Origin of the sequence: Pseudomonas frederiksbergensis (assembly GCF_001874645.1) — a bacterium.
GTDB classification, from domain to species: domain Bacteria; phylum Pseudomonadota; class Gammaproteobacteria; order Pseudomonadales; family Pseudomonadaceae; genus Aquipseudomonas; species Aquipseudomonas frederiksbergensis_B.
In genome coordinates this window covers 4847763-4904660 of sequence record NZ_CP017886.1, presented here as the reverse complement: position 1 = coordinate 4904660, position 56898 = coordinate 4847763, and the positions used below count along the sequence as shown (strand labels likewise).

General features: G+C 59.1%; 51 protein-coding genes, 3 tRNA genes and 2 pseudogenes (1 of these 56 cut by a window edge). 28 read left to right on the top strand and 28 right to left on the bottom strand.

The window, feature by feature from the left end:
- The 6 genes from clpX to BLL42_RS23500 all read right to left on the bottom strand — a co-directional run.
- Window positions 1–1016, bottom strand: partial view of an ATP-dependent Clp protease ATP-binding subunit ClpX gene (gene clpX / locus BLL42_RS23525; protein WP_054596541.1) — the 5' portion only. The gene continues 268 nt to the left of window position 1, outside the view; 1016 of the gene's 1284 nt are visible here — the first part of the coding sequence; it begins with the start codon at window positions 1014–1016; its stop codon lies off the left edge, out of view.
- 112 nt (window positions 1017–1128) lie between these two features.
- Entirely contained in the window at window positions 1129–1764 is a 636-nt protein-coding gene (clpP, locus tag BLL42_RS23520) for an ATP-dependent Clp endopeptidase proteolytic subunit ClpP (RefSeq protein WP_071554642.1), read from the bottom strand.
- 92 nt (window positions 1765–1856) lie between these two features.
- A complete protein-coding gene (tig, locus tag BLL42_RS23515; RefSeq protein WP_071554641.1) occupies window positions 1857–3167 on the bottom strand; it encodes a trigger factor in 1311 nt (436 codons plus the stop codon).
- Window positions 3168–3621: 454 nt separating this feature from the next.
- Window positions 3622–3706, bottom strand: a tRNA-Leu gene (locus BLL42_RS23510).
- Between the two features lie 56 nt (window positions 3707–3762).
- Window positions 3763–3838, bottom strand: a tRNA-His gene (locus BLL42_RS23505).
- Window positions 3839–3878: 40 nt separating this feature from the next.
- Window positions 3879–3955 (bottom strand) — tRNA-Arg (locus BLL42_RS23500).
- A 280-nt stretch (window positions 3956–4235) separates the two neighbouring features.
- Here BLL42_RS23500 and folD point away from each other — a divergent pair.
- Together folD and pbpG are read left to right on the top strand one after the other, a co-directional pair.
- A complete protein-coding gene (gene folD / locus BLL42_RS23495; RefSeq protein WP_071554639.1) occupies window positions 4236–5090 on the top strand; it encodes a bifunctional methylenetetrahydrofolate dehydrogenase/methenyltetrahydrofolate cyclohydrolase FolD in 855 nt (284 codons plus the stop codon).
- Window positions 5091–5350: 260 nt separating this feature from the next.
- Complete coding sequence (gene pbpG, locus BLL42_RS23490; RefSeq protein WP_071554637.1) at window positions 5351–6292, top strand: D-alanyl-D-alanine endopeptidase; 942 nt, start codon at window positions 5351–5353, stop codon at window positions 6290–6292.
- Window positions 6293–6374: 82 nt separating this feature from the next.
- On the opposite strand, the gene BLL42_RS23485 is transcribed toward pbpG, so the two are convergent.
- Window positions 6375–7049 (bottom strand): peptidase C39 family protein, encoded by a 675-nt coding sequence (locus tag BLL42_RS23485; RefSeq protein ID WP_167368547.1) that lies wholly within the window; start codon window positions 7047–7049, stop codon window positions 6375–6377.
- A 212-nt stretch (window positions 7050–7261) separates the two neighbouring features.
- Here BLL42_RS23485 and BLL42_RS30235 point away from each other — a divergent pair, with 212 nt between their 5' ends.
- A complete protein-coding gene (locus tag BLL42_RS30235; RefSeq protein ID WP_167368546.1) occupies window positions 7262–7432 on the top strand; it encodes a hypothetical protein in 171 nt (56 codons plus the stop codon).
- Between the two features lie 85 nt (window positions 7433–7517).
- On the opposite strand, the gene BLL42_RS23480 is transcribed toward BLL42_RS30235, so the two are convergent.
- Window positions 7518–8273: a TerC family protein gene (locus BLL42_RS23480; RefSeq protein ID WP_071554633.1), complete on the bottom strand. Its 756-nt coding sequence runs from the start codon at window positions 8271–8273 to the stop codon at window positions 7518–7520.
- A gap of 29 nt (window positions 8274–8302) precedes the next feature.
- Window positions 8303–8557, bottom strand: coding sequence for a hypothetical protein (locus tag BLL42_RS23475; RefSeq protein ID WP_071554631.1), 255 nt, complete (start codon window positions 8555–8557; stop codon window positions 8303–8305).
- Between the two features lie 135 nt (window positions 8558–8692).
- Between BLL42_RS23475 and nhaR the strand changes: the two genes are divergently transcribed.
- Window positions 8693–9592 (top strand): transcriptional activator NhaR, encoded by a 900-nt coding sequence (nhaR, locus tag BLL42_RS23470; RefSeq protein WP_071554629.1) that lies wholly within the window; start codon window positions 8693–8695, stop codon window positions 9590–9592.
- Between the two features lie 4 nt (window positions 9593–9596).
- Here nhaR and BLL42_RS23465 read toward each other — a convergent pair whose 3' ends face one another.
- Entirely contained in the window at window positions 9597–10751 is a 1155-nt protein-coding gene (locus BLL42_RS23465; RefSeq protein ID WP_071554627.1) for an MFS transporter, read from the bottom strand.
- 325 nt (window positions 10752–11076) lie between these two features.
- Here BLL42_RS23465 and sstT point away from each other — a divergent pair, with 325 nt between their 5' ends.
- Window positions 11077–12309, top strand: coding sequence for a serine/threonine transporter SstT (gene sstT, locus BLL42_RS23460; RefSeq protein WP_071554625.1), 1233 nt, complete (start codon window positions 11077–11079; stop codon window positions 12307–12309).
- 196 nt (window positions 12310–12505) lie between these two features.
- On the opposite strand, the gene BLL42_RS23455 is transcribed toward sstT, so the two are convergent.
- From BLL42_RS23455 to BLL42_RS23445, 3 genes are all read right to left on the bottom strand, one after another.
- Window positions 12506–13015: a DUF1993 domain-containing protein gene (locus tag BLL42_RS23455; protein WP_071554623.1), complete on the bottom strand. Its 510-nt coding sequence runs from the start codon at window positions 13013–13015 to the stop codon at window positions 12506–12508.
- A gap of 143 nt (window positions 13016–13158) precedes the next feature.
- Entirely contained in the window at window positions 13159–14490 is a 1332-nt protein-coding gene (locus BLL42_RS23450) for a sensor histidine kinase (protein WP_071554622.1), read from the bottom strand.
- Complete coding sequence (locus tag BLL42_RS23445; RefSeq protein ID WP_071554620.1) at window positions 14487–15146, bottom strand: response regulator; 660 nt, start codon at window positions 15144–15146, stop codon at window positions 14487–14489. The genes BLL42_RS23450 and BLL42_RS23445 overlap by 4 nt, the downstream gene beginning before the upstream one ends.
- A gap of 133 nt (window positions 15147–15279) precedes the next feature.
- Between BLL42_RS23445 and BLL42_RS23440 the strand changes: the two genes are divergently transcribed.
- From BLL42_RS23440 to BLL42_RS23425, 4 genes are all read left to right on the top strand, one after another.
- Window positions 15280–15750 carry a DUF2271 domain-containing protein gene (locus BLL42_RS23440; protein WP_071554618.1) on the top strand — a complete coding sequence of 157 codons (471 nt, stop codon included), beginning with the start codon at window positions 15280–15282 and terminating at the stop codon, window positions 15748–15750.
- 25 nt (window positions 15751–15775) lie between these two features.
- Complete coding sequence (locus tag BLL42_RS23435; RefSeq protein ID WP_071554616.1) at window positions 15776–17998, top strand: PepSY domain-containing protein; 2223 nt, start codon at window positions 15776–15778, stop codon at window positions 17996–17998.
- Window positions 17988–18953 carry an FAD:protein FMN transferase gene (locus tag BLL42_RS23430; RefSeq protein WP_071554614.1) on the top strand — a complete coding sequence of 322 codons (966 nt, stop codon included), beginning with the start codon at window positions 17988–17990 and terminating at the stop codon, window positions 18951–18953. Before BLL42_RS23435 ends, BLL42_RS23430 begins: the two co-directional genes overlap by 11 nt.
- Before the next feature lie 78 nt (window positions 18954–19031).
- Complete coding sequence (locus BLL42_RS23425; protein WP_071554612.1) at window positions 19032–19736, top strand: VIT1/CCC1 transporter family protein; 705 nt, start codon at window positions 19032–19034, stop codon at window positions 19734–19736.
- 112 nt (window positions 19737–19848) lie between these two features.
- On the opposite strand, the gene BLL42_RS23420 is transcribed toward BLL42_RS23425, so the two are convergent.
- Together BLL42_RS23420 and BLL42_RS23415 are read right to left on the bottom strand one after the other, a co-directional pair.
- A complete protein-coding gene (locus tag BLL42_RS23420; protein WP_071554610.1) occupies window positions 19849–20508 on the bottom strand; it encodes a c-type cytochrome in 660 nt (219 codons plus the stop codon).
- Window positions 20509–20533: 25 nt separating this feature from the next.
- Window positions 20534–21952: a cytochrome C gene (locus tag BLL42_RS23415; protein ID WP_081427325.1), complete on the bottom strand. Its 1419-nt coding sequence runs from the start codon at window positions 21950–21952 to the stop codon at window positions 20534–20536.
- Between the two features lie 288 nt (window positions 21953–22240).
- Between BLL42_RS23415 and BLL42_RS23410 the strand changes: the two genes are divergently transcribed.
- The 6 genes from BLL42_RS23410 to fnr all read left to right on the top strand — a co-directional run bounded on the left by BLL42_RS23410 (window position 22241) and on the right by fnr (window position 29883).
- Window positions 22241–23059 carry a polysaccharide deacetylase family protein gene (locus tag BLL42_RS23410; protein ID WP_071554608.1) on the top strand — a complete coding sequence of 273 codons (819 nt, stop codon included), beginning with the start codon at window positions 22241–22243 and terminating at the stop codon, window positions 23057–23059.
- Entirely contained in the window at window positions 23056–24330 is a 1275-nt protein-coding gene (locus BLL42_RS23405) for a putative glycoside hydrolase (RefSeq protein ID WP_071554606.1), read from the top strand. Before BLL42_RS23410 ends, BLL42_RS23405 begins: the two co-directional genes overlap by 4 nt.
- Window positions 24282–26669, top strand: coding sequence for a serine hydrolase (locus BLL42_RS23400; protein WP_236721927.1), 2388 nt, complete (start codon window positions 24282–24284; stop codon window positions 26667–26669). The genes BLL42_RS23405 and BLL42_RS23400 overlap by 49 nt, the downstream gene beginning before the upstream one ends.
- 88 nt (window positions 26670–26757) lie before the next feature.
- The gene (gene ftsH / locus BLL42_RS23395) at window positions 26758–28581 is read left to right on the top strand and encodes an ATP-dependent zinc metalloprotease FtsH (protein WP_071554604.1); all 1824 of its coding nucleotides are present in this window, start codon (window positions 26758–26760) and stop codon (window positions 28579–28581) included.
- Window positions 28578–29003, top strand: a complete 426-nt coding sequence (locus BLL42_RS23390; protein WP_071554602.1) for a potassium channel family protein — start codon at window positions 28578–28580, stop codon at window positions 29001–29003. The genes ftsH and BLL42_RS23390 overlap by 4 nt, the downstream gene beginning before the upstream one ends.
- Window positions 29004–29130: 127 nt before the next feature.
- Window positions 29131–29883 (top strand): fumarate/nitrate reduction transcriptional regulator Fnr, encoded by a 753-nt coding sequence (gene fnr, locus BLL42_RS23385; protein WP_071554600.1) that lies wholly within the window; start codon window positions 29131–29133, stop codon window positions 29881–29883.
- On the opposite strand, the gene BLL42_RS23380 is transcribed toward fnr, so the two are convergent.
- A complete protein-coding gene (locus BLL42_RS23380) occupies window positions 29840–30793 on the bottom strand; it encodes a universal stress protein (RefSeq protein ID WP_071554598.1) in 954 nt (317 codons plus the stop codon). The genes fnr and BLL42_RS23380 overlap by 44 nt on opposite strands.
- A 223-nt stretch (window positions 30794–31016) precedes the next feature.
- Between BLL42_RS23380 and BLL42_RS23375 the strand changes: the two genes are divergently transcribed.
- Complete coding sequence (locus tag BLL42_RS23375) at window positions 31017–31580, top strand: GNAT family N-acetyltransferase (protein WP_071554596.1); 564 nt, start codon at window positions 31017–31019, stop codon at window positions 31578–31580.
- A 54-nt stretch (window positions 31581–31634) separates the two neighbouring features.
- Here the strand turns inward: BLL42_RS23375 and BLL42_RS23370 are convergent.
- The 3 genes and pseudogenes from BLL42_RS23370 to BLL42_RS23355 form a co-directional block, all read right to left on the bottom strand.
- Window positions 31635–32566: pseudogene (locus BLL42_RS23370) on the bottom strand (universal stress protein).
- Between the two features lie 139 nt (window positions 32567–32705).
- Window positions 32706–33944, bottom strand: a complete 1239-nt coding sequence (locus tag BLL42_RS23365; RefSeq protein WP_071554595.1) for an MgtC/SapB family protein — start codon at window positions 33942–33944, stop codon at window positions 32706–32708.
- A gap of 348 nt (window positions 33945–34292) precedes the next feature.
- Complete coding sequence (locus BLL42_RS23355; RefSeq protein WP_071554591.1) at window positions 34293–35366, bottom strand: NAD(P)-dependent alcohol dehydrogenase; 1074 nt, start codon at window positions 35364–35366, stop codon at window positions 34293–34295.
- A gap of 279 nt (window positions 35367–35645) precedes the next feature.
- Between BLL42_RS23355 and BLL42_RS23350 the strand changes: the two genes are divergently transcribed.
- Both BLL42_RS23350 and BLL42_RS23340 read left to right on the top strand, forming a co-directional pair.
- Window positions 35646–36572 (top strand): universal stress protein, encoded by a 927-nt coding sequence (locus BLL42_RS23350; RefSeq protein ID WP_071554589.1) that lies wholly within the window; start codon window positions 35646–35648, stop codon window positions 36570–36572.
- Between the two features lie 251 nt (window positions 36573–36823).
- Window positions 36824–37471 carry a YceH family protein gene (locus BLL42_RS23340; protein WP_071555837.1) on the top strand — a complete coding sequence of 216 codons (648 nt, stop codon included), beginning with the start codon at window positions 36824–36826 and terminating at the stop codon, window positions 37469–37471.
- A 28-nt stretch (window positions 37472–37499) separates the two neighbouring features.
- Here BLL42_RS23340 and BLL42_RS23335 read toward each other — a convergent pair whose 3' ends face one another.
- Window positions 37500–38318, bottom strand: coding sequence for a shikimate 5-dehydrogenase (locus tag BLL42_RS23335; RefSeq protein ID WP_071554585.1), 819 nt, complete (start codon window positions 38316–38318; stop codon window positions 37500–37502).
- A gap of 245 nt (window positions 38319–38563) precedes the next feature.
- Between BLL42_RS23335 and BLL42_RS23330 the strand changes: the two genes are divergently transcribed.
- From BLL42_RS23330 to BLL42_RS23320, 3 genes are all read left to right on the top strand, one after another.
- Entirely contained in the window at window positions 38564–38890 is a 327-nt protein-coding gene (locus BLL42_RS23330) for a hypothetical protein (RefSeq protein WP_071554583.1), read from the top strand.
- A gap of 261 nt (window positions 38891–39151) precedes the next feature.
- Window positions 39152–39346 (top strand): hypothetical protein, encoded by a 195-nt coding sequence (locus tag BLL42_RS23325; protein ID WP_071554581.1) that lies wholly within the window; start codon window positions 39152–39154, stop codon window positions 39344–39346.
- A gap of 106 nt (window positions 39347–39452) precedes the next feature.
- The gene (locus tag BLL42_RS23320) at window positions 39453–39635 is read left to right on the top strand and encodes a hypothetical protein (protein WP_071554579.1); all 183 of its coding nucleotides are present in this window, start codon (window positions 39453–39455) and stop codon (window positions 39633–39635) included.
- Here BLL42_RS23320 and BLL42_RS23315 read toward each other — a convergent pair.
- Window positions 39632–40693: an AI-2E family transporter gene (locus tag BLL42_RS23315; RefSeq protein WP_071554577.1), complete on the bottom strand. Its 1062-nt coding sequence runs from the start codon at window positions 40691–40693 to the stop codon at window positions 39632–39634. The genes BLL42_RS23320 and BLL42_RS23315 overlap by 4 nt on opposite strands.
- Before the next feature lie 162 nt (window positions 40694–40855).
- Here BLL42_RS23315 and trhP point away from each other — a divergent pair, with 162 nt between their 5' ends.
- Window positions 40856–42181, top strand: coding sequence for a prephenate-dependent tRNA uridine(34) hydroxylase TrhP (trhP, locus tag BLL42_RS23310; protein WP_071554575.1), 1326 nt, complete (start codon window positions 40856–40858; stop codon window positions 42179–42181).
- Between the two features lie 34 nt (window positions 42182–42215).
- On the opposite strand, the gene ctpM is transcribed toward trhP, so the two are convergent.
- Both ctpM and BLL42_RS23300 read right to left on the bottom strand, forming a co-directional pair.
- On the bottom strand, window positions 42216–43898 hold the full coding sequence (ctpM, locus tag BLL42_RS31265; RefSeq protein WP_071554573.1) for a methyl-accepting chemotaxis protein CtpM: 1683 nt from the start codon (window positions 43896–43898) through the stop codon (window positions 42216–42218).
- A gap of 181 nt (window positions 43899–44079) precedes the next feature.
- On the bottom strand, window positions 44080–45396 hold the full coding sequence (locus tag BLL42_RS23300) for a Na+/H+ antiporter family protein (protein ID WP_167368576.1): 1317 nt from the start codon (window positions 45394–45396) through the stop codon (window positions 44080–44082).
- Window positions 45397–45604: 208 nt separating this feature from the next.
- Here BLL42_RS23300 and BLL42_RS31145 point away from each other — a divergent pair.
- Window positions 45605–47035, top strand: a pseudogene (locus BLL42_RS31145) (cache domain-containing protein); the annotation flags it as partial.
- 102 nt (window positions 47036–47137) lie between these two features.
- On the top strand, window positions 47138–47893 hold the full coding sequence (locus tag BLL42_RS31140) for a methyl-accepting chemotaxis protein (protein ID WP_408004037.1): 756 nt from the start codon (window positions 47138–47140) through the stop codon (window positions 47891–47893).
- Between the two features lie 114 nt (window positions 47894–48007).
- On the opposite strand, the gene BLL42_RS23290 is transcribed toward BLL42_RS31140, so the two are convergent.
- From BLL42_RS23290 to BLL42_RS23280, 3 genes are read right to left on the bottom strand one after another with little or no spacing between them, the layout of a single operon-like run.
- Window positions 48008–49321 (bottom strand): sensor histidine kinase, encoded by a 1314-nt coding sequence (locus tag BLL42_RS23290; RefSeq protein WP_071554567.1) that lies wholly within the window; start codon window positions 49319–49321, stop codon window positions 48008–48010.
- Window positions 49318–49986 (bottom strand): response regulator transcription factor, encoded by a 669-nt coding sequence (locus BLL42_RS23285; RefSeq protein ID WP_071554565.1) that lies wholly within the window; start codon window positions 49984–49986, stop codon window positions 49318–49320. Before BLL42_RS23285 ends, BLL42_RS23290 begins: the two co-directional genes overlap by 4 nt.
- The gene (locus BLL42_RS23280) at window positions 49986–50300 is read right to left on the bottom strand and encodes a PepSY domain-containing protein (protein WP_071554563.1); all 315 of its coding nucleotides are present in this window, start codon (window positions 50298–50300) and stop codon (window positions 49986–49988) included. The genes BLL42_RS23285 and BLL42_RS23280 overlap by 1 nt, the downstream gene beginning before the upstream one ends.
- A gap of 272 nt (window positions 50301–50572) precedes the next feature.
- On the opposite strand from BLL42_RS23280, the gene BLL42_RS23275 reads away from it, so the two are divergent.
- The 3 genes from BLL42_RS23275 to codA all read left to right on the top strand — a co-directional run bounded on the left by BLL42_RS23275 (window position 50573) and on the right by codA (window position 53437).
- The gene (locus BLL42_RS23275) at window positions 50573–51652 is read left to right on the top strand and encodes a hypothetical protein (protein WP_071554561.1); all 1080 of its coding nucleotides are present in this window, start codon (window positions 50573–50575) and stop codon (window positions 51650–51652) included.
- A gap of 94 nt (window positions 51653–51746) precedes the next feature.
- The gene (gene queD, locus BLL42_RS23270; RefSeq protein WP_071554559.1) at window positions 51747–52103 is read left to right on the top strand and encodes a 6-carboxytetrahydropterin synthase QueD; all 357 of its coding nucleotides are present in this window, start codon (window positions 51747–51749) and stop codon (window positions 52101–52103) included.
- Between the two features lie 95 nt (window positions 52104–52198).
- Complete coding sequence (codA, locus tag BLL42_RS23265) at window positions 52199–53437, top strand: cytosine deaminase (protein WP_071554557.1); 1239 nt, start codon at window positions 52199–52201, stop codon at window positions 53435–53437.
- A gap of 23 nt (window positions 53438–53460) precedes the next feature.
- Here codA and BLL42_RS23260 read toward each other — a convergent pair whose 3' ends face one another.
- Window positions 53461–54453: a diaminopimelate epimerase gene (locus tag BLL42_RS23260; protein WP_071554555.1), complete on the bottom strand. Its 993-nt coding sequence runs from the start codon at window positions 54451–54453 to the stop codon at window positions 53461–53463.
- Window positions 54454–54604: 151 nt separating this feature from the next.
- Between BLL42_RS23260 and BLL42_RS23255 the strand changes: the two genes are divergently transcribed.
- The gene (locus tag BLL42_RS23255) at window positions 54605–55756 is read left to right on the top strand and encodes an MFS transporter (protein ID WP_071554551.1); all 1152 of its coding nucleotides are present in this window, start codon (window positions 54605–54607) and stop codon (window positions 55754–55756) included.
- Window positions 55757–55889: 133 nt separating this feature from the next.
- On the opposite strand, the gene BLL42_RS23250 is transcribed toward BLL42_RS23255, so the two are convergent.
- Window positions 55890–56621, bottom strand: a complete 732-nt coding sequence (locus BLL42_RS23250) for a PA4824 family protein (protein WP_408004036.1) — start codon at window positions 56619–56621, stop codon at window positions 55890–55892.
- Between the last annotated feature and the right edge of the window lie 277 nt (window positions 56622–56898).

Below are 56898 nucleotides of genomic sequence, written 5' to 3'. Positions count from 1 at the left end.
GCATACTGTTTGGTCAGAGCATTTTTCGGCTCGGTGAGAATCTGCATCAGCGCAGCCTCATCGAGCTCGTCCAGCGTTGCAAGGACCGGCAGACGACCGACGAATTCCGGGATCAGACCGAACTTGACCAGATCGTCAGGTTCGACTTCACGCAGGGACTCCCCTACCTTCTTGCCTTCTTCCTTGCTGCGAACTTCTGCGTTGAAACCAATGCCGCCACGGGTGGAACGGTTTTGAATAACCTTTTCCAGACCGGAGAACGCACCGCCGCAGATGAACAGGATGTTACGGGTGTCGACCTGAAGGAATTCCTGCTGCGGGTGCTTGCGACCACCTTGAGGCGGAACGGAAGCGACCGTACCTTCGATCAACTTGAGCAGGGCCTGCTGCACGCCTTCACCGGAAACGTCCCGGGTGATGGACGGGTTGTCAGACTTGCGCGAAATCTTGTCGATTTCATCGATGTAGACAATGCCCATTTGAGCTTTTTCTACGTCGTAGTCACACTTCTGCAACAGTTTCTGAATGATGTTTTCAACGTCTTCACCCACGTAACCTGCCTCGGTGAGGGTGGTTGCGTCAGCGATAGTGAAAGGCACATTCAGCAAACGGGCCAGCGTTTCAGCAAGCAGGGTTTTACCCGAGCCTGTAGGGCCGATCAGCAAGATGTTGCTTTTGCCGAGTTCGACATCGTCATTCTTTTTGTCACGCTGATTGAGGCGTTTGTAGTGGTTGTACACCGCTACGGCCAAAACCTTTTTCGCACGCTCCTGACCAATCACGTACTGATCAAGGATGCCGCTGATTTCTTTAGGCGAAGGCAATTTATGCGCGCTGCTTTCGGCCTGTGCTTCCTGCACCTCCTCGCGGATGATGTCGTTGCACAGGTCGACGCACTCGTCGCAGATAAAGACCGAGGGGCCGGCAATCAATTTGCGCACTTCATGCTGGCTTTTGCCACAGAAGGAGCAATAGAGCAGCTTGCCGTTGTCCTCGCCGTTGCGGGTGTCAGTCATTCGTTCGATCCAAATCCGATAGGCTTGCAACACAAGATGAAGGCTATTGCGGGCTTTTTCAAGCCCGCCGGTGATCAGACCTGCCGACCAAGCCTATTTTGAGCTGCTTATTTTAAGCGGGGCGCTGGGTGATCACTTCATCGATCAACCCATACGCACGCGCGGCTTCTGCACTCATGAAGTTATCGCGGTTGGTATCGCGCTCGATTTCTTCAAGAGTGTGCCCGCTATGCTTGGCCATCAACGTGTTGAGACGCTCACGGATGAAGAGGATTTCCTTGGCATGGATTTCGATATCCGACGCCTGCCCCTGGAAGCCGCCCAGTGGCTGGTGAATCATCACACGCGAGTTCGGCAAGCAGTAACGTTTGCCTGGGGCACCGGCGGTCAACAGGAATGCGCCCATGCTGCAGGCCTGACCGATACAGGTGGTCGACACGTTTGGCTTGATGAACTGCATGGTGTCATAGATCGACATGCCCGCCGTCACCGAACCGCCCGGGGAGTTGATATAGAGATGGATGTCCTTGTCCGGGTTTTCCGCTTCAAGGAATAGCAGTTGCGCACAAATCAGATTGGCCATGTAGTCCTCTACCGGGCCAACCAGAAAGATCACTCGCTCCTTGAGAAGGCGCGAGTAGATGTCATAGGCGCGCTCGCCACGAGCGGATTGCTCGACAACCATCGGGACCAGGCCGCCTGCGGCCTGGATATCAGAGTTCTGCTGAATATACGAATTACGGAACATGCTCTGCAGTCACTCCCAAATAGTTATGTCTTGAATACGCATAAGCCAGCTCGAAAGCTGGCTTATGGTGTGTGCTTCTAACGCAAAAACAATCAGTCGGCTTGTGGAGCTTCTACCGGCTTGACCGCTTCTTCGTAAGAGACCGATTTGTCGGTCACGCTAGCTTTCTGCAGAACAGTATCCACAACTTGCTCTTCCAGCACAACCGAACGGACTTCGTTCAGTTGCTGGTCGTTCTTGTAGTACCAGGACACAACCTGCTCAGGCTCCTGATACGCCGAAGCCATTTCCTGAATCAGCTCGCGAACGCGGGTTTCGTCAGGCTTGAGGTCGTATTGCTTGACCACTTCAGCCACCACCAGACCCAGCACTACGCGACGCTTGGCTTGTTCTTCGAACAGCTCGGCCGGCAGTTGATCAGGCTTGATGTTGCCACCGAACTGCTGAACAGCCTGAACGCGCAGACGATCAACCTCGTTGGACAGCAGAGCCTTAGGCACTTCGATCGGGTTGGCGGCCAGCAGACCGTCCATTACCTGATTCTTGACCTTGGATTTGATCGCCTGACGCAGCTCGCGCTCCATGTTCTTACGAACTTCGGTGCGGAAACCGTCGATACCAGACTCTTTAATACCGAACTGAGCGAAGAATTCTTCGGTCAGCTCAGGCAGTTTCGGCTCGGAAACAGTGTTAACAGTGACGGTGAACTCGGCTGCCTTGTTAGCCAGGTCGAGGTTCTGATAGTTCTCAGGGAAGGTCAGGTTCAGAACGCGCTCTTCGCCCGCTTTAGCGCCAACCAGGCCTTCTTCGAAGCCAGGGATCATGCGGCCGGAACCCAGAACCAGCTGAGTGCCCTTGGCGGAACCACCGGCGAACACTTCACCGTCAACCTTGCCAATGAAATCGATGTTCAGTTGGTCTTCGTTCTGAGCTGCACGATCGGCAATTTCAAAACGAACGTTCTGCTTGCGCAGGATTTCCAGCATTTTGTCCAGATCGGCGTCCGCCACGTCAGCGCTCAGGCGCTCGACAGCGATGGATTCGAAACCGGCAACGGTGAACTCCGGAAACACTTCGAAAATCGCAACGTATTCCAGATCTTTGCCAGCTTCGATCGACTTAGGCTCAATCGAAGGAGCGCCAGCTGGGTTCAGCTTTTGCTCAACAACAGCTTCGTAGAAGGAAGACTGGATCACATCGCCTACAGCTTCCTGACGTGCATCAGCGCCAAAGCGACGCTTGATTTCACTCATTGGCACTTTGCCAGGACGGAAGCCTGCAATCTTGGCCTTTTGGGCAGTCTGCTGCAGACGCTTGTTGACTTGAGTCTCAATGCGCTCAGCTGGCACGGTGATGCTCATGCGGCGCTCAAGAGCAGAAGTATTTTCAACAGAAACTTGCATGGATATTCCTCGTTGCACAGACGTTAGCCGGCCGTTTCCGACCCCAGAATCAAGGGCATGCATTCTAGTGGGTCAAACTCAAGAAGTCACCCTACTGAAAACGGGTAAAAAAGCAGCAGGCAATTTATCGGCGGGGACAAGCGGTTGAGCCTCGCCATGGGAGCAAATACAGCGAATCACGCCAGGGCTCTGCGCCAACCCCTCTATGCCTTCTATATATAAGCAAGAAAGAATCAGCAGTCACATCCCTGACTGCCGGTCTCACAAGGAGACCGACGGGCAAATCGGGCAGCATCGAGAAACACATTATCGAGAGAAACACGTTGCCGATGAACCGAGCACCCTGCCAGCACAAAGTCCGCAGCCGAATCGTAAACCACGGCCGACTGAAACAAAAACGGCGCAGACCCTTTCAGGTTCTGCGCCGTCTTCTGCTATTAAATAGCTACTTAACTGGTGCGGACGGAGAGACTCGAACTCTCACACCTTGCGGCGCTGGAACCTAAATCCAGTGTGTCTACCAATTCCACCACATCCGCGTATCAAGCTTTTAAAGCAAAGGCGCCAGATTATTAATCTGGCGCCTTTCTAAATATGGGGTGGACGAAGGGGATCGAACCCTCGACAACGGGAGTCACAATCCCGTGCTCTACCAACTGAGCTACGCCCACCATATTGCCATGTTGCGTTACTTGTGCCAAAGCTGCCTAATGGCGCACCCGGCAGGACTCGAACCTGCGACCATCCGCTTAGAAGGCGGATGCTCTATCCAGCTGAGCTACGGGCGCCTTGTTAATCTGTATTCTTGGACGATTACAAACTAAGTGCTTTCAGTCTTGCTGAATCAAACAACAATTCTGCTCGACCTTCTTAACCAGTGCTAGGCTGTGCCCGACAAGTGCGACGAATGTTATAGGTGAGCCTGAAGGTCGTCAACACTTTTTTGAAAAAAATTCATTTAATTAAAGGGCTTAGGGGAATTTGCAGACCAAGCGCCTTTGCCCTCACGTTCTGGCATGCGAGAATGCGTTCTCTTTTCTTCCCCCTCTCGATGGTTAATCACGCGCAATGACTGCACAACTAATCGACGGCAAATCGATCGCCGCCAGCCTGCGCCAGCAGATCGCCAAACGTGTCACCGAGCGTCGCCAGCAAGGTCTGCGCACGCCAGGCCTCGCGGTGATTCTGGTCGGCAGCGATCCCGCCTCTCAGGTTTATGTCTCGCACAAGCGTAAAGACTGTGAAGAGGTCGGCTTCCTTTCCCAAGCCTATGACCTGCCCTCCGACACCACCCAGCAAGCCCTGACCGAGCTGATCGACCGTCTTAATGACGACCCGAACATCGACGGCGTGCTGCTGCAGCTTCCTCTGCCTGAGCACCTTGACGCCTCCAAACTGCTGGAGCGCATTCGTCCGGACAAAGACGTGGATGGTTTCCATCCTTATAACGTCGGCCGCCTGGCACAACGCATCCCCTTGCTGCGCCCCTGCACCCCTAAAGGCATCATGACCTTACTGGAAAGCACAGGTGCCGATCTGTATGGGATGGATGCAGTCGTTGTCGGCGCTTCCAATATCGTCGGTCGTCCAATGGCGATGGAATTGCTGCTGGCCGGTTGCACCGTGACCGTCACCCACCGCTTCACCAAGGATCTGGCCGGCCACGTCGGTCGCGCTGATCTGGTTGTAGTCGCCGCCGGCAAACCTGGCCTGGTTAAAGGTGAGTGGATCAAGGAGGGTGCCATCGTCATCGACGTCGGCATCAACCGCCAGGAAGATGGCAAGCTGGTAGGCGATGTGGTTTATGAAACCGCCCTGCCCCGTGCTGGATGGATTACTCCAGTACCCGGCGGTGTCGGCCCGATGACTCGCGCCTGCCTGCTGGAAAACACACTGTACGCTGCGGAAACCCTGCACGGCTGAGTGTAGATTTCCCCTGAGGTCAAACAAGGAACCCCGCCAATTGGCGGGGTTCCTTGTTTAAGGCATCACATCGAACATCGCCCAAACCGCCATACAACGTCAGCTCGTCGTAAACCCCCGTTTTTTAGACGAAAAGAAGGGGTTTGATCTGCCCCTCGAAGAACATTCGACAGTTCCTCAACTACGCTCATAAAATGTAACGCTTTTCTGGAAACAGCCCGTTGCAAAACGGTATACCCACATTTATCGAGTCTACTCGCGTGAAAATCCGTCTTTCCATCCTGAGTCTTCTTTTTGCTTTTTCAGGCAGTGTCATCACGTCGAACGTCGATGCTCGTGAAACCACCGCAGCGCCCCGAGACAACTCACATCTGCGCATCGCTTCCGGCAGCGCGATGCTGATCGATCTGCAAACCGACAAAGTCATCTATGCCAGCAACCCGGACGTGATCGTGCCGATCGCCTCGGTGACCAAATTGATGACCGGGCTGATCGTGCTGGACGCCAAGCAGAATATGGACGAATACATTTCCGTATCGATCAGCGACACCCCGGAAATGAAAGGTGTATTTTCCCGGGTCAAACTCAATAGCGAACTGTCGCGCAGGGAAATGCTGCAGATTGCACTCATGTCCTCGGAAAATCGTGCCGCCGCGAGCCTGGCCCACCACTATCCTGGCGGCTACGCGGCCTTTATCGCGGCAATGAACGCCAAGGCCAAAGCGCTGGGCATGACCAGCACCCATTACGTCGAACCGACCGGCCTGTCAGTCCACAACGTTTCCACGGCCCGCGACCTGAGCAAATTGCTCCAGGCTGCACGCAAGTACCCGATGCTGAGCCAACTGAGCACTACCAAGGAAAAAACCGTGACGTTCCGCAGGCCCAACTATTCCTTGGGTTTTCACAACACCGACCACCTGATCAACAAGGCCAATTGGGACATCAAGCTGACCAAGACCGGCTTTACCAACCAGGCTGGCCACTGCCTGGTATTGGTGACGAGCATGGGTAATCGCCCGGTTTCGCTGGTGATTCTCGATGCTTTCGGCAAATACACCCACTTCGCGGACGCCGCACGGATTCGTCAATGGGTTGAAACCGGCAAGAGCACTTCCGCGCCGAGTGTTGCCCTGCAATACAAAGCCGAGAAAAATCTGCAACATCGTCAAGGTAGCGGCATGGCGCAGACCGGCAAATAAGCGCACGAAAAAAGGCCCGCGACATGAGTCGGGGACCTTTATCGATAACGGCGCCTCAAGGCGCCGTTTTTATTCGGCTCGATTAATGAGTAGCCAATGCCTTGGTCGCCTTGGTTGCCGCCTGCTCCTGTCCAGCCCGGGCCAGATCATCAGCGGCTTTGAGCCAGCGCTGCGGGTCAACCTTGGCCGGAATCTGGGTCGGCCCCTGAATCAGCACTGCCCAACCGCCCGCGTTTTGGAAGGCAGACTCAAACGATTTGAAGCTCATCAACAAGCGGCGGTCCATTCCGGAACGCAGCAGCACCGTCTGCTTGTGACGGTTGTAGCCGGCGAGAATCGCGTACCTCGGCTCTTTCCAGAATGCCGAGCCCTCACTGAAGCGCAGCAACACCGGGTAACCCGCCGCGACCTGGGTCAACAACGCCGGCAGATTGCTGTCCAGCGGATACACGACCATCCCGTATTCACGCGCCAGGTTCTGCATATTCTGCTGCAACTGCGCCTCGGCGCCCGGTAAATGCAGCGGCTTGTCGAGCAGCCCCGGGGTAATCACGATGCCTTGCTGGGAAAGCATGCTCGCCAGGGATTGCGGCCCGCTTTGGTAGGCTTCGCCACGGTAAAACGGCATACCACTGAGTTCGACGCGCTCAGGCAAACGCTGAATGTCAGGTTGCACGCTCCCGGCACAACCGGCCAGGCTCAAGACACAGGCCGCGGCCAGCAAGGCGAAGCGGGATCGGGAAAGTACCGGCAACATCATCACTCACTTGTTCAGGTGCCAGGTAATCGGTCTCCCGGCTTCGCCCATGATCATAGCAGCGGTATAGCCTTTAACGGCAGTCGCGTGCAGCTGATAGAGCGAACGGGTTGGTGACTCACGACTATTGGTCAATTGCCTGCAACACATCAGCGACTAGACTGACCCTTGCACAGAGTGTGTGCCCGAAGCAGGGCAAAGAGGAGGCACTGATGAGCCTGACGATGATAATCCTGATGCTGATCTGTGGCTGGCTGGCCGTTGCGGCAGCCATGCTGTGGGGCGTATTGCGCATTACCCGCAGACACTATCATTCCCATGTTCATTCCGCGGCCCCCGCCAAAACCGGGAAACCTGCCCGACGCCACGCCACAGCGTACTGATCGGTTCGATTTTAATCCCCACAAAGTAAAACGGTCGTCTGCACGCTTTCGAGCGCAGACGACCGTCCAGTTGTTGCCTTACCTCTTATGCTTCAGCTTCAGCAGCGATCCGCTTCTCCCGAGCCCGCCGTGACAACATGTTCAGCCCTTCTATCGTTGCCGAGAACGCCATGGCCGCATAGATGTAGCCCTTCGGTACGTGGGCGCCAAAACCTTCGGCAATCAGCGTCATGCCGATCATGATCAGGAAGCCCAGAGCCAGCATCACCACCGTCGGGTTGTCGTTGATGAACTTGGCCAGAGGCTCAGCCGCCAACAACATCACCATCACCGACACCAGCACCGCGATGATCATGATCGGTAAATGCTCGGTCATGCCGACAGCGGTAACAATGCTGTCGATGGAGAACACCAGGTCGAGCATCAGAATCTGACCGATTGCTGCGGCAAAACCCAATGTCACGCCGGACGTCTGCGACTTCGGTTCCTCTGGCGACGGATCCATGCTGTGATGGATTTCAGTGGTCGCCTTCCACAACAGGAACAGACCACCCGCGATCAGGATCATGTCTTTCCACGAGAACGCGTGGTTGAACAGTTCGATCACCGGCTCGGTCAACTGCACGATGAACGCAATGGTGCTCAGCAAGCCCAGACGCAGGAACAAAGCCATGCTGATACCAATACGACGCGCTTTGGCTCGGTGCTGCACAGGCAGTTTGTTGGTCAGGATCGAGATGAAGATCAGGTTGTCGATGCCAAGCACGATTTCCATCACGATCAATGTAGCCAGGGCGACCCAGGCTGTAGGGCTTGCTGCAAGTTGTAAAAGATAGTCCATGGGTCAGTCCTGACTCGATGTTAGACGGATTAGATTTCCTGCGACGTGCCTGGTGTTTTCTCGCTGTCATCGTCAGCGGTTTTTTCCTTGTTGCCGACGATGTTCCCGGTGGCGTCGCTCAGCGCTTGTTCCGCCGCCTTATGCGTATCGTCGATCGCCTGCCTGGCGGTTTCGGCCGCTTTACCCATCAATTGCTGAGCGCTTTTCTCGGCCTGGTCACAGCCCGTCAGCACCAGTGCAGAGAAGGCCAGCAACGAAACGGCAGCCAGGGAGTTGAGTTTCATCATGTATTCCTCGATAGAACGGACTTGGCCAAGGGAGTGGCCCGTCGATAGCGAGGCATTCTAAGGAGGCAAACACTTCAGGAAAATTCGTATTTTTAGCAGCTATACTTCGGTTTTTACGAATCGGCATCACACATGCTCAATTACCGGCAATTGCATTACTTCTGGGTCGTGGCCAAAACCGGCAGCATCGTGCGCGCCTGCGAGCAATTGAACCTGACCCCGCAGACCATCAGCGGGCAGATCAGTCTGCTCGAACAAACCTATGGGATAGAGTTGTTTCAGCGGGTTGGCCGGCAACTTGAGCTAACCGAGGCCGGACGGCAGACGCTGCCCTACGCCGAGCAAATGTTTCAGTTGGGTGGCGAACTGGAGGCAATGCTCCGGGCGCAGCCCAACGAGCAGCAGATTCTGTTTCGAGTGGGTGTCGCCGACGTGGTGCCCAAATCCATCGTCTATCGCCTGATCGCACCGACCATGGAATTGACTGAGCCGCTACGCATCACCTGTCGCGAGGATAAGCTGGAGCGCTTGCTGGCCGATCTGGCCATTCAGCGGCTGGACCTGGTGATCTCCGACAGCCCGATGCCGTCGCACCTGGACATCAAGGGTTACAGCCAGAAACTCGGTGAATGCGGCATCAGCTTTTTCGCCACGACCGAGTTGGCACAACGCTATGGCACAGACTTCCCGCGTTGCCTGCACGGCGCGCCCCTACTGATTCCAGGTCAGGAAACCGTGGTGCGCAGCCGCTTGCAGCGCTGGTTTGCCGAACAGCAGATTCAGCCGCGTATCGTCGGTGAGTTTGATGACAGTGCCTTGATGCAGGCGTTCGGCAAATCCGGCAGCGGGATCTTCATCGGCCCAAGCGTGATTGCCGATGAGGTGAGACGCCAGTACGGCGTCGAGTTGATCGGGCAGACCGATGCAGTGACCGAGTCGTTTTACGCGATCTCGGTGGAGCGCAAGGTCAAGCACCCCGGCATTGTCGCCATTGCCGAAGGTGCCCGACGCGAGCTGTTTACTGCGCTTTAATGCCTCAGGCGCAGACGGCCGGGGCTTTGACCTTCATCAGCAACAGCGCCAGTACAATCGACACCAGGATAAAACCGGCCGCCGCAAACCCCAGACTGCCAAGGCCCAAGGTGTCGATCACGTGCCCACCGACCATCGCCCCCAAGCCAATCCCCAGATTGGCCCCGGCGATATTCAACGACGCGGCAAAGGCTGGCGCCTGCGGGGCGGCTTTCATCAAGCGCACGTGACTGACCAGGAATAACGCGGCCTGAGTCACGCCCCAGATACCCATTGCCGCTGCCAACCCCAGCGTCGAATGGATACTCGGCACCAATGCCACCATGCCGCCGATCATGAAGCCACAGAACACCATCGACGCGATCAACGGATGGCGATCGACCATCCGTCCACCCAGCGAGTTGCCGATCAGCCCGACCGCACCAAAGCCCATCAGGCACCAGCCGACCACCGTGCCGTTGAAACCGGCCAGTCGCTCAAGGATGTCGGCCAGGTAGGTGTAAGCGGTAAACATTCCGCTGAAGACCAGAATCGACAACAGCACATGCCCTTGCATCAGTGGGCTGCGCAGAATCTTGAACTGCGAACGGAAGCTTACCTGCTGGTTGTGCAGGTTGGTTTTCGGCAAGTAGATAAACAGCAGCAGCGCCTTGGCAAAGGCAATCACCGCGAGAATGCCGAAAGCCGTGCGCCAGCCGAACGCATCGGAAATCAACGTACCGACCGGGATCCCGAACACGGTTGCGCAGACAATCCCGAAACCGATCTTGGCAATCGCCCGCCCGGCGTAGTCCGGCCCGACGATGTCCACCGCCGTTTCACTGGCCAGCGCCCAGAACACTGGCAGACCCAGCGCCGGTATCAGCCGCGCCACGGCCATCACACCGATGTTCGGTGCCATGGCCGCCAGGGTATTCGCCAGCCCGAACATGATCAGCACGCTGATAAACAGACGCCGACGTTCAAAGCGCGCGAAATACGCAGTCAGGAATGGTCCGAAGGCGGCAACGGTAAACGCGAACAAGGTCACCAGCAGTCCCGCCTGGGAAACGCTGACGTCGAGATCGCGAGCAATCGACGGCAACAGACCGACAATGATGAATTCTGTGGTCAGCACGGTGAAACCGGCGGCTGACAACAACAGGATGGGCAACAGCATGGGTAACTCCAGAAAACGACAACGCCAGCGACAGCCCAAGGGCTCACTGAGGGGAGATGAAAAAGAGGATGGCGAAGCTTAACAGAGTGTGTCCGACAGCGCTGGCACGAACCTGACATATCCGCTTAAACACTCGGGTCGCAGATCGTCACAGGTCTGAAGGATCGCGCCTACGCTGTGATAAAGTCCGCGCCCGCAAAAAAACCCAACCTTGCTCACCCGCTGATGTTGATGACGCAATGTGCTCTTGCCCGGTCAGTCTGCCCGTTTTTTGCTGACCGGGTTTCTCGATTCACAGCACCTTAAAAAAATCAGAGATACCGCTATGACTGCTGTTCCGCCTGCTCTTTTGCAAAGACTCAAACACACCAGCCTGGTCACGCAAATCGTTATTGGCCTGATCGCCGGTATTGCCCTGGCGCTGTTCGCACCCGACGTGGCGAAGTCCACCGCGTTCATCGGCAAAGTGTTTGTCTCTGCACTAAAAGCCGTCGCACCGATTCTGGTGTTCGTGCTGGTGATGGCCTCGATTGCCAACCACAAGCACGGCCAGGAAACCCACATCAAACCGATTCTGTTCCTGTATCTGCTGGGCACCTTTGCCGCTGCGGTGGTTGCAGTGGTGGCCAGCACGCTGTTCCCTTCAAGCCTGGTGCTGTCCACCCACGACGTGGCGATCAGCGCTCCCGGCGGGATCACGGAGGTCCTGCAAAGTCTGCTGCTGAGCGTGGTCGAAAACCCGGTCAGCGCACTGATGAATGCCAATTTCATCGGCATTCTGGCCTGGGCGATCGGCATGGGCGTCGCCATCCGCCATGCCGGCGAAACGACCCGCACCGTGCTCGGTGACCTGTCCAATGGCGTCACCGTGATCGTGCGCCTGGTGATTCGTTTTGCTCCGCTGGGGATCTTCGGCCTGGTCGCCTCCACGCTGGCCACCTCGGGTTTCAGCGCGCTGATCGGCTACCTGCACCTGCTAGCGGTACTGCTGGGTTGCATGCTGTTCGTGGCGTTGGTGATGAACCCGGCCATCGTGTTCTGGAAACTGCGCCGCAACCCTTACCCGCTGGTGCTGACCTGTCTGCGGGAAAGCGGAATCACCGCGTTCTTCACCCGCAGTTCGGCGGCGAATATTCCGGTCAACCTGGAACTGAGCAAGCGTTTGGGCCTGCATGAAGACACCTACTCGGTATCGATACCGCTGGGCGCGACCATCAACATGGCCGGTGCGGCGATCACCATCACTGTGCTGACCCTCGCGGCCGTGCACACGCTGGGGATTGCCGTGGACATCCCGACGGCCGTGCTGCTCAGCGTGGTTGCGGCGATCTGTGCCTGCGGCGCTTCGGGTGTGGCCGGTGGCTCACTGCTGTTGATTCCGCTGGCGTGCAGCCTGTTTGGCATTCCGAGCGAGATCGCCATGCAAGTAGTGGCCGTCGGGTTCATCATCGGCGTGCTGCAGGACTCGGCCGAAACCGCGCTGAACTCCTCCACCGACGTGCTGTTCACCGCTGCGGCCTGTTTGGGTGAAGACGAGAAGGCTCAGCGTTTGGCGTAACTAAGGCGAAGATCAAAAGATCAAAAGATCAAAAGATCAAAAGATCAAAAGATCGCAGCCTGCGGCAGCTCCTACAGGGGCACGATTCCTGTGTAGGAGCTGCCGCAGGCTGCGATCTTGGCAATAGACAGAGCAATACAAAAACAAAAGCCCGCCAAGGTTCACACCGTGGCGGGCTTTTTTGTCGCTGGCGGGTTTAGAACGCGCCCATGTAATCGCGCTTGCCGACTTCAACACCGTTGTGACGCAGGATCGCGTAGGCGGTGGTGACGTGGAAGAAGAACTGCGGCAGGCCGTAGGTCAGCAGGTAAGCCTGGCCACTGAAGCGTTTTTCTTTCGGGGTGCCTGGACGGGTAACGATCTCGATACCTTCCTTGCCATTGATGTGTTCAGGCTTGATGCCGTCAATGAAGGACAGCACCTTGGTGATCAGTGCTTGCAGCTCGGCGAAGGTCACTTCGGTATCGTCGTACTTCGGCAGCTCGACTTCGGCCAGACGGGCAGAAACGCCTTTGGCGAAATCAACGGCGATCTGCACCTGGCGCACCAGCGGGAACATGTCCGGGTACAGACGCGCTTGCAGGAAGGCATTCGGGTCGATGTTTTTTGCCGTAGCGTGAGCTTCGGCCTTGTTCAGAACATCGCTCAACGCGTTGAGCATTTGCTTGAAGACCGGAACAGAAGCAGCGTACAGAGAAATAGTCATGGCAGTCTCGTCAGGTGGCGGTGCTGTGAAAGGAGTGAAACGCGGCGCGATTATAGCCCTGCCTGAAGCGCCATGCGGCGTGTCTTTGATCCCGCAACCGTCAACCAACCGGCAGGCGCATCCGTTCCCCCGAGGACCTGCCATTATCGCCCAAGCACAAACTGCACGATGACTTCAAAGCCGTCTTGTTTGCCCGTCGCCGGAGACACGAGTGCTATCGTCGCGTTGACGCCTTGGGCAATCGTCAGCGCGATGGCCAAGCCAAGCCCCGAACCCTGTGCACCGCTTTCACCTCGCACGAAGCGCTCGGTCAGGCGTCTCAATATCGGTTCAGGCACCACCGGACCGGCATTGACCACCCTCAGAAGTGCCTGACTGGAAAGGCTTACCTCAATAGGCCGATCCGGCGCGCCGTGCTTCATCGCATTCTCGATCAGGTTGCGCACAAGAATGGCAAAAGCATCAGGATCAATCGCCGACAGCACGCTTCGCGCTGCAGGCAGGACCACATGAACCCGCTGACCGGCCGCGTGATTGCACTCATCCACTACATGCGCCAGTACCGGGACGAGGTCTTGCGGCGCTTCGGACAAAAGCCCGCCGCCTTCAGCCTTGGCCAGTTGCATCAGTTTTTCCGAGAGTCGCGTCAGCGCTTGAAGAGAGGTCTCGATCTTGGCTGCACGCACTTGAAGCGGACCCTCAGGCGCCTCGCGGCGTAACCGCTGGATGTGTGCCAGCGTCGCTGCCAACGGGGTGCGCAACTCATGGGCACTGTTGGCCGTAAAACTGCGTTCGGCCTCCAGTGCCTTGCGCAATCGCTCCATCAGATGGTTGACCGCCTCGGCCAACGGGTCGATTTCCGCAGGCAGTCGGTCCACCTTGATCGGGGACAAGTCACCCACCCCGCGCGTCTCGATTGCTCGGCGGTAAGCCCGAACGCTACGCAGGCTGACATGCACGAACAACCAGGTGCCCAACAAACTGATCGGAATCAGTGCCAGTATCGGCAGGAGCAACGCGAACAAGGCCTCCTGCGCGGCTTCGCGTCGATGGGCCAAGGGCTCGGCCATCTCGATAAAAACACCTTCGCGCAAAGCACTGGCCCCATACAAGCGATACCTGGAAGTGGTCGTGAAGCCCTCCACCGGCAGCGGATTGAAAATGCTCGGGTCGGCATCATGAGATTGCATCAGTATCTCGCCCTTGGCACCCCGGACCAGGTACGTCAGGTATTCCTTGCGGACTTTGAGCGGCGCAATATGTCGAGCCTGGCGAGGCTCATCACGGTTGCCGATTTCGAGCACGGCCAAGGGCAGAATTCGCTGTGCCGTCTCCTCCAGTGCACTGTCGAAGACCTCGTTCAATTCGTGTTGCACCACGACCCAGGCGCCTACGGTCGCCCCCAGCCAGAGCAGGGTCATGCCCAGCGTCAGCCCCAGCCCCAGGCGCTTTTGCAGACTTGAGGCCGGCTTCATACCGGCATCAACCGGTAGCCCATCCCACGGACAGTCTCAATCATCTCGCGGCCCAGTTTCTTGCGCAGACGGCTGATATAGACCTCGATGGTGTTGCTTTCAATTTCGGCGCCAAATGCATACAGGCGATCTTCCAGCTGGGGTTTGGATAACAACGCACCAGGGCGCTGGATAAAAGCTTCGAACAATGCCCACTCGCGAGCAGTCAAGTCCACTGTCATGCCGGCGCGCAGAACCGTGCGAGCCGTCATGTCGATCTGCAACTCTCCAACTTTGATGTGCGGATTGGGATTACCACTGTATCGCCGCGCCACAGCCGCGACTCGGGCGGACAATTCGAAGAGATCAAAGGGCTTGACCAGATAGTCGTCGGCCCCCGCATTCAAGCCATCGATACGATCGGATATCTGGTCGCGAGCCGTGAGAATGATCACTGGCGTGATATCCCCTGCCCCGCGTTGCTTGCGCAAAAAATCCAGCCCTCGTCCGTCCGGCAGCATCAGGTCGAGCAAGATCAGGTCATAACGCGTCATTCGCACACTGGTCTGAGCGTGATCGAGGCGCTGCACCCAGTCCACCGCGTGGCCGTCATCCGCGAGTTGCTCACGTACCGCCTCGCCGAGCCCCACAGCGTCCTCAACCAATAAAACCCGCATTGCAACCCTCCTGTGATGGTTCGTCGTACAACACATTGGCTGGCGAACCTGACAAAGGCCTGAATCATCCTTCAGGTTGCTGTCAGCTTACAGGCGCAGGATTGCGCCACAACGCTTGAACGGGAAATCCACCATGAAAAAGCTGACCGCTGCGGTTTGTCTCACCACTGCCATTGCGCTGCCGGGTTTGGTCCAGGCGCGAGAGATCACCCTGACCACCCAGCTGAAAAATTACGACGGCAATGATGCGTATCTGGCGTTTTATGTGACCGACGCCAATGGCAAATACCAAAAAACCCTGTGGGTGGCCGGCAGAAAGGCCAAGTACTACAGGCATTTGCCCGATTGGGCCCGCGGCAGCGGCTTGAATCCCAGCGAATTTGACGGGGTCAGCGGTGCCAGCGTCGGTAGCGGGCGCACCCTGAAAGTGAGCGTTGAACTGGCAGACACGCTGATTGATGCCGGCTATCAGATCCGCGTCGACAGTGCTGTCGAGAACCAACGTGAGGCCCGCTCCGATGTTGCCGTGCCATTGACCACCCAAGGCGCGGGTAAACCTTCGACCGGCAGCGGCTACATCAAGTCCTTTAGCTACGACATGTGACACCGGCACCCCTTGGAGGCTGACCATGCTACGCCAGTTTCACTCACTGCCCGGTCTTGTCGCGGCCCTGCTGGTCATGCTGCTGGCGATCAGCGGTGCGATCCTGTCGATCAATCCGGCTCTGGAAAGACTGAACGCGACAATACCTGCATCCGGTCAGGTGAACGTTGCCGAGTTGGCCGGTCGAGTGGCGAACCACTACCCTGGGGTAGAAAAAATCCAGCGCACTCCCTCGGGTTCATTCATCGTGTATTTCACTCGGGACGGCCAGCCCGGCGCCGAACGCGTCGACCCGCTGACCGGAGCAGGTGTTGCAAGCTATACGCCCTCCGCGTTCTCCCGCTGGGTAAAAGACCTGCACAGGTCATTACTGTCAGGCACGCCCGGGCATGCGGCATCAGGCATCGGCGCCCTGTTCATATTGATATTGTCGATTTCCGGGGCTGCGCTGCTGGCAAAGCGCCTGGGCGGCTGGCGACGCGTGATGCGGCCACTGCGCGGGAGCTTTAATCAGCGCTGGCACGCTGAAGTGGGGCGTTTCGCAATTCTGGGCTTACTGTTGTCCGCGTTGACCGGGATGTACATGTCGGCCACCACCTTCAGCCTGATTTCGGACGGGATGCAACGCGAGCCGGTATTTCCGAGCACGATCAGCAGTGGCCCGGCAGCACCGATCGCGACCTTGCCAGCGCTTCTGGCGACTGACCTGAACGACCTGCGCGAACTGGTCTACCCCAGCGTCGGTGATCCTGAAGATTTCTTTTCATTGCGTACCGCGCAGGGCGACGGTTATGTCGACCCCGCCAGCGGAGCGCTGTTGTCTTACTTGCCCCACGACCGCATGCGTACTGCTTACGAGGTCATCTACCAATTGCATACCGGCGAAAGCCTCTGGTGGCTGGGCCTGCTCCTCGGCGTTTGCGCACTCAGCGTGCCGTTGATGAGCGTCACCGGGGCGCTGCTGTGGTGGCGTCGACAGTCGCTGCCGAAAATCGCTCACAACAGTGGCGCGCAAAATGCTGACACGGTGATTCTGGTCGGGAGCGAAAGCAACAGCACATGGGGATTTGCAAAGACCTTGCATGAGGCTTTGCACCAGACCGGCCACCGGGTCCATAGCGCAACCATGAACCAGCTCGCGGTGGAGTATCGTAGCGCGCAACGGCTGTTCATCCTGACGGCCACAACCGGTGAAGGTCACGCGCCCGCCTCTGCCTCACAGTTCTTGAAGCGACTGGCGAATGCCCGCGTAAAGCCTGATCTGGGTTTCGCTGTACTAGGATTTGGCGATCGGCAGTTTCCGACATTTTGTCAGTTTGCCAAAGACGTTCAGGCGGCGCTGCTTGCATCAGGTTGGTCGCAGCTGCTGGAACTTGAAACCATCAATCGCCAATCCCCCCAGGCGTTCAAACGCTGGGGCTCCACTGTTGGCCAGTTGATGGGTCATGAACTGACGCTGGTACACACCCCACGTCTGCCTGAGACCACGACCTTGGCGTTGATGGATCGCACACAATACGGCGAGCATGTGAACGCGCCCACCCAGATTCTACGTTTCAAGGCAGTCGCAACGTCCCGCGCGCCGGGCAGGTTCAAAGGTATACACAAGGGTAACGGCCTGCCCCGGTTCGAAGCCGGAGATCTGGTTGGGGTGCTGCCGCCCGGCTGCGGGGTACCGCGCTACTACTCACTGGCCAGCGGATCAGATGACGGCGTTCTGGAAATCTGCGTGCGTAAACATGCAGACGGCGTGTGTTCCGGATTCCTTCATGACGTGCCGGTGGGAGGACAGATTGAGGCCTTCATACAACCCAACCCCGAGTTTCGTCCTGGCTCTGGAAAAGAGCCGGTGATTCTCATCGGTGCCGGTACGGGGATCGGCCCTTTAGCCGGTTTTATCCGCAACAACAAAGCCAGGCACCCCATGCACTTGTACTGGGGCGGACGTCACCCGGCGTCCGACTTTCTCTATGAACCCGAACTCAACCGCTATCTGGCGGATCAGCGCCTCACCCGGTTGCGCGCCGCCTTCTCCCAGGCGCATGAACGCAGCTATGTGCAGGACCGCCTCATCGCCGACGCCCTGGCACTACGCCGCTTGATTGAAAAAGGTGCCCACGTATTGGTGTGCGGGAGTCGCGAGATGGCCAAAGGCGTGATGAACGCCCTGGATGAAGTGCTGGCCCCTCTCGACTTGAACGTGCTGACGCTCAAAGCACAAGGACGCTACCGTGAAGATGTCTACTGAAACCCAGCGTTATAGCCTGAGCGGGGAGACCATGGGCACCCGTTACAGTGCGTTGTTTTACGCCGAGCCGCCGGTGGATGAGGACGCCATCAACAAGAGCCTGTTTGCAGCTGTCGACACAGTGGATCAACAAATGTCGACGTGGAAGGCCCAATCCGCGCTCAACCGTCTCAATGCGGCACCTGAACAGCAATGGCTGCCCATACCCGAGGAACTGGCCACTGTCCTGGCAACGGCGCTGCGTGTGAGCCGCCAATCCAATGGTGCGTTTGATATCGCCGTGGGTGATCTGGTCAATGCCTGGGGTTTTGGACCCGACGAACAACACCCCACCGCAGAACACATCCGTGCATCAGATCGCCAGGTGCGCACGCCAGCCACTCAAGCGCTGGAGATTGATCCACAGCGCAACCTGGCCCGTAAACGCTCGGCAACCACCCTTGATCTTTCGGGCATCGCCAAAGGTTTCGCGGTGGATGAAATGGCACGCTGCCTCGATGGCTGGGGGATAACGAACTACCTGGTGGGGATCGATGGCGAAATGCGTGCGCGCGGGGTCAAGCCGGATGGAGAGTCCTGGGTCGTCGCCATTGAAAGACCCCGCCGCGGCATTCGTGAAGTCATGGGGGTGATGGAGATTTGCGATGCGGCGATTGCCACGTCCGGAGACTATCGACACTGGATCGAGGTGGCCGGTCGGCACTACTCGCATACGATGGATCCTGCTCTCGGAGCGCCCCTGTCCAATTCACTCGCGGCAGTGACCGTAGTTGCCGCCACCTGCATGCTCGCTGACGCATGGGCCACCGCGTTCATGGTCCTGGGAGAAACAGCCGGTCCCGAACTGGCGCAGGAGCGTGGCATGGACGCATTGTTCGTGGTACATGATGGCGAACAGTTCAGGGAAATATCGGTTGTTGCAGGATGCCTCCAGGCGCAGATTGAAGCTCGCTGAAACGACCCGGCCACCGGGTCATTTGTTCGGGCGCTTTTTGATCGGCATTGATTCAACGACCGTGAGCAGGTTTCAACGATGAAGTTCTTTCGCAGACACGCTGAATCCCATAAGCATGAGCGGATCGGTTGGCTTCGGGCCTCGGTATTGGGTGCCAACGACGGCATTGTATCGACCGCCAGTCTGTTGATCGGTGTCGCCGCCGCCAATGCCACCCACAGCACGTTACTGGTCACGGGTGTTGCCGGGCTGGTAGCAGGTGCAATGTCGATGGCGGCGGGAGAATACGTTTCCGTGCATTCCCAGGCCGATACTGAACGGGCTGATCTTTTGCGCGAACAAACAGAGCTTGAGACGGCGCCGGCTGCCGAGCATCGGGAGTTGGCGGCCATCTACGTGGATCGCGGCGTTGAACCTGAGCTGGCCAGTAAAGTCGCCACGCAGCTCATGGCACACGACGCACTGGGATCACATGCGCGCGACGAGCTGGGTATTTCCGATGCACTCAGCGCAAAACCGCTGCAGGCGGCAATGTCCTCGGCGGCCAGCTTTATTGTGGGCGCCGCATTACCGCTGGGCGTGACCATCCTCGCACCAGCTCAAAGTGTGATTGCGTGGATATCCGGCATGTCACTGGTATTTCTGGGCGCTTTGGGAGGCACTGCCGCCAAGGCGGGCGGCGCCAATCTTCTGATCGGGGCATGGCGGGTAACGCTGTGGGGCGCGCTGGCGATGGCTATCACCGCGGCAGTAGGTATTTCATTGGGTGCTGCGGTAGGTTGAAAAAACAAAATCGCGCTTTCACACCTGTGTCCATGAAGGAACGAGTACGCCGAAAGCGCTGATTGATAAAACCATCATGAACATCGACTCGGTAAACGTTGCGCGAAGGCCCTTATTCTTTTGCCCCGAGTGTCGCAATGTAATGAGCGACAGAGGCGGCATCTGCATCAGACAGTGAATGAGTAACCTGCTTCATCAGAGCGCCACGAGGCCGCTGGTCGGTCTGCTGGAAAACCTTGAGCTGGCGGATCATATAGTAAGCATGTTGACCCGCCAGGCGCGGAAACTGACCATTGCCCTGACCCTCAGCACCATGGCAGGAACTGCACTGAACGACGCCCAACTCAGGCAAGCCCTTGCGAAAGATCAATTCGCCGCGCGCATCCGGCGTATCGGCGTCAGCCTTCATGGGGCTCTGACTTGAAAAGTAGTCCGCCAGTTCACCAATCTGGGTCTCTGTCAAATGGGTAAATCCCCACATGTACTGAGTCCCGGTTTTATCGCTGCGTGCATGGCCCTTGAAGTCAGTCAGTTGCAACTTCAGGTACTCTTTTTGCTGGCCGGCCAACTTGGGAAACATCGGCGAGACGGACTCCCCCGTCAGGCCATGGCACATGGAGCAAACCTTGTCCGCCATGGCGATACCGGACATGGGCGAGGTTTTATCCGATGCCTCCTCGTTCGTACCTGTACAACCCGTGAGCGCAACCACGCAGAGGGCAAGAAAAAAACGTGATCGATTGGAAGAACTCTTCGTGCCCATTGCTGCCATGGTCTACGCCCCTGCGTTCAACGGATCAAAACGCGTACCACATATAAAGATAAGTGGTGTTGTTTTCACTGGCATCACGACCATTGCCGTCGTAGTTGTTCGATGCGCCCAGATAGCGGGTGAAGTAGTTATATTGAAGTCCAACCCTCAGGCTCTGCATCGGCAACCAGAAAACCTCTGGCGTCCACATCTGTGTATCGGGTGAAAAGTTGGCACTGTCCGGGTACGCCGTGGCATCCGAGCTTCCATTGACATTGGTATAAGCCAGGCTCGCACCATATTTGGCACCGTATACATAACTGCCCTTCAATTTGAACGATCGAAGGGATGCAGGCCCGTCGAAGAGTGTCTGGGTGTCATCTCTGATTTCTTCCTTTACATACCGTATCTGTACAGTCAAAGCATGGGGCTCAAGGAGGTACTGATACTGGCCATCGAAGCCTACGTCCCGGTACTCGGTGCTGCCCTGACCGTAGACCGGATTGTTGGAGTCATCCATGGGAAGAATTTTGGCATTCATCGCAAAGGCCCCCACCATCACGTTTTGGGCCCCCCACTCGTAGGTATAGGCCAGCCTTGCATAAGGGCTTGAGCCATCCATGTACGTCAACGGATGGTAGGTGTCGCCCTTCTTGTTGCCCAGGCTGAGAAAGGCCCACGTATTTTTGGCTGTCTGGTAGGAGGTCAGCTCCAGATACAACGACTTGTTCAAATAAACATAGGCACCGATACCCGCCACCTGTTGAGCCAATCCCCCTTCAATCAGCGTCGAGGCAGGAACCCCGCCAAAGGCGCCCAAGGTTGAACTGACATACGGATAGCCCCAGGCAGGCGTGCTGTTCCAGACATCCTGAACCGTGGGGTTGTTGTTCAATGTGACCCCCCAGATGACATCTCGTGAGGCATCCACCCGGCTGTCCGCATAACGCAGGTCAAAGTTATCCGACCCCAGGTGGCTTACCCAATTACCCGAGGCGTCCTGGTGGTCATACGAGCTGTAGGTGAATTGGGCGAAGCCGCCGATGACGTCAGTGATCTTTCCGCCCAGAAACACGCTTCCATAATCAATGATGAATTGCTTGTCTTTGGGTGAAATCGAGCTGCCCGCACCGTCGCTGTTGTTACGCGTTGAGGTGAAGTCACCGACGATCATGGCTGCCAAGGGGTTGGTTTGTACGCCGTTGGTATACCCCGTCAGCTTGAACAGGCGCCCATAAGGTGTCAGCTCAGGAAATTGCCCACCCGCATGGCAGGCAACGCAACTTTGTCCTGTTTGACGTGCAAAGGAAGGCAAGGCCTGGGCTGACTGACAGAACACCAGCAACAATAGCGCCCCCAACAGGGTTCCCGGTCGCCTGAGTAACGTGAAAAAAAACGCTGGCCTGAAAAGAAACGACCGCGCCACCGCCCTCTTCCCGCCTGCTTCGCCGTCCGTCATATACATTTCAGCTCACTCTGAAAAAGAGACTGTCAAGCGGCTTGACCCTGAATGGAGCCTAGCCAGACACAAGCCATTTACAAGTTCAGTCGAGAGTGGCGCCGTTCAAGCCAGCAACGCGCATCACGCCCATTGCGTCAGGTCATATTCAGCGGCCTGCGGACGTTTTATCGCCTCGTTGATATTCATGTCGGCACGCCTCGAATATTGTCATTTCATACAGTGGCCCGCCAACGACGATCTACTATTGATTTAGATCAAATCAAGGTAAAACCTGCCACACGGGGGGCTTATATGAGCAGCGCGATCCGGCTTCTGGTGTGCGCTGTGCTGGCGTGCATCTGCGGGCTGGCCTGGGGAGCGGACGCAGCCGCGCAAAGCGCCGGACCGCGCGTCACGATCCTCGTTTACCACCGTTTTTCGGAAACGGCGGACGACTCGATGACCGTGCGCATGGGCACCTTCGAAACCCAGTTACGCGTCCTGCGCGAGCATGGCTACCACATCGTGCCGCTGCGTGAAGTTGTCGACTGGCTGCGCGATCCGAATGCGACGTTACCGCAGAAGCCGGTGGCAATCACCGTCGACGACGGGCATCGTTCGGTATTCGAAAAGCTGCTGCCCATCGTGCTGCGCGAGCGTTTTCCGGTCACGCTGTTCATCTATCCATCGGCGATCTCGAACGCGTCCTATGCCCTGACCTGGGAGCAATTGCGCACCCTGAAACAGACCGGGCTCTTTGACATCCAGTCACATACGTACTGGCATCCCAATTTCAACGTCGAGCGCAGACACCGTACGCCGGCAGATTTCCAGCAATTCGTCCGCACACAACTCGACAAATCCCGTCGACGTCTTGAGGCGCAAACCGGTACGCATGTCGACATGCTCGCGTGGCCGTTCGGCATCTACGACGACGAGTTGATCGCACTCGCCTCCGACGAGGGTTACGTCGTCGCCTTCACACTGGACGCGCACAAGGTGGACCGGCACGCGCGGCTGCTCGCGCTGCCACGCTTTCTGATGATTGATGCCTACGGCGCAAGCGCATTCGCGCGCCTGCTCGGCGAACCGAACACCCCACCGATACCCGCCACGGGGAGCGCACGATGACCTTCATCCGCGCATTGAGGCGCTACGCGATCCCGACACTGCTCGCCGCCTTCACTGCCCTGCTGACCGCGAGAAGCGCCCTGGCCGTCACCGGTGTCGTGCTCGACTCGAGCACACAGAATCCGCTCGCTGACGCAATCATCACCACATCGGCCGGCGTGATGCGTACCGACGAAAACGGTCGCTTCGAGATCGCTCAGGCGGTCAAAAGCGTCGCGGCCCGCGCCCCGGGGTATCTGCGCACCGAGGCCAAGGTGTCCGGCGAAACGCCCGTGACGCTCGTGCTGACCCCGTTTCGCCCAAAAGCGCTCTATCTGTCAGTGTTCGGCGTGACCAGCAAGACACTGCGCAACACGGCCGTCAGCCTTGCCGACAGCACCGTGATCAATGCATTAGTGATCGACGTCAAAGGCGACCGCGGCCTGACGCCGTATCGCAGTGCGGCGCGCGAGGCGATCGGCGCGGCGGCACGCGTGACTGCGCGCGCACCACAGGACCAGGACTTTCCGGCGCTGCTTGCCCGGCTGCATGCACAACACCTGTATCTGATCGCGCGCATCGTGGTGTTCAAGGATGATCCGCTCGCCGACGCGCATCCGGAGTGGAGCGTGCACACCGCAGAAGGCGAGCCGTGGCGCGATGGCGAGAACCTGCAATGGATGGATCCGTTTTCGCACGACGTACGCCAGCACAATCTCGATGTCGCCGAGGAGGCGGCGCAGATGGGCTTCGACGAGGTCCAGTTCGACTATGTGCGTTTTCCCGACAAGAGCGGGCTACAGTTTGTCCTCTCGAATACCCGGCGCAACCGGACCGCGGCGATCGTCGGCCTCCTTCAGGCCGCACGCACACGGCTCGCGCCCTACAATGTATTCATCTCCGCGGACATCTTCGGCTACGTTTGCTGGAATCTGGACGATACCGCGATCGGCCAGCAAATCGAATTGCTCGGCGAGCCGCTCGACTATATTTCGCCGATGCTCTACCCGTCCGGTTTTACCTGGGGGCTACCGGGCTTGAGCAACCCGGTGACTGATCCCGGTCAGATCGTCAGGCGCTCCCTCGCGGAGGCAATGAAGCGCACCCATCTGCCGGGCGTGCGCTTTCGTCCGTGGCTGCAGGCCTTTCGCGACTATGCATTCGATCGCCGCCTGCTTGACGCGGCGACGATCAGTGCGCAGGTCAACGCCGCCGATGCAGCCGGCACTGATGGATGGATGTTATGGAATCCACGCAATCACTACGACGCCGCCGATTTGCCGCACCGTTGATCGGTGCGCTGAAGCCCTGGGCGATGCTGGTTGGAATGGCGGCGGCGCAGATCGCGGGTGCCGCCGATTTCGATGCGGCGGCGCGCCTGCAAACCGCACAGATCGTCGAGGGGCAGATCACTGCGGGACGCGTTCCGGGGGCCGTCGTCCTCATCGGGGACGCCACGCACGTGCTCTATCGCCAAGCCTTTGGACAACGCGCGACGACGCCCGACCCCGAGCCGATGACGCTGAGCACCGAGTTCGATCTCGCATCGCTGACCAAGGTCATCGCGACCACCACGGCGATCATGCAACTGGCCGAAGCCGGCCGCATCGACCTCGACGCACCCGTTGCGCAGTATTGGCCCGCCTTTGCCGCGAACGGCAAAGACGCGGTGACGGTGCGTGAACTGCTGGCGCACACCTCCGGGCTGCTGCCAGACCTGCCTGCGCGACCACTGCATCCGGACCGCGAAGGCGTGTTGAACGCAATTGCGGCGCAGCGTCTGCGTAGCGCGCCAGGTGAGCGCGTCATCTACAGTGACCTGAATTTCGTGGTGCTCGGCGAACTGGTCGAGCGCATCACGCACCGCCCGCTCGACGCCTATTGCCAGGCTCACATCTTCGGGCCGCTCGGTATGCGCGACACGCTCTTTGTGCCGGACGCCGGGCGAGTGGCCCGCAGTGCGCCGACCCTCGCGAACAAGGCCGGCATCCGCCGTGGCCGTGTGCACGATCCGACGGCCGAATGGATGGGCGGCGTCTCCGGCAACGCCGGGTTGTTTTCCACGGCGGATGACCTCGCCCGCTTCGCGCAGATGATGCTGAACGAGGGGCGCGCTGGCGCCCTGCAGATTCTGCGGCCAGCGAGTATCGCCGCGCTCACCAGTGCCGCCTCGCCGCTCGCGACCGCGCCGTGGCGCGGCCTCGGCTGGGATCTGGCCGCACCGTTCGCGTCGAACCATGACCGTCTGCCGCCGATTGGCATCATCGGCCACACCGGATACACCGGCACGGGCCTGTGGATCGATCGGGTAACGCGCCAATTCATCGTCATCCTGACCAACCGCGTGTACCCGGACGACAGCGGTGACGCCCGCCCGCTTCGTGCGCAGTTGCTCGCGCTGCTGGCAAGCCGGGCTCCGCCTGCGAGCGTCGCGCAAATCGGCCGGTTGCTGCCATCGACGTTGCCGGCACTGCGTGCCGCCGATCGTCTGCCGACCTCGGCGGGCCCGGTGCAGACCGGCATCGACGTGCTCGAGGCGCAGCAGTTTGCATCGCTCGCCGGCAAGCGCGTGGGCTTGATCACCAATCGCAGCGGCTTCGACGCCGAGGGCCGGCGCACTATCGATGTACTCGCGCAGGCGCCAGGCGTCACGCTGGCAGCGCTGTTCTCGCCGGAACATGGACTGAATATCGATATGGACGAGCGGGTCGGCGACACCCTCGACACGGCGACGGGCCTCACCGTACACAGTCTCTACGGCGCGGCACGGCGCTTTCCGGCGGGTTCGCTCTCTGGACTGGATGCGCTGATTTTCGACATTCAGGATGCCGGCGTGCGCTTCTTCACCTATGAGACGACGCTCGGTTACGCACTCGAGGCCGCAGCGGCGCGTCATATTCCGCTGTTTGTGCTGGACCGGCCCGATCCGCTCGGTGCGCAGCGATTCGGCGGACCGGTGCTGGACAGCCGCCACGAATCGTTCACCGGTTATTTCCCTGCGCCGCTGCAGCCCGGCATGACGGTCGGCGAGTTGGCGAGTCTTTTCAACCGCAACAAGCACACGGGTGCGGACCTGCGCGTTGTGCCGATGCAAGGGTACCGGCGCGCGATGACCTTCGCCGACACCGGTCTCGGTTGGGTGCCGCTTTCGCCAAACCTGCGCACGCAGCTCCAGCTAGACCTCTACCCGGATGTCGGTTTGCTCGAGGGCGCGAATCTGAGTGTGGGACGCGGCACACCGCATCCGTTCGAGTGGATCGGCGCGCCGTGGATCAACGCGACTCGGCTCGCACACGCACTGAATGCGCTCGACGTCGGCGCGCATTTCGAGCCGCTCGACTTTGTCCCCACCGAATCAACCTGGCACGGTCAGCTCTGTCATGGCGTGAGCATCGCTCGCAACCCGGTGCCTGAACGACGTCCCGTAGCCAGCCTGGGATTGGCGCTGCTCGCCACACTGCATGCGCTCTATCCTGACGCGTTCGATCTTGCTGCAACCCGCGCCTCAATCGGCTCGCAAACCGTGTGGCAAGCGATTCGCGACGGTGCGGCGCCTGACGCGGCGCAAGCGCTCGACGCGGCGGCGCTTGAGCGCTTCGCGCGACTACGGCAGGAGAGTTTGCACTATTGACCTTGACGCGATGTGCCACAGCCCCTAAACCGCGAGAACGCTGATTGAGCCGCCACGCATCGTGCCCCTTATCCCTTGAGCCAAGGCCATGAAGAAGTATCACCAGTGGAACCTTTCCTACTTCGCTATCACCTTTCTGATTCTTGCACTCGCTCAGCTTTTTTTTGTTGAACGCCATGCTGTGCAGAACATCCCTTACAGTCAGTTCCTGCAACTGTTGGGCGAGCATAAGGTCAGCGAGCTGCGGGTCGAGAAGGACCAGATCAGCGGCAAGCTGCAAGAGCCCATCGACGGCCACGACCTGTTCACCACCGTGCGGGTCGACCCCACGCTGGCGACTGAATTGGCCCAGTCAGGCGTCGGCTTTTCCGGCGTCAGCGAAAACACACTGCTGAACGCGCTGCTGGGTTGGCTGCTGCCCTTTGCCATGATCATGGTGCTCTGGCATTTCCTGTTCCGCGGCATGGCCGAAAAACAGGGCCTTGGCGGGCTGATGAACGTCGGCAAGTCGCGAGCCAAGGTATTTGTCGAACGTGATACCGGGGTGACCTTCGCCGATGTAGCGGGCATCGATGAAGCCAAGGCCGAGCTGGTGGAAATCGTCTCGTTTCTCAAGGACAAGGCCAAATACGCACGCCTGGGGGCGCATATTCCCAAGGGCACCCTGCTGGTCGGCCCACCAGGCACCGGTAAGACCCTGGTGGCCAAGGCGATTGCCGGTGAAGCCGGCGTGCCGTTTTTCTCGATTTCCGGTTCCGAATTCGTCGAAATGTTCGTCGGTGTCGGTGCCGCTCGAGTGCGTGACTTGTTCGAGCAGGCACGGCAGGCGGCACCTTGCATTATTTTCATCGACGAACTCGACGCCCTAGGCAAAATGCGCGGTGTCGGTGCGTTTGGCGGCAACGACGAAAAAGAGCAGACCCTCAACCAGCTTCTGGCCGAACTGGACGGTTTCGACCCGCGCGAAGGTGTGGTTCTGCTGGCAGCAACCAACCGACCGGAGGTCCTCGATCCGGCACTGCTGCGGGCCGGTCGCTTCGACCGTCAGCTTGTGATCGACCGCCCCGATCGCAAAGGCCGACTGGCCATCCTCAAGGTCCATCTGAAAAAAATCACCGTAGCGCCCGACATCGACTGCGAACGTATCGCCGAAATAACCACGGGCTTCACCGGTGCGGACCTGGCAAACCTGATCAACGAAGCCGCCATCGTTGCCACCCGCCGGGGAGGCCAGACCGTCAACCTTGACGACTTCACGGCCGCGGTGGAACGCATCGTTGCGGGTGTCGAACGCAAGAGCAGCCTGTTACGGCCTGAAGAGCGCCTGGTAGTGGCCTATCACGAAATGGGCCATGCCCTGGCCGCTGGCACCTTGCCCGGGATGGACCCGGTACACAAAGTCTCGATCATCCCCCGCTCCATGGGCTCACTGGGTTATACCTTGCAGCGACCGACCGAGGATCACTTCCTGATCAGTTGTCAGATGCTCAAGGATCGAATCGCCGTACTGATGGCCGGTCGGGCTGCCGAGTACATCGTCTATGGCCAGATCTCCACAGGCGCAGCCGACGACCTGACCCGGGCGACCGATATCGCCCGGCAGTTGATCACCCGCTTTGGCATGAGTGCCGAACTCGGTCAATCGGTACTGGAACGGCAAAATCCTACTTATTTGGGTGAACACATGGCCGGATTTGGCCAGAAAGACTATTCGGAACAAACCGCACGGGAAATCGACCTGGGCATCCGCGCCTTGCTCGATGAAGCCTATGACCGTGCCAAAGCGCTGCTCGACAGTCGCCGGGCCGACCTGGATGCCGGCGCCCATTTACTGCTGGAAAAGGAAACGCTGACGCCAGAGGAGTTTGCGCCGCTGATACCGATCAAGGCCTTCCCCGATGAATCGCCATGATTGAGGTCACGCTGATCAATACACTGGTGGTAATCGTTGCCGTGGTGATCCACTACGAATGTCTGTCACGCCTGAACGACTGGCTACCCAGGCTCAAGGCCTGGAGTCGATTCAGGATTGTCGTCGGGGTATTTGGCGCGCTGCTGGCCCATGCGCTGGAAGTCTGGTGCTTCGCGCTGGTCTATTACCTGATGACGCGATCCGGCGAATGGGGAAGCCTGAAGGGCAACTTTGATGGCTCGTTCATGGACTGCGTGTACTTTTCTTTCACCACCTTTACCACCATCGGTTTTGGCGATATCTCGCCCATGGGGAAACTCAAGTACCTGACCGGGTTGCAGGCACTGACCGGCCTGGTGCTCATCTCCTGGACGGCATCGTTTCTGTTTCTCGAGATGCAGAAGTACTGGAAGAGCAAATGACCGATTTTCACAACGTGTGACCACTGAACACGTTCCCGTTCGTCGCTCCACACCCACTCGCTTGCAAAGGAAGGTCTTTCCCGAACTGGCAAGCGCCTATGCTTCCTTCAGCCATTAAGGGGGCGACATGTCACCGTCTGAGGTTCGACCACTTCACATTCATTATCTCAAGGCTGCTTGCTCTAACTGCAGCGTGTTGGAGTTGTGCCTGCCGATTGGTCTGACCGGCCAGGAAGTGGAGCGGCTGGACACTTTGATCGTCCAGCGCGTGAAAGTTAAAAAAGGCGCAGCGTTGTACCGCACAGGCGATCCATTGCGCTCGCTTTACGCGGTACGCACAGGCTCTTTCAAGACGAGTGTGGTGTCTCTTGACGGACGCGAGCAGGTGACCGGCTTTCAAATGCTCGGCGAGATGCTCGGCCTGGATGCCATCAGTGCAGAGCAGCACGCCTGCAATGCTTTAGCCCTTGAGGACAGCGAGGTTTGTCCCATCCATTTCGCCCAACTGGAAAAGCTCGCCCATGAGCTGCCTTCACTGCAGCACAATTTGAACAAACTCCTGAGCAGGGAAATCGTCCGTGATCACAGCATGCTGATGATGATGGGCAACATGAACTCGGACGAACGCTTGGCCGCCTTTCTGCTTAACCTGTCTCAGCGGTTCAGCATTCGCGGTTACTCTTCCAGGGAGTTTGTACTGAAAATGCGCCGCGAAGAGATCGGCTCCTACCTGGGGCTGCGCCTGGAAACCATCTGCCGAGGCATTGCCCACCTGCGCGATCAGGCACTGGTCGAAATCGCGGGCCGTAACGTCAAAGTCCTGGATATGGACGGGCTCAGGCAACTGGTCGCCGGCTGTCACCGGGACGCGCCTCTCTGACGGCCAAACCCGGTGACCTGACCGCCAGAATGCTGCCAGGCACCGAATAAAGAGCCCGTTCAGTGGTACTGCCGATCAACCGATCCAACCCGACCCGGTGCACGGTGCCCATCACGACCACATCGGCGAAGTACTCTTCGACAAATTCACTCAATGCCCGAACCGGCTGGCCCATGACAAAGTGCCGACGTTCGGGCGGTACACCATAGCGGTCGGCCAGGGTCACAAATGCCAAATGCAATGACTCACGCAGCTCCTCCATGTAATCCAGGCCCCAGCCGCCGCTGACCAACGCTACATCGCCATTGAACGCTGGCGACAGGTCATAGGCGTACAGCAGATGCAACGGCGCGTCGCACTGCAGGGCAAGGGCGTTCGCGGTCTGGATGATGACGTCGTTGAGGCCACTGATCTGGGGCTGCGGGTCGAAGGGGTCCACCGCGGCCACGATCCGATGAGGCAAACCGTATCGGGCCTGGTTGACCAAGTGCACAGGCACCGGGCATTCGCGCAGCAGGTGACAATCGAGTGGTGTGATGAACACCCGTTTAAGCACGGGCTCCAGCGTGGCGTCCTTGATCAGCAGATCAGGCTTGAATTCCTCGACATGCTTCAAGATATCCAGCAGCGGATGGGTGGTGAAGACCACTTCGACCGAGACTTTCAGTCCCTCACCGCTCAGCCGCTGGATTTCCTCCGACATCCAGCGGCGATAGCGACGCAGATACCTCTGAAAAGCCGCCTCGTCGACTTTTTCTTCCCATAAATGGACGATCGGCACCGGCTCGACAAAGGCACACACATGCAGGACCGCCCCACACACCTTGGCCAGGGCCACGGCGCGCAGCAAGGCTGGAGATTGATGCAGGGTTCGGTCGGCGATCAGCAGTAAACGTTGATATTGACCCATCACACACCTCGGCGCGGCGCCGGTCGAGCCACCGGCATATTCCTAGACTGCGCTCATTGCCCCCCACGTCAGGTTGATTTACATCAAATTCAGGCGATTGATGACACCCGCACCGAGTATCTGATCCAGATCAGACTCGACTGTCGTCAATGGCGTAAAAAGGGATCAACCGCGTGGCCTTTTACCGCACGCGCGCCCTTTATGTCAGATGGAGGATCGCACCATGCCCACTGTCGAAGACCACAACGAGCGAGCCGCTGCCGCCTATGCCGCGATCTCTGGACAATACTGGATTGAAGCGCTCAGGGACGGTCGGCATGTACTGATCCGGCCATTGACGGAAAAAGACCGCGAGCGCGAATATGCGTTTATCAAGCGCTTGTCTCCCGAATCCCGGCATATGCGTTTTCTAGCGCAAATCAACGAGCCGGGGACAGCCATGCTCGACCAGTTGATGGACATCGACTGCAAGCAGCGGATGGCCTACATCGCCTTGATCCACGAAAACGGTAAATTGATTGAAATCGGTATCAGCCGCTATGCCGCCACCGCCGAACATGAATGCGAATGTGCGATCACGGTCGCCGATGAATGGCAGCACCTGGGGCTGGGAACGCTGTTGATGGAGCACTTGATCAAGACCGCCCGCAAGAACGGTTTCCATCAGATGTATTCCATTGATGCCTCAAGCAATGCCCCTATGCGTGATTTGGCAAAAGCCCTGGGATTTGAAGTCCATAACGATCCTGATGATGCCCACCAGGTCATTCACCGCCTCTTGCTGTAAAAAAAACGCCCCTTGGAGCACCGGACACCGGGGCTCCAAGGGATGATTCAACACTTATGACTGCAACAACTCGTCCGGCTTGATCGCCAGCACACTGCACGGCGCCCGGTGCAAGAGATGTTCGGCGGTGCTGCCCAAGAGTTTGTTCAAGCCCCTATGCCCCTATGGTGCACCGTTCCCATGACGATGACGTCCGCCTGATGATCGGTCGCAAACTCGCAGATACTCTGCAGCGGTGCCCCCTCAATGAAGTGGCGACGATCAGGTGGAACGCCCTTACGTTCGGCCAAGGCCGAAAACGCCTCGCGCTGAGCCTCAGCCAATGCTTCATAGATGCCGGTGGCCAGGGGCAATGCGCCAAAGCCCATGTCCGTGGCGTATACCGCGGCCCAGTCATACACATGCACCAAATCAAGCTGGGCGTTGCACTGTTCGGCCAGCTTCACTGCTGCGTCGATAATCTGGTCGTTGAACACCAGGTCCTGCTCTTCACTGCGTAACACATCGACGATCGCCAGCACCTTGTGTGGCCTTGGGTGGCAGGCGTTGGTGACCAGATGCACCGGCGCCGGACAATCGCGCAGCAACTGCCAGTCCAGCGGGGTAAAGAAGATCCGCTTCAACGCGGACTCCTCCTGGGCATCCTTGATGATCAGGGCCAAGGACATCTCGTTGACGACGTGAAGGATCTCTTCATAGGGGTGTTGGACCCAGACCACTTCACAGGTGGCCTCGACCCCGTGCTTCTTCGCCAGTTCGGCCTGCTGTTCGAGCCATTGCCGATGGCTTTCCAGATAGCCTTCGCGGGCTTGCCGGATTTGCTCGGGGGCGAACAGACCGGCCACCGCCAAGGCTTCGATGTAATCAAACGCCACGATATGCAAGGGTAACTGCGCCGCCAGGGCCAGGGCCGTGGCGCGTTCGAACGCCGGAGTACGGGTCATTGCTGGGGGGGCAATTAACAATAAACGTTGAGTCTGCGACATACGGCACCTCGGCACGCGGCCATTTCAATACGGTGAGCAGGACTCTAGGTTGAACGCTCCAGGCGCAGACGACTTGATCTTTATCAGCTCTATGTAGGCTTCGCCTTGTCTTGATGGATACGGCGCGGCATCAAACGCCTCAGTGCAACAAGAGGCCCACCCACATCGCCAGCGTCAGCAATACCTGCCCTGGGATGACATAAGCGGCAAACCGTCGACCGCCGCTGACCCAAGCCACCACGCATTTGCTCAGCGAATTGCTACTGACAGCGATCAGCGCAGGACCGGCGATGGCATCGAAGGGTATCTGGCCGGCCTTGGCCAGGGAGGCAATCGATGCCGTCGAGGAATGAGCATCGGCAAAACCGGTAAAGGCCGCTGTCAGCATTACGCCCACCTGGCCAAAGTAACTGAGCATCACCGAAGACAGAAAGGTAATGGCGGTGATAGTCAGCGTCACAATCAAGGCCAGCCTGAGATTGAACGCACCACCGACCTTGATCGGCTCCTCGGCGCCCCCCGTCGGCTTGGGAAACATCAAGCAAACACCATACAACGCCGTGGTCACGATGCCGAATGACAGTGATCCCCACATGGGCCGCAACAGGCCTGGATCGACTGTCCCGAGTATCAGGCCCACTTGAGTCACAGTCGCCAGATTGGAAAGCACCGCAGCGGCGCTGAGGACTTTGATGTTCACCGGTTCCTTGGCGACGATATGCCCCATGGCCGCGATGGTGACAGTGCTGGATGCAAACCCTGACGCGATTGCACTGATCGGATAGCCGTAGCGGGTGCCCACCGTGCGAACCGCGATATGTCCCACCGCACCTACCGCCATCAAGAGCACGGTCAAGGTGCAAATGGTCCGTAAATTGATTGCGGCATACGGCCCGATGAAGCGATCGGGCGCCAGGGGCAGCACCACCAGCGCGGTGATCAGCAATACTAGCCCATCGCGCATTTCCGCTTCGGTCAACTGACTGCGTGCAAAGTGATGCAACCTCTGCCGGTAGGTCAGCAGTCCCGCCATCACCACACCCATGGCAATGGCCAGCTCTGGCGCGGTGCCACACAACGCCCCCAGTACCAACACCGTGAGCAAGGCCACTTCACTGGTAATGCCAGGATCGTTGCCAAGGTTTCGCCAATAAGCCACGGTGAGCAGCAGCGCCAGACACATTGCAACGATCCCCAGCAGCAGACCGTCGCCCACCTGCACGGTGACATAACCCAACAACGCGGTGATCGCGAATGTCCGCAATCCGGCACAGGCTCGGCTGTCTCCCCGTCCCTTGTGGCGCTCGCGCTCAAGCCCCACCAGCATGCCGATCCCCAGCGCAGCAGCTGCATTGGCCATGCCGAAGGTTTCATTCATTGGATATGCACTGGGTCATGCCCTCCATGACCTCGGCACTTATCTCGCGAGGTCAGCCTGCGCCCTTTGCTCAACAACCGGGTCGGATCGAGAGCCAGGAGGCTGTCGGATCAATAGTTCCGTGACAGCGTTTGCCGGCCAGGCATGAGGCGCATTAATGCGCGCCTTGAGTTGCCTGACGAACGCCTCAGCTTCATCCCGACTGCCGAAACCCGCCTCCCACCCATCCATGTGTACGATCCAACGGTGTCTTGCCAGTTGTTCTGTTATTTCAATGATCATAGCCAGCCTCGGTTCAAGCCCCGTAATCGGGTCTGTGGGCGGTGCGTCCTGGCTTCAAAAACTCCATCACGGCGTAATCGCGACCTTCATCACACCGTCACGTTGATGACCAAACAACTCATAAGCTGCTTCAATATCGTCCAGTTTGAAACGGTGGGTCACCAGCGGCGATAGATCCACGCCACCGCTGGCCACCACCGCCATCAAGCGGCGCATCCGCTCTTTGCCGCCAGGGCACAGCGTAGTCACGATGCTGTAATCCCCCAGCCCTGCAGCAAAGGCATCGAGGGGAATTCGCAGATCGCTGGAGTACACCCCCAGGCTGGACAGCCGACCGCCGGGACGCAGTACCCGCAGGGCGGACTCGAATGTGCCCTGGGTTCCCAGCGCTTCAATGGCCACGTCGACACCCCGACCATCGGTCAGGGCCATGATTTGCGCAACGACATCGCCGTCCTTGAAGTTGACCACATGGGACGCCCCCAGCCGTCGGGCAACGCTCATCCGCTCGGCCACGGTGTCGACGCCGATGATGGTGGTCGCGCCTTTGAGGCGCGCACCGGCCACGGCACACAGCCCGATCGGCCCGAGGGCGAATACCGCGACCGTATCGCCGATGCTCACCTCGCCGCGCTCCGCCCCGGAAAAACCGGTGGACATGATGTCCGGGCACATCAGCACCTGTTCATCACTGAGGCCGTCCGGGATCGGACACAAGTTGGCCAAGGCATCCGGCACCCGCACGTACTCGGCCTGGCAGCCATCAATGATGTTGCCGAACTTCCAGCCACCCGTGGCCCGGAAACCATGACGGGTATCCGGGCCATCCTGTGAGGCACAGCCACACAGACAGGCATAACTTTGGCCGCTGGGAGTGATAGCCCCGGCGATGACCCGCTGCCCTTCGACAAAGCCGCGTACCTGGGAGCCGAGGCGTTCAATAACGCCCACCGGTTCATGACCGATGGTCAACCCTTTGGCCACGGGATATTCGCCGCGCAAAATGTGCACGTCAGTCCCGCAGATCGTCGTCGTGGTAATACGGACCAGCGCATCCAATGGGCCGATTTCAGGGATCGGTTTGTCATCGAGGACGATCCGGTTTTTCTCGACGAAGATCGCCGCTTTCATGGTTGCCATGAAGACCTCTCCTGCCCTGTACGAGAGCTTGAAATACCCACGAACCTCAGACTGCGCCGGGGTCGAGGACGAGAGATTGATCATGGTCAATATTTACAAGATTGGAGGGGCAGCAAACGACCGTATGTCGGGCGACAAGACCGGCCTCTCGCCCGTTTGATACAGATCAAGCCCGGGCGCCTGGCTAGCAGCACGATCAGACCATGGTTTCAGGCGCTGACAACTCATCGCGCCCCATAGAAAGCCACCGACTTTGTGTCTACCCATGAGAGGTTTGCCATGTCTGGTCAATCACGTTTCATGCTGATCGTCTCGCCGCTGATGCAGCACAGTCCAGCCTTCGACAGGGCCGCTGCACTGGCCAAGGCCGAAGGTGCAGCACTACACATCGTGGCCTTTGACTACCTGGAGGGCCTGGCGACTGCCGGCCTGGTCAACGAGCAAGCGCGTGAAGAGATGCGTCTGGGCTACATCGAACGCCACCGCCAGTGGTTAGAGGAACAGGCCAGGCCTTTGCGCAAGATTGGACTGGAGGTCACCACCGAGGTGACGTGGGTCGAACGCCCACTCCAGGAAATCCTCATCCACCTCAAAGAACAACCCATAGCGTTGGTGATTAAAGCGCTGACGCATGAATCGCTGCTCTCGCGCCTGATGTTCACACCTCTGGACGTGCACTTGCTTCGCGAGTGTCCGGTGCCGCTGCATTTCGTCAGTAATACAACGCATGCCTTGCCTCGCAAGGTGATAGCAGCCGTCGACCCTTTCCATCGCGATGATCAGTACCAGGGCCTCAACGACCGGATACTCCACGAAGCAGTAAAACTGGCGAGCACCTGCAACGCCGAGGTCGACGTCGTCTATGCCTATGACCTTTCCTCCATCAGTGCGGACGAATTCGACTTCAACAACGTTTCGACCTTCTTCGCTTCAGGCAAAGCCAAGACCCTGTTCGACGCTCAGGGAGACGCCTTCAACGCATTGGCCGAGCGCAACGGTATCCCGCCGGAACAGCGTCACATGATCATGGGCAACCCGGCCAAGGTCCTGGTCAGTTATGCCGATGCCTATGACGTCGATGTGATTGTCATGGGTCGGGTCAGCCATCGGGGAATGGGCCGGCTGGCGGGCAGCACGGTGGAAAATCTTTTGTACAAAATGCCATGCAGTGTATGGATCGTGTCGCCCGAAGAACTTGATGAGTGAGGCAAGCAGCAAGCACTACGATCGCTATGCCGAGTGCGAGAAGAACCGTGTACTCCGTCAGAAAATTGAGCAACGGTGCGCTAAGATTGCCGCACTCGCCTTCCCCAACGAGGTTCTGCGCGCCGCGAACCGGGTTCTGAACGTCAAACAAAACGACGTGAAGGGGAAGCGATCTGGCCCGAAAAACAAGGGTCTGTTGCTAAATTTCGGAGTAAAAAATGGAAGTCACGGATAGCAAAGGTCCAGAAAGCATGAGCATTGAACTAGAGACGTCCACCGATGCACTGCGACTGAGCAGCACGGAGCAGCGCATTCTCGGCTCTTTGATCGAGAAACAGGCGACCAGCCCGGAGACCTATCCGCTGACGCTTAATGCGCTGGTCATTGCCTGCAACCAGAAAACCAGTCGGGAACCGGTGATGAACCTCAGCCAGGGCCAGGTCGGGCAAAGTTTGCGCGCTCTGGAAGGTCGAGGCTTCACCAAGCTGGTCATGGGCAGCCGCGCCGATCGCTGGGAGCATCGGCTCGACAAGGCACTGGAGCTGGTGCCGGCCCAGGTTATTCTGGCCGGCTTGCTGTTTCTGCGCGGTCCGCAGACGGTCAACGAACTGCTGACACGCAGCGGCCGCATGCATGACTTCGAAGATGCCGAACAGGTTGTCCATCAACTGGAGCGCTTGATTGCCCGCGGTCTCGCGATGTTGTTGCCGCGCCAGTCGGGCCAGCGCGAAGACCGCTACATGCACGCACTGGGCGACCCGGCAGATATCGAAGCGATCCTCGCCGCCCGTCAGAACCCGGCGGAACGTGGCGCCAGCAACGGAGTTTCAGTGGAACGTATCGAAGAACTCGAAGCGCGGATTGCGGCTCTCGAAGAGCGTCTGGCGCGCCTCGAGTAACCCTGCACCCCTGACCCGCAGCGCTTGATCAGCTGCGGGCGAACGCCACGGCCTTCTGGAACTGCTCATCGCTGGGACGCACGCCGGTGTACAGCACAAACTGCTCAAGCGCTTGAATGGCGATGACTTCAAGCCCGGTGATGACTCGTTTTCCTGCCGCACGAGCGCGCACGATCAGCGGGGTTTCCGAGGGGACCGCCACCACATCGAAGACCGTTTCAGCGGCATCGATGGCGTCAGCTTCAAAGGCCCCTTGATCGGCCTGTGCGCCACCAGTCATGCCAATCGGCGTGACATTGACCAACATCCGCGGGCGCTCGCTGCCGAGTTCTGCTTGCCAGCGATAACCCAGCGAGTTAGCCAAGGCGCGACCAGCGCTTTCATTACGCGCCACGATCAGGCCGTTTTCATAGCCACCGTCGCGCAAGGCGCTGGCCACCGCTTTGGCCATCCCGCCGCTGCCGCGCAAAGCGAACGTCGAGTCCTGCGGTACGGCATGGGTTTTCAGCAGTTGCTCGATGGCGATGTAATCGGTGTTGTAAGCCTTGAGGTGACCGTTGGTGTTGACGATGGTATTGATCGATTGAATGGCTTGCGCTGACGCGTCCAGCTCATCGACCAGCGCGATGCAGGCTTCCTTGAAGGGCATCGACACGCCGCAGCCGCGAATACCCAAGGCACGAATCCCGCCAATCGCCCCCGGCAGATCCTGACTGCTGAACGCCTTGTAATAGAAATTCAGGCCCAGCTGTTCATACAAATGGTTGTGGAAACGCAGGCCGAAATTCCCGGGACGCCCAGACAGCGACATGCACAGTCGGGTGTCTTTGTTCGGGTTCATCAGCATGTGGATCTCCTTCAAATTGCACTTTCAGATGGACGGGATTAGCCAGCCCGCCGGGTTTATCGGATCATGGCGCGGCACTTGGCCCGGCTGACGTGGCAAGGTAAAGACGCCGGTACAGACCTTACACAATATTTACTCAGACGCGTCGCAGATTCGCCAAGAAACGCTGTCTTAGAGTTATCCCCGCGACTATCCTTGAATCTATTGAAGGCTCAAGCGTTGGGGCGAAAACACGAGGAATTATCATGATCCGCAAACTCCCTGTAATAGCCTTGCTGGTCGGTGCATTGGCTGTCGCCGGACAGGCGCAAGCCCATGGCTACTATGGCCATGGCGGCGGTTGGGGTTGGGGTGCGCCGCTTGCCGTCGGTGCTGTGGTGGGTGCCGTGGTAGCGGGATCAATGGTCGCCAACTCGCAGCGTCCAGTTTACGTAGAGCAACCCGTCTACATTCAGCAGCAGCCGGTTTACGTACAGCAACCCGTCTACGTTCAGCCGCAACCGGTGTATGTCCAGCCACCACCGGTCTACTACCGTCCGGCACCGGTGTATTACGGTCCGCCTCGTTACTGAGGTCCACGCAGGTCATCACTGCAGATTACACAACACAGGCCCCGCCTCGAAACGGGGCCTGTTTTCGTTCTGCGGTCAGAACCATGTCTGAATAAATCTCGCCAAGGTCGCTACCGGGACAGTGACTGCGGTTAAATTTGAAATGATTGATCCGACGAATGCCCTGGCTTGCGCGCTGTAACCGTCATATTTATGTCATGACAGTTCAGCAAGCTTTGAATTGTCCGTAATAAACGGTTCATAAAAACAAGGACGACCCTTATGCCCACGCAAAACCCGCACCGCATTGTTGGACTCTGTACTTCAAGCAAGGTCTATAACGCATTGACTGAGCTCAAACACCTGGAAGGCCATCGCAGCGCCAAGTTTCTCTCGCTGCTCGCCGAAAACCTGGTGCGTAAAGGCCTGCTCAATGAGCATGAAGTGATGAACATGCTCGACCAGGTCGTCGACTGACAGCGGCAGTTCGCCACATTGTCGTCAATGTCCACTATCGAGCACGTTGATTTTCCGCTGAACCGCCGGGCCAGTAAGGTAGCTCCATAGATTGATGGAGGTACTTATGCCCAAGATTCAGATCATGTCCGTTATTGGTAGCGCCGTTCCCGCACCGCTCAGAGAGCTAGGATTGCTCGCCTGTTGGTACCTGGTTCAGGACGGTGTTGCGATCAGCGGTCCGCTCACTTCACTGCCCGCCGCCCAAGCCCTGTCGCACCGTATGGGCACCTACGCACTTGACGCTTAAGGCAACTGTACTCGCGGCCTGGTTTCGATGTACAAGGCCCAACTCGACATGAACAGCGCGGCGATCAAGGGCCCAATGACAAAACCATTGAGACCGAAGATCGCCAGACCGCCCAAAGTCGAAATCAGGACCAGATAGTCCGGCATCCTGGTGTCCTTGCCCACCAGGATCGGGCGCAGAACGTTGTCTACCAGACCGATCACGAACACCCCGAACAAACCCAGCACCACACCCTGCCAGATAGCGCCGCTGAGCAGGAAGTACGCGGCCACCGGCACCCAGACAATCCCCGCCCCCACCGCTGGCAACAGCGACAGAAACGCCATTATCACCGCCCAGAGCAATGCACTGGGAACGTCCAGAAACCAGAAAATCAACCCACCCAGCGCACCTTGTGTGACCGCCATCACCAGGTTGCCTTTGACCGTGGCTCGTACCACACGATTGAATTTTAGCTGCAAGCGGCGCTTTTGATGTTCCGCCAACGGCACGGCCGCGCGGACCTCGCGCGCCAGTTCGGCACCGTCACGCAGAAAGAAGAACAGCAGGTAGAGCATGATGGAAAAACTCACCACGAACTCGAAAGTGCCCTGACCGAAGCTGAACGCCTGACTGGCGAAAAACTCGCTGCCCTGCACCGCGCTCTTGACGATTTTCTCGCGTAAAGCGCTCAGCTCACCCACGCCAAAGCGGTCCAGCAAATGCTGAAAGTACGGTGGCAGGCTGTGTTTGAACTGCGCCAGGTAGCCGGCGACGTCCAATTGACCGCTCTCGATATTCTTGTAGAAGTTCGCACCCTCCTGCACCAGCAAGACGCTGGTAGTGATCACCGGCAAAATGGCAATGAGCAGACAGATGCTCAAGGTGCAAAGGGCCGTCAGGTTGCGGTGCCAACCGAACTTCATTTGCAACCGACGCTGCAAGGGCGCGAAGACAATGCCGAGAATCACCGCCCAGAACACCGCACCGTAAAACGGCAGCAGAATCCAGATGAAAGCGGCGGTCACCAGCACCAGTAGCACCAGCAGTGATTTGTCTCGCACAACGGTTTTGTTCATGTCCGATCCCCGTCAGTAACACGCAGGCTCTGACTGCCTCTTCAACATTAGTCAGCCACGACACGCCCGAGTGCCCCGTTTTGTTCACCCAGCATAGATCCAGATCAATAAACGCCCCCCGAGACTGCTCTACCCTCGCGAGCTTTTGTGATCGAGCCCCTTATGCCCCTCGCCACGCCTGAACTGCTCGCCCCTGCCGGCACCTTGAAAAACATGCGTTATGCCTTCGCCTACGGTGCCGATGCGGTCTACGCCGGCCAGCCGCGCTACAGCCTGCGCGTGCGCAATAACGAGTTCGATCATGCCAACCTGGCCCTCGGCATCCGTGAAGCCCAGGCCCAGGGCAAGCGTTTTTATGTGGTGGTGAACATCGCCCCGCACAACGCCAAGTTGAAAACCTTCCTCAAGGATCTTCAGCCGGTCATCGCCATGGCTCCGGATGCGCTGATCATGTCCGACCCCGGGCTGATCATGCTGGTGCGCCGACATTTCCCGCAGATGCCGATCCACCTCTCGGTGCAAGCCAACACGGTGAACTGGGCCAGCGTCGAGTTCTGGCAACAGCAAGGCCTGAGCCGGATCATCCTGTCGCGGGAGCTGTCGCTGGAAGAAATCGCCGAGATTCGCCAGCAAGTCCCCGCCATGGAGCTGGAAGTGTTCGTCCACGGCGCGCTGTGCATGGCCTATTCCGGGCGCTGCCTGCTGTCGGGTTACATGAACAGGCGCGATGCCAATCAGGGCTCCTGCACCAATGCCTGTCGCTGGAAGTACTCCGCGCAGCCAGCGACAGAAAACGCCGTGGGCGAGATCGTTCAGACGTTCATCCCGGAGCCAACGCTGGGCATCGGCACACCCACCGATCAGGTGTTTTTGCTGCAGGAAGCCAACCGCCCCGACGAACTGATGCCGGCCTTCGAAGACGAGCACGGCACCTACATCATGAACGCCAAGGACCTGCGCGCCGTGCAGCATGTCGCTCGATTGACGCAGATGGGCGTTCACTCGTTGAAGATCGAAGGCCGGACCAAATCGCACTTCTACTGCGCCCGGACCACTCAGGTCTACCGCCGCGCCATCAACGATGCCGTGGCCGGCCGCGAGTTCGATCGCAGCTTGATGAGCGACCTCGAGTCCCTGGCCCAGCGTGGCTATACCGAAGGTTTCCTGCGCCGCCATGTGCACGACGAATACCAGAACTACCAGAACGGCAGCTCGGTGTCGGAGCGTCAGCAGTTCGTCGGTGAACTGACCGGTGAGCGCCGTGATCGGCTGGCCGAGGTCAAGGTGAAAAACCGCTTTGGTTTGGGGGATCACATGGAGTTAATGACACCCAAAGGCAATTTCCACTTCGACTTGCATCAATTGCAAAGCGCCAAAGGCGAAGCGATTGAAGTAGCGCCGGGGGACGGGCACACCGTGTATTTGCCGATTCCGGACGCGGTGGATTTGAAGTTCGGGCTATTGATGCGGGATGTGCGAGGAAACTGAAACCTAATCCGCTCCTACGGATTTCGTCTGCCGATCAGATCCTGAACTGCCCTACCAATTTGCCCAACCGCTGGCCCAAATCCGCCAGGCTGCGGGAGGTTTGCGCGCCGAGCTGGGTTTCGTCGGCGACGCTGTCCACTGCCGCAGCGATCTGATGCACGCTGCGGTTGATCTCTTCGGCCACGGCGGTTTGCTCTTCGGCGGCACTGGCGATCTGTGCGTTCATCGAATTGATAGTGCCGATCAACTGGGCCATGGCGTCCAGCGAAGCGCCCGCCTGATTGGCCTGTGCCGAGGTGCCGTCACCCGCCTCGCTGGAGCGGCGCATGGCGTCGACCGCCGATTGTGTACCGGCTTGCAAGCGGTCGATCATGCCCTGGATCTCCTGAGTGCTTTGCTGAGTGCGACTGGCCAGTGCACGCACCTCATCGGCGACCACCGCAAAGCCACGCCCGGCCTCACCGGCGCGAGCGGCTTCGATGGCGGCATTAAGCGCCAGCAGGTTGGTCTGATCGGCAATCGAACGGATCACCCCAAGCACGCTGACAATCGACGACACGTCCTGCTGCAAACTGTCGAGAGAAACCCCGCTGCTGCGAATATCTTTCACCAGTGCATGGATCTGCGAAATGCTCCCGGCCACCACGCGCTTGGCCGCTTGACCTTCTTCGTCGGTTTGCTGGGCCGCAACCGCAGCGCCTTGAGCGCTTTTCGCCACTTCCTGCGCTGCCGCCGACATCTCGTTGATCGCCGTGGCCACCTGATCCGTCTCGTGACGTTGGCGTTCCATGGCCTGATCCGAACGCTGGGCCTGATCGGAGACCTGATTGACCAACCCGGTCAGCTGCGACGTCATCTCGGTAATCTGCCGCACCAGGCTGTGAATCTTGTCGACAAAACGGTTGAACGAGCCGGCCAGCTCGCCCAGTTCGTCCTGGCTGGTGATTGCCAGCCGACGCGTCAGATCACCCTCGCCTGCGGCGATGTCGTCCAGATTGGCCTTCATCAGGTGCAGCGGACGCAAAAGGGTGTTGGCCACAAACAGACCGACCGCCGCGATCACCAGCAGCACCACCGCCGCGATGCCGACGATGCTCAGCAGCACCCCTTCCATGCGATCGCGAACCTCGGCCTGGACCACTGCGACCTGGGCATCGACACCATCGAGATTCACCGAGGTACCGATGACCATGTCCCATTTAGGCAGGTATTCGGTGTAACCCAGTTTGGGCACCAGGACTTTGCTGTCGCCAGGTAATGGCGAGCTGTATTGCAGGTAATGCGTACCGTCCTTGGCGACGTTCACCAGGTCACGGTTGACGTACACACCGTTCGGATCGCGGTTGTCCTTGAAGCTCTGGCCGACGCCTTCCGCGCTGTTGGCCTTGAACAGGCGCACGGTGTTGGAGTCGTAACCGTAGAAGTAACCGTCCTTGCCGTAGCTGATGCTCGACAGCAATTTGACCACTTGCGCGCGAGCCGCATCATCGCCAGGCGCTGCTGCGTCATACAGCGGTTTGATCGCCGTCATCGCCACCGCAACGTAACTTTGCAGCGTGGCCTTGGCATCGCTCATCAAACGCTGACGGGTTTCTTCGACTTCTTTACGGGCCTGCTCTTGCAAAATGAATGCAGTGGTCAGACTGATCACCAACGCAAAGAGCAAAACCGGGAGGACGGAGAGGGACAAGACTTTGGCTTTAAGGCTCAGGCGCATGTGTTGTTCACTCTGGATTTTATTGGCGTGGTTAAAGCATTAGCGGCTGGCCTGCGCAAAACTGTAGGAGCTGCCGCAGGCTGCGATCTTTTAGCGCTGTCAAGATCGCTGAAAATCAAAAGATCGCAGCCTGCGGCAGCTCCTACGGGATATTCATCTCCCCGCGGGAGTCTGCGACTTGTCAGAGGATCATCGCCGCCACCCAGCCAAACGCCAGCAGCGGCAGGTTGTAATGCAGGAACGTCGGGACCACGGTGTCCCAGATATGGTGATGCTGGCCGTCGATATTCAGACCGGAAGTCGGGCCCAGGGTCGAATCAGACGCTGGCGAACCGGCATCGCCCAAGGCGCCGGCAGTCCCGACGATGCAGATAATCGCCAACGGGCTGAAACCCAGTTGCACGCACAGCGGCACGAAGATCGCCGCGAGAATCGGCACCGTGGAAAATGATGAACCGATGCCCATGGTCACCAGCAGGCCGACCAGCAACATCAGTAATACACCGACACCTTTGCTGTGACCGATCCACGAAGCCGAGGCCTCAACCAGGGTTTTTACTTCGCCGGTGGCCTTCATGACCTCGGCGAAACCCGAGGCGGCGATCATGATGAAACCGATCATCGCCATCATCTTCATGCCTTCGGTGAACAGGTCATCCGTCTCGCGCCAGCGCACCACGCCCGACACCGAGAAGATCAGAAACCCGGCCAGTGCGCCGATAATCATCGAGTCGAGCAGCAACTGAATGATGAACGCAGCGGCAATCGCCAGCCCCGCCACCATCAAGGTCAGCGGGTTGTACTGCACCGCGACCTGCTCGACCCGCTCGATTTTCTCCAGGTCATACACGCGCTTCTTGCGGTAGCTGATGAACGCCATCAACAACCCGAAGACCATGCCCAAGGCAGGAATCCCCATGGCATGAGTGACGTTGACGCCACTGATGTCCACCCCGCTTCTACTGACGTTGGCCAGGAGAATTTCATTCAGGAAGATGTTGCCGAAGCCCACCGGCAAAAACATGTACGGCGTGATCAGGCCGAAGGTCATGACACAGGCAATCAGTCGGCGATCCAGTTGCAGCTTGGTCAGTACATAGAGAAGCGGCGGCACCAGCAGCGGAATGAAGGCAATGTGGATCGGCAGGACGTTCTGCGAAGCAATGGCCACCACCCAGAGTAAACCGATCAGCAGCCATTTGACCTGGCCACCGCCCGCGGCGTCCTGCCGGTCGACCAGCAGCAAAGCTTTGTCCGCCAAAGCGTGGGCCAGGCCGGACTTGGCAATGGCCACAGCGAAAGCGCCGAGCAAGGCGTAGGACAAGGCCACGGTCGCACCGCCGCCCAGGCCACTGTTGAAGGCTTTGAGCGTTGCATCAATGCCCAGGCCGCCGGTCAAACCGCCCACCAGCGCGCCGACGATCAGCGCGATCACCACATGCACGCGGGACAGGCTGAGCACCAGCATGATGCCGACCGCGGCAATTACTGCATTAATCATCGTTACCTCAAAACACGGCGACGGCTAAACCCGGCGCAAACAGGATGAGTCCGTCCAGCCAGCTGCATGAGCCGACGACGGATTGAAGAGTGGGTTTTATTAGAGGGCACGCACTGTGCAGCAGCAGGCCTGGCTTGTCAAAACCAACACAGATTCTCCGTAGGAGCTGCCGCAGGCTGCGATCTTTTGATTTTTGCCGTGATTGATGGCGCTGGAAGATCAAAAGATCGCAGCCTGCGGCAGCTCCTACGCGGGGAGAGCGATAATTCGGCTGATGCATAAAGAAAGGAGAAACGCGGCCGCTACAGTGCAAAGTCTCAGATATAAATCGAATAAGGACGTCCCGATGTCGCTCAGACAACTTTCCATTCAATGGAAAATCACCCTGCTCGCCGGGCTATGCCTGGCCGGTATCGTAACCTTGCTGGTAGGTCTTTCGCTGTACCGCATGGAGCACAGTTCGGAGCTGGTAAAAGCCTCGAGCATGGAAATGCTCAACGAAGCGGCTCAAGCACGCATCGAGGCGCAGGGTGAAGTTCAGGCACTGGGGATTCGCCAGCAGTTCATGGACGCCTATCAATATGGTCACGGCTTCTCACGCCAGGTGTTGTTTTTGCGTGAACAGGCCGAGAAGCGTTTCCTCGACGCCTTCGACCTGCGCGAAGACCTGACCCGTCAGGTCAAGTCGGCGCTGCAAGCCAACCCGCAATTGCTCGGCCTGTCGCTGGTGTTTGAAGCCAATGCCCTGGACGGCAAGGACGAACTGTTTGCCGGCCAGAAAGAAATCGGCAGCAACGACAAGGGCCGTTTCGCCCTGTACTGGTCGCAACCGACCGCCGGCAAGCTGAACTCGATGGCGCTGCCGGAAAGCGACATGGCCGACACCAGCACCGGTCCTAGCGGCGAACCCGCCAACGCCTGGTTCACCTGCCCGCGCACCACGCTCAAGCCGTGCGTGATCGAACCCTATTTCTATGTGATTGACGGCCAGAATGTGCTGATGACCAGCATCGTCTTCCCGTTGATGGTCGACGGTAAAGTCATCGCGTCGCTGTCGGTCGACATCAATCTCAACAGCCTGCAAGCGGTCAGCCAGCAAGCGAGCAAAAAGCTCTATGACGGCCAGACCAACGTCAGCATCCTCAGCCCGGTCGGCCTGCTCGCCGGTTACAGCCCGGACGCCAGCAAACTCAGCCAGCGCCTGGACAGCGTGGACAAGGACAGCGGTGCCGAGCTGATCCGCATGCTCGCCGCCAGCACTCAGACCCAGAGTCTGCACAACAACCAGATGCTCAAAGTACTGTCGCCGTTCCAGCCTATCCCCGGCGGAAAATCGTGGGGCGTATTGCTCGATGTGCCGGAGAAAGTCCTGGTCGGCCCCGCCGAAACCCTGAAAAAGCAACTCGACGAACGCAACACCGCCGGCACCCTGATCGAGCTGAGCCTCGGTGTGCTGGCCGCGGTCATCGGTTTGCTACTGGTGTGGCTGATGGCGCGCAGTGTGACCAGGCCGATTCTCGGCGTGGCGCGCATGCTGGAAGACATCGCCAGCGGCGAAGGCGACCTGACCCGCCGTCTGGACTACGACAAGCAAGACGAGCTCGGGCAGTTGGCCGGCTGGTTCAACCGCTTCCTCGACAAGCTGCAACCGATCATTGCGCAAGTGAAACGCTCGGTGCAGGACGCGCGCAGCACGGCGGATCAATCGTCAGCCATCGCCACCCAGACCAGCGCCGGGATGGAGCAGCAATACCGTCAGGTCGATCAGGTGGCCACCGCGTCCCACGAAATGAGCGCCACCGCCCAGGATGTCGCCCGCAGCGCCGCCCAAGCAGCTCAAGCGGCACGCGATGCCGATCAGGCGACTCGTCAGGGTCTGACCGTGATCGACCGCACCACCGCCAGCATCGACAGCCTCGCGGCAGACATGAGCACGGCGATGACCCAGGTCGAAGGCCTGGCCGCCAACAGCGAGAAGATCGGTTCGGTGCTGGAAGTGATTCGCGCCATTGCCGAACAGACTAACTTGCTGGCACTGAACGCCGCCATCGAAGCGGCCCGCGCCGGTGAGGCCGGCCGTGGTTTTGCGGTGGTGGCCGATGAAGTGCGCAACCTGGCGCGCCGCACGCAAGAGTCGGTGGAAGAAACCCGGCAGGTGATCGAGCAACTGCAAAGTGGCACGCAAGACGTGGTGGGTTCGATGAACAACAGTCATCGCCAGGCCCAGGGCAGCGTCGAGCAAGTCAGCCAGGCGGTCACCGCGCTGCGGCAGATCGGCGACGCGGTGACGGTGATTACCGACATGAACCTGCAAATCGCCAGCGCCGCCGAAGAGCAGAGCGCAGTGGCCGAGGAGATCAATAGCAACGTGGCGACCATTCGTGACGTGACGGAATCGCTGTCGGGGCAGGCCAATGAATCGGCACGGGTCAGCCAGTCGCTTAACAGTCTGGCGAATCAACAGCAGAGTTTGATGGATCAGTTCCGGGTTTGATGTCAGGAAGGTGGCGTAGCAGGCTCGCCACCTTAAGAGCCTCAAGATCGCAGCCTGCGGCAGCTCCTACAGAATTTGCACATGCCTGTAGGCGCTGCCGCAGGCTGCGATCTTTCAGCGGCGAGGCAGCTCCACCACCACCTTCAACCCACCCCACTCGCTCTCCTGCAACACCAACTCCCCACCCCATGCCTCGACGATATCGCGCACGATGCCCAACCCCAGGCCATGCCCGTCAGTCTGCTCATCCAGGCGCGCACCGCGGCTGAATACCTGATCACGCTGCGCTTCGGGAATGCCCGGCCCATCGTCTTCTACCGCCAGCACAAACCCTTCAGCCGTCTCGACGATGCTCAGGCGAACCTCGGCATCCGCCCACTTGCAGGCGTTGTCCAGCAGGTTGCCGAGCAGCTCCAGCAGATCCTCACGATCCCAAGGCAAGTGCAAGCCGGCCGGTGCCGTGTAGCTCAAATGCAGGTGCTCGCCGTGGATCATGTTCAAGGTCGACAGCAACCCCGGCAGCTCGGCAGCGCAATCGAACTGCGCACCCGGCAAGGCATCGCCCGCCAGGCGCGCTCGATTCAATTCGCGATTGAGTCGCTGCTGAACCTGTTCGAGTTGCTCCCGAAGGAGCTTGCGCAACTCTGGATGGGCGTCGAGTTTTTCGCACGACGCCAGACTCAACAGCACCGCCAGTGGCGTCTTCAGCGCATGACCGAGGTTACCCAGGGCATTGCGCGAGCGCTTGAGGCTGTCTTCGGTGTGCGCGAGCAAATGGTTGATCTGCGCCACCAGGGGTTCCAGCTCCAGCGGCACGTGATCGTCCAGCTGCGAACGTTTCCCTTGTTGCAGTTGAGCGATCTGCTCGCGAGCGCTTTCCAGCGGTCGCAAGGCGCGCCGCACGGTGACACGCTGCAACACCAGAATCAGCAGCAAACCCGTCAGCCCCAACCCGAGCCCGACCTGACGCATGCGCTGGAAGCTGTCGCGCACCGGGGTGTAGTCCTGCGCCACGCTGATAGCGATTGACTGCCCCAACCGTCGATAGTCTGCGCGCAGAACCAGCAATTGCTGGCCTTCCGGGCCCAATTGCAGGTTGCTGTGCAACCCGGGATGTTCAAGCAGCGGTAATTCCTGATCCCACAGCGAACGTGAACGCCAGTGATTGTCGGCGAAGTCGATATGGAAATAATGCCCGGAGAACGGTCGCTGGTAAGCCGGTGACAGACGTCGTTCGTCCAGTTGCAAACCCTGCGGACCACGCACCAACGCCATCAGCAGGTTTTCACTGTCATTGCGCAATCCGGCTTCCAGGTAACGCTGCAAGCCCACTTCGAACAACCACAAACTGGTTTGCGCCAGCACCAGACCCACCACCACCATGACGCTGATCAGCCCCAGGCTCAAACGCCGTTGAATCGACCTCACCGGGTTTGCCCACCGAACCGGTAACCCTGACCGCGACGGGTTTCGATCACGCTGCGGCCGAGTTTGCGGCGCAGGTGATTGACATGAACTTCCAGCACATTCGAGTCACGTTCGGTTTCACCGTCGTAGAGGTGTTCGGCCAGGTGGCTTTTGGAAAGGATCTGCTCCGGGTGCAGCATGAAATAGCGCAACAGGCGGAACTCGGCAGCGGTCAGCTGAATGTCGGTGCCGTCGTGAATCACGCATTGACGGCCCTCGTCCAACTGCAACCCGGCAGCCTTGAGCGTCGGTTGATTGGCCTGGCCGTGGGAGCGCCGCAACAACGCTTGAATCCGCAGGTGCAGTTCTTCCGGGTGAAACGGTTTGCTCAGGTAGTCGTCGGCGCCCGCCTTGAGCCCTTCAATGCGTTCGGCCCAGGAGTCGCGCGCGGTCAGCACCAGCACCGGCGTGGCCAAGCCAGCGGCACGCCATTGGCCGAGCACCTCAAGCCCCGGCAACCCTGGCAGCCCCAGATCGAGAATGATCAGGTCGTAGGGTTCAGAGCAGCCCTGATACAGCGCATCGCGGCCATCGGCCAACCAGTCGACGGCGTAGCCCTGGCGATCGAGCCCGGCCATCAATTCGTCGGCCAGCGGTACATGGTCTTCCACCAGCAGCAGGCGCATCAGTCATCGACCTTATCTTTGATCAAGCGCCCCGTGGCGGCTTCCAGGTCCAGTTCACGTACCACGCCGTCGGCGGTCAGCAGCTCGACGTTGTAGAGGTAGACGTCGTGTTTTTTTTCAAGCCCGGCCTCGAGCAATTTAGCGCCGGGGTGACGGTCCATCGCCTGCTGCAACAGCTGCTCGAGCGGTAGAATCACCCCTTGCTGACGCAGGCGCAGGGCTTCGTCCGGGCCCAGGTCGCGGGCCACCACCACCGAGCAAAATGCCAGAAGCGTCAGGGTCGTCAGCCCATACGCGCGCAAATTAATCTTCATTACCTATCCTGAGCATGGAGTGCCTGCGTATTCTTCATGAGTTACCCGGGGAGTCACCCTAACCTCATCAACTTAACTGAAACTGAATTGCCATCATTGATGCGTTTACACTTCATTTCTGTGTACACACACCCGTAGGAGCTGCCGCAGGCTGCGATCTTTTGATCTTTCACTCAAGACTCAAGTGACATTGACAGAAAAGATCGCAGCCTTCGGCAGCTCCTACGCCGAGTACTCCTTATAATCACCCGCTCGCCCGCACAGAGACCGGTATGACCGCCATCCACATCAAATTCCCCGCCCTGACCCTCAAGGCCGGTCCGCGGGCCTTTGCGCGGATTCGCGAAAGCGGCTTGAGCGCCCTGGATGTCGGCACGCTGCCCGGCGCCGCCGGTGGACCGAAGGCCCTGGGGATTCAAGGTCTGGACCTGGCGCTGTTCGGGCAGTGGCTACCGGCCGCACCGCGCGAGCGCTCGCTGATCGGCGCCTCGGTCGGTTCGTGGCGCTTCGCCAGTGCCTGTTTGCCAGACGCAGCCGAAGGCATCAGACGTCTCGGTGAGCTGTACAACGCCCAGCGTTTTGCCAAGGGCGTGACCATGGCGCAAATCAGCCAGAGCTCGCAGCACATGCTGCATGACTTGCTCGACGGCCGCGATGCGGTGCTGCTGGACAACCCGCTCTATCGGCTGAACATCATGGTTGTGAAAAGCCACGGCCTGCTCGCCGACGACCATCGCGGGCGGCTCGGGCTGGGCTTGTCATCGGTGATCGCCGACAACCTGCGCGGGCGCTCACGGTTGTCGCGGCATTTCGAGCGGCTGATCGTGCATGACCCACGCCTGGCGCCACCGCTCAACACGCTGAACGACTTCCCGTCGCGCTTCGTCCCGCTCAACGCCGGCAACTTGCGTCAGGCCTTGCTCGCGTCGGGTTCGATCCCGATGGTCATGGAAGGGGTACGTGACTTGCCCGGTGCGGGCGCGGGGACTTATCGCGATGGCGGCTTGCTGGATTACCACCTCGACTTACCGTACAGCGGCGATGACATCGTGCTCTACCCGCACTTCACCGATCGGGTGATTCCCGGCTGGTTCGACAAAACCCTGCCATGGCGACACGGTAATCCAGGGCGCTTGCAGAATGTGTTGTTGGTGGCACCGTCGAAGGCTTACCTGTCGCGCCTGCCCTACGGCAAACTGCCCGACCGGAACGACTTCAAGCGCTTCATGGGTGATCCGGCCGGTCGCCAGAAGTACTGGAAAACCGCCATGGACGAGAGCCAGCGACTCGGCGACGAGTTCCTCGAACTCAGCGCCAGCGGTCGTTTGGGCGAGCAACTGTTGACCCTTTAGTCAGTGTTTTACCGCATCCCTGAACCCAAGCTGTTAAACTCTCGACCTGCCCCATCGCCGCGCGCGATAGCCACCTGACAGAGCTCAAACCACTGTGGAAATTTTCAAAGAATTCACCTTCGAATCCGCCCACCTCCTGCCTCACGTCCCGGAAGGTCACAAGTGTGGCCGCCTGCACGGTCACTCGTTCAAAGTGGCGATTCACCTGAGCGGCGACCTCGATCCACACACCGGTTGGATCCGCGACTTCTCGGAAATCAAGGCGATCTTCAAGCCGCTCTACGAGCGTCTGGATCATAACTATTTGAATGACATTCCTGGTTTGGAGAATCCGACCAGCGAAGTCCTGGCCAAGTGGATCTGGAACGAGTTGAAGCCATTGCTGCCGGAACTCAGCGCGATTCGCATCCACGAAACCTGCACCAGCGGCTGCATCTACCACGGCGAATAAGCCTGGGGATCAAAAAAACCACCGAGACCGGTGGTTTTTTATGCCTATGATTCAGGCATTCACTGACGCTATCGATCGAGAAAGGACCTGACCTCATGCACATCATCAACGCCCGCCTACGCAACCGTGAAGGCCTGCATGAGTTGCACCTGGAAAACGGCCTGATCGCCAGTATTGCCCGTCAAACCGAAGCCCCGACCCTCGGCCCCGAAGACCTCGACGCGGGCGGCAATCTGGTGGTGCCGCCCTTCGTCGAGCCACACATCCACCTCGATGCCACCCTGACTGCCGGTGAACCGCGCTGGAACATGAGCGGCACGCTGTTCGAAGGCATCGAGTGCTGGGGCGAGCGCAAGGCGACCATCACGGCGAACGACACCAAAACCCGCGCCAAAAAGACCATCAACACCCTCGCCGCCCACGGCATCCAGCATGTGCGCACTCACGTCGACGTTACCGACCCTGCGCTGACGGCGCTCAAGGCGATGCTTGAAGTGCGCGAAGAGAGCCGACACCTGATCGACCTGCAAATCGTCGCCTTCCCTCAGGAAGGCATCGAGTCCTATCGCAACGGCCGCGATTTGATGGAGGAAGCCATTCTGCTGGGCGCCGATGTGGTCGGCGGCATTCCGCATTTCGAGTACACCCGCGATCAAGGTGTCAGTTCGGTGAAGTTCCTGATGGACCTGGCCGAGCGCACCGGCTGCCTGGTGGATGTGCATTGCGACGAAACCGACGACCCGCATTCACGCTTTCTTGAAGTGCTCGCCGAAGAGGCCCGCAGCCGCGACATGGGTTCGCGGGTAACCGCCAGCCACACCACGGCCATGGGCTCTTACGACAACGCCTACTGCGCCAAGCTCTTTCGCCTGCTCGGGCACTCGGGGATCAGTTTTGTTTCCTGCCCGACCGAGAGCATTCACCTGCAAGGGCGCTTCGACACGTTCCCCAAACGCCGTGGCGTCACCCGGGTCAACGAGTTGCTGGAAGCCGGAATGAACGTGTGTTTCGGTCAGGACTCGATCGTCGACCCGTGGTATCCACTGGGCAACGGCAACATCCTGCGGGTGCTCGAAGCCGGCCTGCACATCTGCCACATGCTCGGTTACCGCAACCTGCAAACCGCACTGGATCTGGTGACCGACAACAGCGCCAAGGCCATGGCCCTGGGTGATCGCTATGGACTGGAGCCGGGACGTCCGGCGAATGTGCTGATTCTGTCGGCGGACAGCGATTACGAGGTGATCCGCAGCCAGGGCTTGCCGCTGTATTCGATTCGCGCCGGGAAAGTGTTGATGAAGCGGCAGATGCCGGTGGTCGAGCTTTTCGGCTGACCGGGCTGACCGGCACCGCAGAATCAGGACATCAACCGCGCCGTCCCAAACAAACTGACGCGGCTCAGTTCACCGTCCTGCTCTTCGAGCCACACTGGCGCCGTGCCGCCGGGCATGACCACCGCCACGGCCCCCGCCGTCACCCAACCGACACTCCACGCCGCACAGGCCACCGCGCTGGCACTGGTGCCAGAAGAGGCGGTCGGCCCTTCCCCACGCTCGAAGACCCGAGCAGCAATGCGATGCTCGGATTCCAGCATCGCCCATTGCAGATTGACGCCCGCGGCACAGGGCTCGCCAACCCCGCTCGGTGGGGCGAAGGCGATGCGCGTCAGGTCGGCCGACAACCCGGGCTCGCGCATCTGCTCATTGCTCGGCAACGCATCGGCATCCGCCACCAGCGTCACACAATGGGGATTGCCGATCCGCACGAACTGACTGTGAGCCCAACGCGGATTCAGCCGTGCGAGCGGCGGCACATGGCTCAACTCACGTTGATTCAACGTCTGCGTCTTGACCGCCTGAGCCCCCACCGCCTCCGGCCCGAAAGCCGGTTTGCCGAGGTCCAGCCAGAAACCTTGCACACCCTCCACTTCAGCGGACTCTACCGAGGTCTCGACCGGCGACACCGCATCGCCTTTGTCATGGTGAACCTTGAGCAGGCAATGCCCCTGCGCCGGCATCAAACCCTGCTCGGTCAGCGCCTGGGCAAAAATCGTCAGGCCGTTGCCACTGCGCTCGGCCAACGTCCCGTCGGTATTGACGATCAACAGGTCAAACGGTGGCGCAGCCTGAAACGGGCCGACCAGCAAGCCATCCGAACGGTGTTCCTTGGCACCGGCCGGTTGGGTGCCGGGGGCCCAACTGCACAGGGCTTCCACCGCAGACAGCGCCCAGTAGGAACGGTTTTGCGCCGACTGGCTGGCGTCCTCCGGCAGATCGATCCCGCGCTGGCGCAGATCGTGTGGGCTGACAACCGCGTAGATATTGCCGCGAGCATCGAAACGCAACGTCATGGACAGGTCCTGAGTAAGGTCTGGAACACGACGCTACTGTAAGCGCTGGCGACTCGAATCACACCCACAGAACCTCAAGGTCGTCTGACGGTCACTGATGTGCAAGGATGTGGCCCTGCTCATAGCCTCCCCCGAAGTACCAAGGATTTTCATGACCGCCATCATCCCTCCCGTCTCCGTCCGCCCCGGGCGCCTTGAACAGATGTCGACGCGCATCGCCTTCTTTATCGCCGGGTTCGGCATCGCCGCATGGGCGCCGCTGGTGCCTTACGCCAAAGCCCGGGCCGGGCTCGATGACGGCACGCTCGGCTTACTGTTGCTGTGTCTGGGAGTCGGATCGATTCTGGCGATGCCCATGGCCTGTGCGCTGGCTTCGCGCTTCGGCTGTCGGCGGGTGCTCAGTGGCGGCACGCTGCTGATCTGCCTGGCACTGCCGCTGCTGGCGACGGTGTCGTCGATCCCGCTGCTGATGGCCGCACTGTTTCTGTTCGGTGCCGGGTTGGGCACGGTGGATTCGACGGTGAACCTGCAAGCGGTGATCGTCGAGCGAGCCAGCGGCAAGACCATGATGTCGGGCTTTCACGGGTTGTTCAGCCTCGGCGGGATCGTCGGCGCGGCGGGTGTCAGTGCCCTGCTCGGCCTGGGTATTTCGCCGTTGGGCGCGACGTGGGTGGTGATCGTGTTTCTGCTGGTGTCGTTGCTCAAGGCAGCGCCCCATCTGTTGCCCTACGGCAGCGCAAGCTCAGGGCCGGCGTTTGCCATTCCCCATGGCGTGGTGCTGTTTATCGGCAGCCTGTGTTTTATCGTGTTCCTTGCCGAAGGCGCGGTGCTGGACTGGAGTGCGGTGTTCCTGACCTCAGAGCGTCATCTCGACACTGCGTATGCCGGACTCGGCTATGCCGCGTTTGCCTTGACCATGACGGTCGGGCGACTGACAGGCGATGCCATCGTGCATAAGCTTGGGGCCACGCGCGTGATTGTGTTTGGCGGTTTGACCGCGGCTGCCGGTTTGTTGCTGGCAACGTTGGCACCGGCCTGGGAAGCTGCGCTGATCGGTTACGCGCTGGTCGGGGTTGGGTGTTCGAACATCGTGCCGGTGCTATACACCGCCGTCGGCAAGCAGAACGTCATGCCGGAAAACATCGCCGTGCCCGCCATCACGACATTGGGGTATGCGGGGATTCTGGCGGGGCCTGCGGTGATTGGTTTTATCGCCCACGGCAGCAGCTTGAGTTTTGCCTTTGGATTGATCGCTGTGTTGCTGCTGGCTGTGGCGGTCAGTGGCAAGGCGTTGAAGGTTTGAGTCGCCGAAGCAAAAGATCGCAGCCTGCGGCAACTCCTACAGGGTGTTTACTGTCCCAACGTAGGAGCTGCCGCAGGCTGCGATCTTTTGATCTTGGGCTTTACACCGACGTAGGTAGGCGAAACCGGGGCGTTTAAAAACGCAACGTGGCACCGGTGGCAAGCCACTGTTCGCGGTCATTGTTCAGGTGACGTCCAACCACCACATCGACATCGATCCGCTTGCCCAGATGCAGACGAGGTCCGGCCTGCCAGCCCTGATCGCCACCCTGTTGGCCGAAGCGTTCGGCAATCAGGGTCAGGGATTCGGCCAACGCGTATTCAACGCCTGTGCCCCAGGTCCAGCTGTTGCGTTGTCTGCCGTCGTCGTATTCGTGGGCCCAGCCAGTGCTGACGTTCAGGCGCAACGACTCGATAGGCTGATACGTCATGGGCAGGGTCAGATCGGCGCCATCGAAGGAGTGGCGGCGATTGAGGGCAAATTGCGCGCCTGCGGCAAGGGCCACTTCCAGCCCCAGATCGTCATCGCTGAACACCTGCGCCTTGATCTTCGGACTGACTTGAGTCTCCCGGTCGCCGTCGTCATGGCCGTGGGAGACCGCAGCGCCGAACTGCACCCAGGGCAGCGCCTTGAACGTGCAATCCTGGGACAGCTCCGTCTCATGGTTCGACTGTTGGTGTCGCTGGCTTTTGTACCAGACGTCGACGTTGCATTCGCCGGGGGCGTTGATGCCACCATCGTCGACCACATAGGGGCCGCCGGCGGCATGGACTTTGGAAGACAGCGTCAGCAGGAGGGAGACGCCAACGGCCACACCGACAAACAGAAGGTTCTGCCGCATGACCCCGCGTTTGTGGGGAGACATTTCATGAAAAAAAGCAGTGAATGAATCGGCCTCAACGGCCTGCGCAGTGATTTTCGAGTGGGCGGTGCGGCAAGGTGTGTAATTTGGCATGATCGACCTTGAATACGTGTTCACGGAAACGCGCCTCATACTTATAACGAGGAGGGTTTGCGACGGCTAAGGTTAATGTGTTCAACACTGAGGCAGTGCTCGAATATTGCGAGTTACAACTAGGTTCTTCGGTCATCTTCGACGCTCCTGATCTTTCATTAACAGCAACAACTAGGGACTACCGCCC

Bases quoted from the DNA above. Each gene is read 5' to 3' on its own strand.
- BLL42_RS23465 (WP_071554627.1), bottom strand. From the start codon at position 10,751: ATGCTGTTGCCCATCCTGTTGTTGTCAGCCGCCGGTTTCACCGTGCTG.
- BLL42_RS23390 (WP_071554602.1), top strand. From the start codon at position 28,578: ATGATTGAGGTCACGCTGATCAATACACTGGTGGTAATCGTTGCCGTG.
- BLL42_RS23355 (WP_071554591.1), bottom strand. From the start codon at position 35,366: ATGGCAACCATGAAAGCGGCGATCTTCGTCGAGAAAAACCGGATCGTC.
- BLL42_RS23340 (WP_071555837.1), top strand. From the start codon at position 36,824: ATGAGCATTGAACTAGAGACGTCCACCGATGCACTGCGACTGAGCAGC.
- BLL42_RS23455 (WP_071554623.1), bottom strand. From the start codon at position 13,015: ATGACTATTTCTCTGTACGCTGCTTCTGTTCCGGTCTTCAAGCAAATG.
- sstT (WP_071554625.1), top strand. From the start codon at position 11,077: ATGACTGCTGTTCCGCCTGCTCTTTTGCAAAGACTCAAACACACCAGC.
- BLL42_RS23250 (WP_408004036.1), bottom strand. From the start codon at position 56,621: ATGTCTCCCCACAAACGCGGGGTCATGCGGCAGAACCTTCTGTTTGTC.
- ftsH (WP_071554604.1), top strand. From the start codon at position 26,758: ATGAAGAAGTATCACCAGTGGAACCTTTCCTACTTCGCTATCACCTTT.
- BLL42_RS23485 (WP_167368547.1), bottom strand. From the start codon at position 7,049: ATGTTGCCGGTACTTTCCCGATCCCGCTTCGCCTTGCTGGCCGCGGCC.
- BLL42_RS23275 (WP_071554561.1), top strand. From the start codon at position 50,573: ATGACCGCCATCCACATCAAATTCCCCGCCCTGACCCTCAAGGCCGGT.
- BLL42_RS23435 (WP_071554616.1), top strand. From the start codon at position 15,776: ATGCTACGCCAGTTTCACTCACTGCCCGGTCTTGTCGCGGCCCTGCTG.
- fnr (WP_071554600.1), top strand. From the start codon at position 29,131: ATGTCACCGTCTGAGGTTCGACCACTTCACATTCATTATCTCAAGGCT.
- BLL42_RS23415 (WP_081427325.1), bottom strand. From the start codon at position 21,952: ATGTATATGACGGACGGCGAAGCAGGCGGGAAGAGGGCGGTGGCGCGG.
- tig (WP_071554641.1), bottom strand. From the start codon at position 3,167: ATGCAAGTTTCTGTTGAAAATACTTCTGCTCTTGAGCGCCGCATGAGC.
- BLL42_RS23425 (WP_071554612.1), top strand. From the start codon at position 19,032: ATGAAGTTCTTTCGCAGACACGCTGAATCCCATAAGCATGAGCGGATC.
- BLL42_RS23260 (WP_071554555.1), bottom strand. From the start codon at position 54,453: ATGACGTTGCGTTTCGATGCTCGCGGCAATATCTACGCGGTTGTCAGC.
- nhaR (WP_071554629.1), top strand. From the start codon at position 8,693: ATGCTCAATTACCGGCAATTGCATTACTTCTGGGTCGTGGCCAAAACC.
- BLL42_RS23430 (WP_071554614.1), top strand. From the start codon at position 17,988: ATGTCTACTGAAACCCAGCGTTATAGCCTGAGCGGGGAGACCATGGGC.
- clpP (WP_071554642.1), bottom strand. From the start codon at position 1,764: ATGTTCCGTAATTCGTATATTCAGCAGAACTCTGATATCCAGGCCGCA.
- BLL42_RS23440 (WP_071554618.1), top strand. From the start codon at position 15,280: ATGAAAAAGCTGACCGCTGCGGTTTGTCTCACCACTGCCATTGCGCTG.
- trhP (WP_071554575.1), top strand. From the start codon at position 40,856: ATGCCCCTCGCCACGCCTGAACTGCTCGCCCCTGCCGGCACCTTGAAA.
- BLL42_RS23330 (WP_071554583.1), top strand. From the start codon at position 38,564: ATGATCCGCAAACTCCCTGTAATAGCCTTGCTGGTCGGTGCATTGGCT.
- BLL42_RS23475 (WP_071554631.1), bottom strand. From the start codon at position 8,557: ATGAAACTCAACTCCCTGGCTGCCGTTTCGTTGCTGGCCTTCTCTGCA.
- ctpM (WP_071554573.1), bottom strand. From the start codon at position 43,898: ATGCGCCTGAGCCTTAAAGCCAAAGTCTTGTCCCTCTCCGTCCTCCCG.
- BLL42_RS23405 (WP_071554606.1), top strand. From the start codon at position 23,056: ATGACCTTCATCCGCGCATTGAGGCGCTACGCGATCCCGACACTGCTC.
- BLL42_RS23450 (WP_071554622.1), bottom strand. From the start codon at position 14,490: ATGAAGCCGGCCTCAAGTCTGCAAAAGCGCCTGGGGCTGGGGCTGACG.
- BLL42_RS23280 (WP_071554563.1), bottom strand. From the start codon at position 50,300: ATGAAGATTAATTTGCGCGCGTATGGGCTGACGACCCTGACGCTTCTG.
- BLL42_RS23445 (WP_071554620.1), bottom strand. From the start codon at position 15,146: ATGCGGGTTTTATTGGTTGAGGACGCTGTGGGGCTCGGCGAGGCGGTA.
- BLL42_RS23400 (WP_236721927.1), top strand. From the start codon at position 24,282: ATGGAATCCACGCAATCACTACGACGCCGCCGATTTGCCGCACCGTTG.
- BLL42_RS23480 (WP_071554633.1), bottom strand. From the start codon at position 8,273: ATGGACTATCTTTTACAACTTGCAGCAAGCCCTACAGCCTGGGTCGCC.
- BLL42_RS23375 (WP_071554596.1), top strand. From the start codon at position 31,017: ATGCCCACTGTCGAAGACCACAACGAGCGAGCCGCTGCCGCCTATGCC.
- BLL42_RS30235 (WP_167368546.1), top strand. From the start codon at position 7,262: ATGAGCCTGACGATGATAATCCTGATGCTGATCTGTGGCTGGCTGGCC.
- BLL42_RS31140 (WP_408004037.1), top strand. From the start codon at position 47,138: ATGGAGCAGCAATACCGTCAGGTCGATCAGGTGGCCACCGCGTCCCAC.
- BLL42_RS23365 (WP_071554595.1), bottom strand. From the start codon at position 33,944: ATGAATGAAACCTTCGGCATGGCCAATGCAGCTGCTGCGCTGGGGATC.
- BLL42_RS23335 (WP_071554585.1), bottom strand. From the start codon at position 38,318: ATGCTGATGAACCCGAACAAAGACACCCGACTGTGCATGTCGCTGTCT.
- BLL42_RS23315 (WP_071554577.1), bottom strand. From the start codon at position 40,693: ATGAACAAAACCGTTGTGCGAGACAAATCACTGCTGGTGCTACTGGTG.
- BLL42_RS23380 (WP_071554598.1), bottom strand. From the start codon at position 30,793: ATGGGTCAATATCAACGTTTACTGCTGATCGCCGACCGAACCCTGCAT.
- folD (WP_071554639.1), top strand. From the start codon at position 4,236: ATGACTGCACAACTAATCGACGGCAAATCGATCGCCGCCAGCCTGCGC.
- BLL42_RS23410 (WP_071554608.1), top strand. From the start codon at position 22,241: ATGAGCAGCGCGATCCGGCTTCTGGTGTGCGCTGTGCTGGCGTGCATC.
- codA (WP_071554557.1), top strand. From the start codon at position 52,199: ATGCACATCATCAACGCCCGCCTACGCAACCGTGAAGGCCTGCATGAG.
- BLL42_RS23255 (WP_071554551.1), top strand. From the start codon at position 54,605: ATGACCGCCATCATCCCTCCCGTCTCCGTCCGCCCCGGGCGCCTTGAA.
- BLL42_RS23420 (WP_071554610.1), bottom strand. From the start codon at position 20,508: ATGGCAGCAATGGGCACGAAGAGTTCTTCCAATCGATCACGTTTTTTT.
- BLL42_RS23325 (WP_071554581.1), top strand. From the start codon at position 39,152: ATGCCCACGCAAAACCCGCACCGCATTGTTGGACTCTGTACTTCAAGC.
- BLL42_RS23320 (WP_071554579.1), top strand. From the start codon at position 39,453: ATGCCCAAGATTCAGATCATGTCCGTTATTGGTAGCGCCGTTCCCGCA.
- BLL42_RS23350 (WP_071554589.1), top strand. From the start codon at position 35,646: ATGTCTGGTCAATCACGTTTCATGCTGATCGTCTCGCCGCTGATGCAG.
- BLL42_RS23285 (WP_071554565.1), bottom strand. From the start codon at position 49,986: ATGCGCCTGCTGCTGGTGGAAGACCATGTACCGCTGGCCGACGAATTG.